Source organism: Pseudomonas sp. MWU13-2862, from assembly GCF_023242495.1.
GTDB classification, from domain to species: Bacteria; Pseudomonadota; Gammaproteobacteria; order Pseudomonadales; family Pseudomonadaceae; genus Aquipseudomonas; species Aquipseudomonas gingeri_D.
This window is the reverse complement of sequence record NZ_JALMEZ010000001.1, coordinates 224754-282005: the sequence shown is the minus strand read 5'-3', so window position 1 is coordinate 282005 and position 57252 is coordinate 224754. Positions and strand designations below refer to the sequence as shown.

Annotated in this window: 48 protein-coding genes and 7 tRNA genes (1 of these 55 cut by a window edge); 45 read left to right on the top strand and 10 right to left on the bottom strand. The window is 63.3% G+C overall.

The features are described 5' to 3' along the window. Nucleotides 1–30: 30 nt before the first annotated feature. The 3 genes from M5C56_RS01365 to M5C56_RS01355 form a co-directional block, all read right to left on the bottom strand. Nucleotides 31–426 (bottom strand): SH3 domain-containing protein, encoded by a 396-nt coding sequence (locus M5C56_RS01365; protein WP_177102333.1) that lies wholly within the window; start codon nt 424–426, stop codon nt 31–33. Nucleotides 427–488: 62 nt separating this feature from the next. Continuing rightward, nucleotides 489–1433 carry a 2-hydroxyacid dehydrogenase gene (locus M5C56_RS01360; RefSeq protein WP_103498567.1) on the bottom strand — a complete coding sequence of 315 codons (945 nt, stop codon included), beginning with the start codon at nt 1431–1433 and terminating at the stop codon, nt 489–491. A 63-nt stretch (nt 1434–1496) separates the two neighbouring features. After that, a complete protein-coding gene (locus M5C56_RS01355; protein ID WP_247262996.1) occupies nt 1497–2519 on the bottom strand; it encodes a helix-turn-helix domain-containing protein in 1023 nt (340 codons plus the stop codon). Nucleotides 2520–2638: 119 nt separating this feature from the next. Between M5C56_RS01355 and M5C56_RS01350 the strand changes: the two genes are divergently transcribed. Beyond that, the gene (locus M5C56_RS01350) at nt 2639–3187 is read left to right on the top strand and encodes a cysteine hydrolase family protein (protein ID WP_103499753.1); all 549 of its coding nucleotides are present in this window, start codon (nt 2639–2641) and stop codon (nt 3185–3187) included. 54 nt (nt 3188–3241) lie between these two features. Here the strand turns inward: M5C56_RS01350 and M5C56_RS01345 are convergent, their stop codons facing one another. Then, nucleotides 3242–4666 carry an aldehyde dehydrogenase family protein gene (locus M5C56_RS01345; RefSeq protein ID WP_103499752.1) on the bottom strand — a complete coding sequence of 475 codons (1425 nt, stop codon included), beginning with the start codon at nt 4664–4666 and terminating at the stop codon, nt 3242–3244. Between the two features lie 103 nt (nt 4667–4769). On the opposite strand from M5C56_RS01345, the gene M5C56_RS01340 reads away from it, so the two are divergent. Then, nucleotides 4770–5669 carry a LysR family transcriptional regulator gene (locus M5C56_RS01340; protein ID WP_103499751.1) on the top strand — a complete coding sequence of 300 codons (900 nt, stop codon included), beginning with the start codon at nt 4770–4772 and terminating at the stop codon, nt 5667–5669. A gap of 126 nt (nt 5670–5795) precedes the next feature. Here the strand turns inward: M5C56_RS01340 and M5C56_RS01335 are convergent, their stop codons facing one another. Both M5C56_RS01335 and M5C56_RS01330 read right to left on the bottom strand, forming a co-directional pair. Beyond that, a complete protein-coding gene (locus M5C56_RS01335) occupies nt 5796–7286 on the bottom strand; it encodes an MDR family MFS transporter (protein ID WP_247263016.1) in 1491 nt (496 codons plus the stop codon). Nucleotides 7287–7335: 49 nt separating this feature from the next. Then, complete coding sequence (locus tag M5C56_RS01330) at nt 7336–8382, bottom strand: HlyD family secretion protein (RefSeq protein ID WP_103499117.1); 1047 nt, start codon at nt 8380–8382, stop codon at nt 7336–7338. Nucleotides 8383–8610: 228 nt separating this feature from the next. Between M5C56_RS01330 and gltX the strand changes: the two genes are divergently transcribed. The 9 genes from gltX (at nt 8611) to M5C56_RS01285 (ending at nt 13786) form a co-directional block, all read left to right on the top strand. After that, nucleotides 8611–10092 carry a glutamate--tRNA ligase gene (gene gltX, locus M5C56_RS01325; RefSeq protein WP_103499116.1) on the top strand — a complete coding sequence of 494 codons (1482 nt, stop codon included), beginning with the start codon at nt 8611–8613 and terminating at the stop codon, nt 10090–10092. Between the two features lie 349 nt (nt 10093–10441). Next, nucleotides 10442–10517, top strand: a tRNA-Ala gene (locus M5C56_RS01320). Between the two features lie 79 nt (nt 10518–10596). Then, nucleotides 10597–10672: transfer RNA gene (locus M5C56_RS01315), tRNA-Glu, on the top strand. Between the two features lie 57 nt (nt 10673–10729). Further along, a tRNA-Ala gene (locus M5C56_RS01310) sits at nt 10730–10805 on the top strand. A 76-nt stretch (nt 10806–10881) separates the two neighbouring features. Then, a tRNA-Glu gene (locus tag M5C56_RS01305) sits at nt 10882–10957 on the top strand. Nucleotides 10958–11148: 191 nt separating this feature from the next. Then, a complete protein-coding gene (locus M5C56_RS01300) occupies nt 11149–11688 on the top strand; it encodes a TetR/AcrR family transcriptional regulator (RefSeq protein ID WP_103497625.1) in 540 nt (179 codons plus the stop codon). Between the two features lie 50 nt (nt 11689–11738). Then, entirely contained in the window at nt 11739–12173 is a 435-nt protein-coding gene (locus M5C56_RS01295; RefSeq protein ID WP_103497624.1) for a thioesterase family protein, read from the top strand. 92 nt (nt 12174–12265) lie between these two features. After that, nucleotides 12266–13225 (top strand): tRNA-dihydrouridine synthase, encoded by a 960-nt coding sequence (locus M5C56_RS01290; protein WP_103497623.1) that lies wholly within the window; start codon nt 12266–12268, stop codon nt 13223–13225. Nucleotides 13226–13336: 111 nt separating this feature from the next. After that, entirely contained in the window at nt 13337–13786 is a 450-nt protein-coding gene (locus M5C56_RS01285) for an Hsp20 family protein (protein ID WP_103497622.1), read from the top strand. 55 nt (nt 13787–13841) lie between these two features. On the opposite strand, the gene M5C56_RS01280 is transcribed toward M5C56_RS01285, so the two are convergent. Both M5C56_RS01280 and M5C56_RS01275 read right to left on the bottom strand, forming a co-directional pair. Continuing rightward, nucleotides 13842–17117, bottom strand: a complete 3276-nt coding sequence (locus tag M5C56_RS01280) for a PAS domain S-box protein (RefSeq protein WP_103497621.1) — start codon at nt 17115–17117, stop codon at nt 13842–13844. 69 nt (nt 17118–17186) lie between these two features. Further along, nucleotides 17187–18077, bottom strand: a complete 891-nt coding sequence (locus M5C56_RS01275; RefSeq protein ID WP_103497620.1) for a LysR family transcriptional regulator — start codon at nt 18075–18077, stop codon at nt 17187–17189. A 152-nt stretch (nt 18078–18229) separates the two neighbouring features. Between M5C56_RS01275 and leuC the strand changes: the two genes are divergently transcribed. The 34 genes from leuC to M5C56_RS01105 all read left to right on the top strand — a co-directional run bounded on the left by leuC (nt 18230) and on the right by M5C56_RS01105 (nt 55369). After that, a complete protein-coding gene (gene leuC, locus M5C56_RS01270) occupies nt 18230–19648 on the top strand; it encodes a 3-isopropylmalate dehydratase large subunit (protein WP_103497619.1) in 1419 nt (472 codons plus the stop codon). A 10-nt stretch (nt 19649–19658) separates the two neighbouring features. After that, the gene (leuD, locus tag M5C56_RS01265) at nt 19659–20303 is read left to right on the top strand and encodes a 3-isopropylmalate dehydratase small subunit (RefSeq protein WP_103497618.1); all 645 of its coding nucleotides are present in this window, start codon (nt 19659–19661) and stop codon (nt 20301–20303) included. A gap of 157 nt (nt 20304–20460) precedes the next feature. Then, the gene (locus M5C56_RS01260; protein ID WP_103497617.1) at nt 20461–21225 is read left to right on the top strand and encodes a class I SAM-dependent methyltransferase; all 765 of its coding nucleotides are present in this window, start codon (nt 20461–20463) and stop codon (nt 21223–21225) included. A gap of 57 nt (nt 21226–21282) precedes the next feature. After that, the gene (gene leuB / locus M5C56_RS01255) at nt 21283–22365 is read left to right on the top strand and encodes a 3-isopropylmalate dehydrogenase (RefSeq protein ID WP_103497616.1); all 1083 of its coding nucleotides are present in this window, start codon (nt 21283–21285) and stop codon (nt 22363–22365) included. Between the two features lie 68 nt (nt 22366–22433). Next, a complete protein-coding gene (asd, locus tag M5C56_RS01250) occupies nt 22434–23546 on the top strand; it encodes an aspartate-semialdehyde dehydrogenase (RefSeq protein ID WP_017129390.1) in 1113 nt (370 codons plus the stop codon). 145 nt (nt 23547–23691) lie between these two features. Further along, entirely contained in the window at nt 23692–24690 is a 999-nt protein-coding gene (locus tag M5C56_RS01245; RefSeq protein ID WP_103497615.1) for an aspartate-semialdehyde dehydrogenase, read from the top strand. A gap of 208 nt (nt 24691–24898) precedes the next feature. Beyond that, nucleotides 24899–27517, top strand: coding sequence for a FimV/HubP family polar landmark protein (locus tag M5C56_RS01240; protein ID WP_103497614.1), 2619 nt, complete (start codon nt 24899–24901; stop codon nt 27515–27517). A 169-nt stretch (nt 27518–27686) separates the two neighbouring features. Further along, nucleotides 27687–28511 (top strand): tRNA pseudouridine(38-40) synthase TruA, encoded by an 825-nt coding sequence (truA, locus tag M5C56_RS01235; protein WP_177102600.1) that lies wholly within the window; start codon nt 27687–27689, stop codon nt 28509–28511. Nucleotides 28512–28574: 63 nt separating this feature from the next. Next, entirely contained in the window at nt 28575–29207 is a 633-nt protein-coding gene (locus M5C56_RS01230; RefSeq protein ID WP_103497612.1) for a phosphoribosylanthranilate isomerase, read from the top strand. A 94-nt stretch (nt 29208–29301) separates the two neighbouring features. Then, nucleotides 29302–30222, top strand: a complete 921-nt coding sequence (gene accD / locus M5C56_RS01225; protein WP_100942980.1) for an acetyl-CoA carboxylase, carboxyltransferase subunit beta — start codon at nt 29302–29304, stop codon at nt 30220–30222. Next, nucleotides 30219–31526 carry a bifunctional tetrahydrofolate synthase/dihydrofolate synthase gene (gene folC / locus M5C56_RS01220; RefSeq protein WP_103497611.1) on the top strand — a complete coding sequence of 436 codons (1308 nt, stop codon included), beginning with the start codon at nt 30219–30221 and terminating at the stop codon, nt 31524–31526. Before accD ends, folC begins: the two co-directional genes overlap by 4 nt. Continuing rightward, on the top strand, nt 31510–32175 hold the full coding sequence (locus tag M5C56_RS01215; protein ID WP_103497610.1) for an SPOR domain-containing protein: 666 nt from the start codon (nt 31510–31512) through the stop codon (nt 32173–32175). Before folC ends, M5C56_RS01215 begins: the two co-directional genes overlap by 17 nt. A 96-nt stretch (nt 32176–32271) precedes the next feature. After that, the gene (locus M5C56_RS01210) at nt 32272–32829 is read left to right on the top strand and encodes a CvpA family protein (RefSeq protein ID WP_103497609.1); all 558 of its coding nucleotides are present in this window, start codon (nt 32272–32274) and stop codon (nt 32827–32829) included. A 41-nt stretch (nt 32830–32870) separates the two neighbouring features. Continuing rightward, nucleotides 32871–34376 (top strand): amidophosphoribosyltransferase, encoded by a 1506-nt coding sequence (purF, locus tag M5C56_RS01205; protein WP_100942976.1) that lies wholly within the window; start codon nt 32871–32873, stop codon nt 34374–34376. A gap of 187 nt (nt 34377–34563) precedes the next feature. Then, the gene (locus M5C56_RS01200; protein WP_103497608.1) at nt 34564–35775 is read left to right on the top strand and encodes an O-succinylhomoserine sulfhydrylase; all 1212 of its coding nucleotides are present in this window, start codon (nt 34564–34566) and stop codon (nt 35773–35775) included. Continuing rightward, nucleotides 35772–36548: an SDR family oxidoreductase gene (locus M5C56_RS01195; protein WP_103497607.1), complete on the top strand. Its 777-nt coding sequence runs from the start codon at nt 35772–35774 to the stop codon at nt 36546–36548. Before M5C56_RS01200 ends, M5C56_RS01195 begins: the two co-directional genes overlap by 4 nt. A 214-nt stretch (nt 36549–36762) precedes the next feature. After that, a tRNA-Val gene (locus M5C56_RS01190) sits at nt 36763–36838 on the top strand. A 57-nt stretch (nt 36839–36895) separates the two neighbouring features. Next, nucleotides 36896–36972: transfer RNA gene (locus M5C56_RS01185), tRNA-Asp, on the top strand. 100 nt (nt 36973–37072) lie between these two features. Continuing rightward, nucleotides 37073–37149: transfer RNA gene (locus M5C56_RS01180), tRNA-Asp, on the top strand. A 413-nt stretch (nt 37150–37562) separates the two neighbouring features. Then, nucleotides 37563–38579, top strand: coding sequence for a type VI secretion system protein TssA (gene tssA, locus M5C56_RS01175; protein ID WP_103495072.1), 1017 nt, complete (start codon nt 37563–37565; stop codon nt 38577–38579). Between the two features lie 29 nt (nt 38580–38608). Then, nucleotides 38609–39124, top strand: a complete 516-nt coding sequence (gene tssB, locus M5C56_RS01170; protein ID WP_103495071.1) for a type VI secretion system contractile sheath small subunit — start codon at nt 38609–38611, stop codon at nt 39122–39124. Between the two features lie 38 nt (nt 39125–39162). Next, entirely contained in the window at nt 39163–40653 is a 1491-nt protein-coding gene (gene tssC / locus M5C56_RS01165; RefSeq protein WP_103495070.1) for a type VI secretion system contractile sheath large subunit, read from the top strand. A 75-nt stretch (nt 40654–40728) separates the two neighbouring features. Further along, nucleotides 40729–41202: a type VI secretion system tube protein Hcp gene (locus tag M5C56_RS01160; protein WP_103495069.1), complete on the top strand. Its 474-nt coding sequence runs from the start codon at nt 40729–40731 to the stop codon at nt 41200–41202. A 70-nt stretch (nt 41203–41272) separates the two neighbouring features. Then, a complete protein-coding gene (locus M5C56_RS01155) occupies nt 41273–41767 on the top strand; it encodes a GPW/gp25 family protein (protein WP_177102298.1) in 495 nt (164 codons plus the stop codon). Beyond that, a complete protein-coding gene (gene tssF / locus M5C56_RS01150; RefSeq protein ID WP_247262995.1) occupies nt 41742–43625 on the top strand; it encodes a type VI secretion system baseplate subunit TssF in 1884 nt (627 codons plus the stop codon). The genes M5C56_RS01155 and tssF overlap by 26 nt, the downstream gene beginning before the upstream one ends. Then, nucleotides 43610–44611 (top strand): type VI secretion system baseplate subunit TssG, encoded by a 1002-nt coding sequence (tssG, locus tag M5C56_RS01145; RefSeq protein WP_247262994.1) that lies wholly within the window; start codon nt 43610–43612, stop codon nt 44609–44611. Before tssF ends, tssG begins: the two co-directional genes overlap by 16 nt. An 81-nt stretch (nt 44612–44692) precedes the next feature. Next, nucleotides 44693–45082, top strand: coding sequence for a DUF4280 domain-containing protein (locus M5C56_RS01140; RefSeq protein WP_103495067.1), 390 nt, complete (start codon nt 44693–44695; stop codon nt 45080–45082). 16 nt (nt 45083–45098) lie between these two features. Continuing rightward, nucleotides 45099–47027, top strand: coding sequence for a type VI secretion system tip protein TssI/VgrG (tssI, locus tag M5C56_RS01135; RefSeq protein ID WP_103495066.1), 1929 nt, complete (start codon nt 45099–45101; stop codon nt 47025–47027). After that, nucleotides 47014–47520 carry a type VI secretion system lipoprotein TssJ gene (tssJ, locus tag M5C56_RS01130; RefSeq protein WP_247262993.1) on the top strand — a complete coding sequence of 169 codons (507 nt, stop codon included), beginning with the start codon at nt 47014–47016 and terminating at the stop codon, nt 47518–47520. The genes tssI and tssJ overlap by 14 nt, the downstream gene beginning before the upstream one ends. Then, nucleotides 47513–48850 (top strand): type VI secretion system baseplate subunit TssK, encoded by a 1338-nt coding sequence (tssK, locus tag M5C56_RS01125; protein ID WP_103495064.1) that lies wholly within the window; start codon nt 47513–47515, stop codon nt 48848–48850. Before tssJ ends, tssK begins: the two co-directional genes overlap by 8 nt. Further along, nucleotides 48850–50031: a type IVB secretion system protein IcmH/DotU gene (gene icmH / locus M5C56_RS01120; protein WP_103495063.1), complete on the top strand. Its 1182-nt coding sequence runs from the start codon at nt 48850–48852 to the stop codon at nt 50029–50031. Before tssK ends, icmH begins: the two co-directional genes overlap by 1 nt. 60 nt (nt 50032–50091) lie before the next feature. Further along, a complete protein-coding gene (locus M5C56_RS01115) occupies nt 50092–53355 on the top strand; it encodes an ImcF-related family protein (protein ID WP_247262992.1) in 3264 nt (1087 codons plus the stop codon). Between the two features lie 316 nt (nt 53356–53671). Then, the gene (locus M5C56_RS01110; protein ID WP_103495061.1) at nt 53672–54367 is read left to right on the top strand and encodes a response regulator transcription factor; all 696 of its coding nucleotides are present in this window, start codon (nt 53672–53674) and stop codon (nt 54365–54367) included. Nucleotides 54368–54472: 105 nt separating this feature from the next. Then, nucleotides 54473–55369 carry a DUF2242 domain-containing protein gene (locus tag M5C56_RS01105; protein ID WP_103495060.1) on the top strand — a complete coding sequence of 299 codons (897 nt, stop codon included), beginning with the start codon at nt 54473–54475 and terminating at the stop codon, nt 55367–55369. Between the two features lie 362 nt (nt 55370–55731). Here M5C56_RS01105 and M5C56_RS01100 read toward each other — a convergent pair whose 3' ends face one another. Both M5C56_RS01100 and M5C56_RS01095 read right to left on the bottom strand, forming a co-directional pair. Then, complete coding sequence (locus M5C56_RS01100; protein ID WP_103495059.1) at nt 55732–56772, bottom strand: AraC family transcriptional regulator; 1041 nt, start codon at nt 56770–56772, stop codon at nt 55732–55734. Continuing rightward, a protein-coding gene (locus tag M5C56_RS01095; RefSeq protein ID WP_103495058.1) for a carbon-nitrogen hydrolase family protein crosses the window boundary here: on the bottom strand, nt 56769–57252 show its end. 656 nt of this gene lie beyond the right edge of the window; 484 of the gene's 1140 nt are visible here — the last part of the coding sequence; its start codon lies beyond the right edge, outside the window — the gene reads right to left on this strand; it ends in the stop codon at nt 56769–56771. The genes M5C56_RS01100 and M5C56_RS01095 overlap by 4 nt, the downstream gene beginning before the upstream one ends.

Genomic DNA, 57252 nt, shown 5'->3' with positions numbered 1-57252 from the left:
TTCCTCGGCGGAGTTCAGGCGGGGAGACGCTTATTGCTCCGGGGTGTCTTCGGGCGCCGGGTCACCGCCGTAGTGCTGGCCCAGTTCGACGCGCTTTTCCTCGACCCAGCCGCTGAAATCATCGCCGTTCTTGGCGATGTACATGACCTGGGCCCAGCCGTCCTCGGTGCTGGCGTACACCGTGAGGCCGTCGCCAGGCACGACGAAGACCTTCTTGGTGATGCAGGCACTGTTGGGCGCGCTGTGAAAGTAGACCCGGCCCTGGCCGATGACCTTGCCTTCGACGGGGGGGCGGTAGCTGCCGGCTTCGGCGTTGGCCTTTTCATGCAGGGCATCGCAATCGACCGGTGCCTCGGCGGCAAAGGTCGAGGGCGAGAGGCCCAGCAGCAGGCAGGCAAGAGGCAGCAGGCGGGCGGTGCGTTCCATGCGGGAGGTGTCCATCAGGCGTGTGGGAAGGTGGTGATCATAATGGGTTGGCTCGTTGGCCGTCAGCCGGGAAGGGCAATCGGCGTGAGTACCGGCTTGCCGGAAAAATACGCCAGCAGGTTTTCGGCCACCAGCGCTACCGTGGCTTCGGAGGCTTCCGGCGACAGACCGGCCACGTGGGGTGTCAGCACCACGTTGCCCAGGCTCTTGAGGACTTCAGGCACATTCGGTTCGTCGTCGAACACATCCAGTGCCGCACCGGCGAGGCGACCTTGCTGGAGGGCGGCCACCAGGTCGGCGGTCACCACCACGCTGGCGCGAGCAATGTTGACCAGGAACCCTTGCGGGCCGAGGGCTTCAAGAGCCTGTCGGCCGATCAGGCCGTCGGTGCCGACACCGCCTGGGGTGGCGATGATCAGGTAGTCCGAGGCCAGCGCCAGTTCGGTGGTCGTGGCGCAATAGTGGTAATCGATATCCGTGCGCGGTCGCCGGTTGTGATAGCTCACCGTCATGTCGAAACCCAGGGCCGCGCGCTGGGCAATCGCCTGGCCCACCGCGCCCATGCCGAGGATGCCCAGGCGCTTGCCGCCCAGGGACGGACGCATCAGCTTGCGCCACTCGCCACGGCGCACCGAGGCGTCGGCGCGGGGAATATCGCGCACCAGCGACAGCAACAGGGCCATGGCATGGTCGGCCACGGACGAGGCGTTGGCACCGGCGCCGTTGGTCACGACGATGCCCCGTTGCGCGGCGGCGTGCAGGTCGACCTTTTCATAGCCGGCACCGATCACGCAGATGATTTCAAGTTTGGGCAGGGCGGCGATTTCATCGGCGAACAGCCCCAGCGGGCCGCGGGTGAGCACGGCATTGATGCGTTCGCCCTGCTCGGCGATGGCTTGCGCGCGCAGGGCCTGGGTCGGCGCGAGGATCAGTTCGAAGCCGTGCTTCTGGATGATTGGCAGGTAGTCGTCGACGGTTTCCACGAGTACCAGCAGCACCTTGCTCATGTGTTTCTCCGGGCCGTATCAATAAGAGTGACCGGCAAGGCATCGCCCTGCCGGTGGTTGAGCTCAGGTCGCCCTGACGCCGTAGCGACCTCGGTAATCACTGGGCGAGAAGCCGGTGATTTTCTTGAAGGTCGAACGGAACGCACCGGGGTCCTGGTAACCCACGGTCCAGGCGATATGGTCGACGGTGCCGTTGGTGAATTCAAGCATTTCCCGCGCCTTGCCAACCCGCAGGTGCTGGCAGTACTCCGTCGGACGCAGGCCGGTGGCGGCGCGAAAGCGGCGCAGGAAGGTGCGCTCCTCCAGGCCGGCCTTGTCGGCCATGGCATTTACGCTCACCTCCAGGGCGCCGCTGCTTTGCAGCCAGTGCTGGACCTTGAGGATCGCGGCGTCGCCGTGGCCCAGGATCGGCGCAAAGTTGCCGGCGCATTCGCTGTTGTCACGGTGTTCGATCAGCAGGTAGCGCGCGGTGCGCGTGGCGATCCCCGGCCCCAGCAGCCGTTCGACCAGGCGCATGCCCAGTTCGGCCCAGGCCATCAGCCCGGCGGTGGTGATCAGGTCGCCGTCGTCGATGATCGGCTTGTCGGTGTCGAGGCGTATCTGCGGGTAGAGCGCGGCAAAGGCCTTGGCCGAATTCCAGTGGGTGGTGGCGGGGCGTTGGTCGAGCAGGCCGGTCTGCGCCAGCACGAAGGCGCCCATGCACACGGAACCGATGATCGCTCCGTGGCTATGTTGTTCGCGGACCCAGGCGGCACTGAGTTGCAGGGCGGCGGGCGAGGGCGTATCGCCCAGCGAAGGGGGAATGACCACGGCGACCGGATGGCCGTCCATGCCCGGCTGGCTGTCGTAGATCCGTTCGAGGGACTCGCCCGTGGCGCCGGTGGCCCAATGGCTGACACGCAGCCGCCGGGCCGCATCGCCGTGTTCGGCGACCATGCGATTGGCCACGCTGAACAGGTCGGTCAGGCCGTGGACGGCGGCGGTCTGCGCGCCGGGATAGAGGAGCAGGCCGATCTCGGACACGGCACTGTCGTGGCGCCCTTCGGTTGTCGTGGTGTGGTCGATGGCGGCCGTGGGCGCGTCCATTGTCAGTTTTCCCCTCGAAAGTGTCGGTCCGGCCAATCCCCGGAACACCGTGGGAACTGGATACTTGATCCGGTAAGGCAAAGCAACCGAACGCTGCACCACTAATCGAGGAAGATGATATGTCCGTACAAGCGCTGATCCTGGTGGATATCCAGAATGACTATTTCCCAGGCGGAAAGTGGACCCTGAGCGGTGCCGATGCGGCGGCCGACAAGGCCGTCGCGATTCTGGCCGCGGCGCGTGAGGCGGGTGACCTGGTGGTGCATGTCCGCCATGAGTTCGCCAGCGCCGATGCGCCGTTCTTTGTGCCGGGTTCCGAAGGGGCGCGGCTGCACGCCAAGGTCCTCAATCGCGCCGACGAGCAGGTGATACTCAAGCATTTCGTCAACTCGTTTCGCGACACCGAACTGAGCGCGGTGCTGGAGCGCAATGAGATCAAGGAACTGGTGGTGGTCGGCAGCATGAGCCACCTGTGCATCGACGCCATCACCCGCGCGGCGGCTGACCAGGGCTACACGGTCACGGTGATCCACGATGCCTGTGCTTCACGGGACCTGGAGTTCAACGGCCTGACGGTGCCGGCGGCCCATGTGCACGGGGCGTTCATGGCCTCCCTGGCGTTCGGTTATGCCACGGTGGTTTCTGCCGAGCAGTGGCTGGCGCGCTGAGCCGTCACGGATGGACGCGACTCCCCGGCAGGCACCGGCCTGCCGGGGAGTCGATTATTGAGTTCCCCCCATAATCGATTTCGGCTCGAGGAACGCCTCGAGCCCGAAGCTCCCGTATTCCCGGCCGATTCCCGACTGCTTGAAGCCGCCGAAAGGCGCCGCCGGCTCGTGGGCCAGGGTGTTGATCAGCACGCGTCCGGCCTCGAGGCGGTCGGCGACCTGGCGGGCCCGTTCGACATTGGCGGACATCACATAGGCCTGCAGGCCGTAGGGTGTGTCATTGGCGATGCGGATGGCTTCTTCCTGGTCGCGGTAGGTGATGATCGACAGCACCGGGCCAAAGATTTCCTCGCGGGCGATGGTCATTTCATTGGTCACGCCGCTGAATACCGTCGGGCGCACGAACCAACCTCTGTCCACGCCCTGGGGCAGGCCTTCGCCGCCGACCAGCAGGCGGGCGCCGTCGTCGATGCCGATGCGGATATAGCGTTGCACCCGCTGCCATTGTTTTTCGCTGACCATCGGCCCGACGGTGGTCTGTGGATCAAGGGGATCACCGACCTTGACCACGTCGATGGCCTGGAGCACGGCGGCTTCGACTTCGTGCAGGCGTTCCTCCGGTACCAGTATCCGGGTCCCGGCGATGCACGCCTGGCCGCTGTTCATGAAGCCGGCCTGCAAGGCCAGGGGAATGGCCTGGCTCAGGTCGGCATCGTCGAGTATCACCACCGGCGATTTTCCGCCGAGTTCCAGGGTGACGCGCTTGAGTGTCTCGGCGGCGCTACGCAGGATGCTCTTGCCCACCGGGGTGGAGCCGGTAAAGGAGATTTTCGCGATATCCGGATGACTGCTGAGGGTGGCGCCGACGGTTTCACCGCGACCGGTGACGATATTGAACAGCCCCGGTGGCAGGTCGGCCTCGTGCAGGGCCTCGGTGACGATACGGGTCTGGATCGCGCTCATCTCGCTGGGCTTGATCACCGCGGTACAACCGGCGGCCAGGGCGGCGGCAAGCTTGCCGCAGATAAAACCGGCGTCGTTGTTCCAGGGGGTGATCAGGCCGGCCACGCCGAGGGGCTGCATGATCACCTCGGCGGTTCCGGCGCGGCGCTTGAAGTCGTACTGTTCGAGGACCTTCGCCGCTTCCAGAAAGACGCTGGCGGCATGCTGGGCCATCCAGCGCGAGCGGGAAGCGGGGGCGCCGTATTCCTCGATGATGGCGTCGTTGAGCGGGTCTTTCCGGGCGACAATGGCGGCGTGCATGCGCTGCAACATGGCCAGGCGTTCGGCCTTGGTGGTGCGGGAGAAGGCTGGGAACGCGGCCTTGGCGGCGGCAATCGCGGCATGGGCATCCTGCTCGTCCGCCAGGCGCACCTGGCCGATGACCTGGCCGGTGGCGGGGTTGAACAGGTCGAACAGTTCCTCGCCGTGGGGCGTGACAAAGGCGCCATTGATATAGATATGGTCGATGCGTTGCATGGCTGCTCCGAGGTGTGCGTCTGTGGTGTGAGTCAGGATAAGCGGCTAGGATTAGCCTGATAAGCCGGACGAAGCGGCATGGGTTAATGAGTGATCCGGGATAATGCGCACATCAGGCCTGACAGAGTTGGAAGCGGTACTGGCCGTGGCCCGGCATCGGAGTTTCCGGGCGGCGGCGGCCGAGCTGGAGGTCTCGACCTCGGCCTTGAGCCATGCGGTGTCGGCGTTGGAGAGCCGGATCGGGGCGCGGCTGTTCAACCGTACAACCCGTAGCGTGGCGTTGTCCGAGGCGGGGGCGCAGTTTGTCGAGAGCATTTCGCCGGCCATGTCGACCATTCGCGCGGCCATGGAACAGGCGGGCAGTCATGCCGGTATTCCCGCCGGTACCTTGCGGATCAATACCGCCGTGGGCGCGGCGAAGCAGGCGATGCCGTTGTTCGTCGAGTACATGCGCCGCTACCCGCAGATGAACGTGGATATCGTCACCGAGGGCAAGCTGATCGATATCGTGGTCGAGGGCTTCGATGCCGGGATTCGCCTGCACGAAAGCGTGCCCCAGGACATGATCGCCATTCCATTGGGCTTGCCGTTGCGTTTGTTGGTAATGGGCAGCCCGGAGTATTTCTCGCGCCATCCGGTGCCGCAGACGCCGACCGATCTACTCAAGCATCGGTGTATTCGCTTGCGCTTGCCGAGTGGACGGATCTACCACTGGGAGTTCGAGCGCCATGGCGAGACCCATGCGGTGGATGTCCAGGGCGTATTGACCCTGGATGAATCGACCCTGGTGCTGGAGGCGGCGCGGGCGGGGTTGGGGCTGGTGTATGCGACACAGTGGAACGCGGCGGCGGACCTGGCGGCGGGCACGCTGGTGTCGGTACTGGAAGACTGGACACCGCCGTTTGACGGCTTGTCGCTGTATTACCCGGGGCGGCGGCATGTGCCGGCGGGGTTGCGGGCGTTGATCGAGTTGATTCGCGAGCGGAGTGGGCAGGGATTTTAGAGGAATGTTGTCTGTTCCGGCCTCTTCGCGGGCAAGCCCTGCTCCTACAAAGTTATGTCGTACGCAGTTTTTGTGTTCGACGCAAAACTGTAGGAGCAGGGCTTGCCCGCGAAGGCGTCATCAGGATCAATGCGCTTCCCCAGCCTTGATCCCCGCCGGCAGCGCCTTGGTCAACAGCACCGCCAACATGCTGATCCCCAGGGCGATCCCGACAAAATGGAAAGCGTCGTTATAGGCCATGATTGACGCCTGTTGATGGGTGATCTCGCTCAGTTTGCCCAGCGCCGCGCCGTCGCTGCCAAGCTTCTCCGAAAGCATCGCCAGGCGCTCGGCCACCTGCGGGTTGCCCGGCACGATCGCCTCGCGCAGATAGTCGAAATAGATCTTGGTCCGCGCATCCAGCAAGGTCGCCAGCAAGGCGATGCCAATGGCCCCGCCGAGGTTGCGCAGGATATTGAACAGGCTCGACGCCGACCCCGCGTCCTGGGGCAGGATATAGGCGGTGGCGATCAGCGAGATGGTCACCATGATCAGCGGCTGGCCCAGCGCCCGGATAATCTGGATCTGGTTGAACTGCGGGCCGGCAAAGTCCGGGTTGAGCACTCCGGAGGAAAAACTCGCCAGCCCGAACAGGCCGAAACCCAGGGTACAGAGCAGCTTCGGCGAGACGAATTTCATCAGCTTGGGCACCAGCGGAATCAGGAACAGCTGCGGCACCCCCATCCACATGATCACTTCGCCGATCTGCAGGGCGTTGTAGTTCTGGATCTGCGCCAGGTACAGCGGCAACAGGTAGATCGAGCCATACAGCCCCACGCCCATGCCCAGGCTGGCAATGCTGGACAGGCCGAAGTTGCGGTTCTGCAGGATGCGCAGATTGATCAGCGGATTGGCCTTGGACAGTTGCAGGATCACGAAGGTAATCAGGCTCAGCAGGGCGATACTGCCCAGGGTCACGATCAGGTCCGATTCCAGCCAGTCCTTGCGATGACCTTCTTCGAGAAACACCTGCAGGCACCCCAGGCCGATGCCGAGGCTGACGATCCCGGCATAGTCGGTGCTCTTGAGCAGTTCCCAATGGGACTCCTTCTTTTCCAGGCCGTAGAGCAGGCCGCCGATCATGATCAGGCCGGGCGGGATGTTGATGTAGAAAATGTACTGCCAGCCCCAGTTCTCCGTAAGCCAGCCGCCTATGGTCGGGCCGATGGACGGGGCGAAGGTGGCGGTCATGGCGAACATCGCCATGCCCTTGGCACGGTGGTGGTCCGGCAGCTTGATCAGGGTCAGGGTGAACGCCAGGGGAATCAGCGCGCCGCCGGTGAAACCCTGCATGGCGCGGAACACGATCATGCTTTCCAGGCTCCAGGCCATGGAACAGAGCAGCGACGAACCGAGGAAACCCAGGGAGACCCAGACCGCCAGCCGCCGCGCCGAGAGCAATTGCACCAGCCAGGCGGTGAGGGGAATCATGATGATTTCCGCCACCAGGTAGGAGGTGGAAATCCACGAACCTTCTTCCAGGGTCGCCGATAGGGCGCCCTGGATATCCTTGAGCGAAGAGTTGGTGATCTGGATATCGAGCACCGCCATAAAGGCGCCGAGCATCACGCTCATCACCGCAATCCAGTCCCGGCGGGTCGGCTCGCCCACCGGTCGGATCAGTTGATCACCGGCCATGCTGGGCGTCGCGCAGATCGACCTTGACGGTGACCGACATGCCCGGACGGATCTTGCCCTGCAACGGATTGTCGGCGGCAAAGGTCAGCTTGACCGGAATGCGTTGCACCACCTTGGTGAAGTTGCCGGTGGCGTTGTCCGGCGGCAGCAGGCTGAACTGCGCGCCGGAGGCGGCGAACAGGCTCTCGACCTGGCCCTGGATCGGCGTGTCCTCATAGGCATCGAAGGTCAGCGTCGCGTGCTGGCCCGGCTGCATATGGCCGATCTGGGTTTCCTTGAAGTTGGCCTGGATCCAGATGTCCTGGTCCGGGACGATGGACAGCAGGTAGGCACCAGCCTGCACATACTGGCCATTGCGCGCCGCGCGCTGGCCGACCAGGCCGCTGATGGGCGCATGGATCTCGCTGCGGGTCAGGTTCAGCTCGGCCTGGGCCAGGTCGGCGCGGGCATTGGCGATCTGTGCGTCGAGGCGCTTGAGCTCGGCACTCAGGGCCGTGACCTGCTGGCGCTGGCCTTGCAGGTCGGCCTGGGCCTTGGCCACTTGCGAGCGGGCGATATGGTTGTCGGCGGAGAGCGTGGTGACCCGCTCTTCCGAGACGTAGCCGGGCTTGCGCAGGGTCTGCGCACGGTTCAGGTCGAGTTGCGAGCGGCCGAGGCTGGCCTGGCTGGCCGCGACCTGGGCATCGGCGGAGGCGATCAGGCTGGCTTGCTGGGTCAGCTTGCTCTGGGCCTGCACCCGTTCGGCCTCGCGGGTGGCGAGGACGGCATTGGCGCGGTCGATGGCCAGTTGGAAGTCAGCGCCTTCGAGCCGGACCAGCAACTGGCCTTTCTCCACATGCTGGTTGTCTGCCACCAGCACTTCGTCAATGCGTGCGCCCAATTGGCTGGAGACCCGGGTGATTTCGCCCTGGACATAAGCGTTATCGGTGCTTTCATAAAAGCGTCCCCTGAAAAACCACTGGACGAAAAAGCCCAGGGCAATCACCAGGACCAGGAACAGGAAAATAAACAGTCGACGCTTGAGTTGGGAGGGCATGGGCAGCAACACATCAATGTGTAAGTGAATTTTACGGTAGACGAATCTGGCACAGCAGGATTAATGGGTAAATGCCAGTAACCGAGAAAGCCCGGCTTTCGGGGCCTGGAGCCATTTTTAGACCGAAGCTTGGCTTATATGCCCTCGGCCGGATGCCCTGTACTGGAGCCCGGACGGCTGTGCCTGTTACCATTCGCCCTTTGTTTTATCTCCACTTCGAGACCGCCCATGACCACCGTTCGCACGCGCATCGCGCCATCGCCCACCGGCGATCCCCACGTCGGCACCGCCTACATCGCTTTGTTCAACTATTGCTTTGCCAAGCAGCACGGTGGTGAGTTCATCCTGCGGATCGAAGACACCGACCAGTTGCGCTCGACCCGCGAGTCCGAACAGCAGATTTTCGATGCCCTCAACTGGCTGGGTATCACCTGGGCCGAAGGCCCGGATGTCGGCGGTCCCCACGGTCCGTACCGGCAGAGCGAGCGTAGCGAGATCTACAAGAAATACACCCAGCAACTGGTGGACATGGGCCACGCCTTTCCGTGCTTCTGCACCGCCGAAGAGCTGGACCAGATGCGTGCCGAGCAGATGGCTCGCGGCGAGACCCCGCGCTATGACGGTCGTGCGCTGTTGCTGTCGAAAGAGGAAGTGGCCCGGCGCCTGGCCGCCGGCGAGCCCCATGTGATCCGCATGAAAGTACCGAGCGAAGGCGTCTGCGTGGTGCCGGACATGCTCCGTGGCGATGTCGAGATCCCGTGGGATCGCATGGACATGCAGGTGCTGATGAAGACCGACGGTCTGCCGACCTACTTCCTGGCCAACGTGGTCGACGACCATCTGATGGGCATCACCCACGTGCTGCGCGGCGAAGAGTGGCTGCCGTCGGCACCGAAGCTGATCCTGCTCTACGAATATTTCGGTTGGGAACAGCCGCAGCTGTGCTACATGCCGCTGTTGCGCAACCCGGACAAGAGCAAGCTGTCCAAGCGCAAGAACCCGACTTCGGTGACCTTCTACGAGCGCATGGGCTTTATGCCTGAAGCCATGCTCAACTACCTGGGGCGCATGGGTTGGTCGATGCCCGACGAGCGCGAGAAGTTCTCCCTGGAGGAAATGGTCGAGCATTTCGACCTGTCCCGCGTTTCCCTGGGCGGGCCGATCTTCGATATCGAGAAGCTGTCCTGGCTCAACGGCCAGTGGCTGCGCGACCTGCCGGTGGAAGAATTCGCCAGCCGGGTGCAGAACTGGGCGCTGAACCCCGAGTACCTGATGAAGATCGCGCCGCTGGTCCAGGGCCGGGTCGAGACCTTCAGCCAGGTCGCGCCGCTGGCGAACTTCTTCTTCGCCGGTAGCCTGCCGCTGGACGTCAAGCTGTTCGAACACAAGAAACTCTCGGCCGACGACGTGCGCAAGTTGATGCAGTTGATCCTGTGGAAGCTGGAAAGCTTGCGCCAGTGGGAAAAGGACAGCATCACCGCGACCATCCAGGCGGTGGTCGACTCCCTGGAGTTGAAGCTGCGCGATGCCATGCCGCTGATGTTCGCCTCGATCACCGGGCAGGCCAGTTCGGTGTCGGTGCTCGATGCGATGGAAATCCTCGGGCCGGACCTTACGCGTTTCCGTCTGCGCCAGGCCCTGGATTTGCTGGGCGGGGTGTCGAAGAAAGAAAACAAGGAATGGGAAAAGCTGCTGGGCGCGATTGGCTGATCAGCGACAGGGGCGGCCCTGAGGGCGTCAAAAGCTTCGCGGGCAAGCCCTGCTCCTACAGTCCCTCGTCGAATACAAAATCCATGTACGACGCAAACCTGTAGGAGCAGGGCTTGCCCGCGAAGAGGCGCATAAGATCACCAAAAGCTTTGCTGGCAAGCCAAGCTGTTACGGGTTCTGAGTGCCTACAGGGTTGTAGAGGATTCCACAGTAGGTGGTATTCCCCCCGGTTTTACCGGGGCAGGGCGGTAAGTGGTTGTTATGCCGACAAAAAATTTTCAAAAAGTTTGAAAATAAGTTTGACAGCTCCCCGATACGCCCTTAAGATTCGCCCCGTCCTCACCGATGAGGGGCTATAGCTCAGCTGGGAGAGCGCTTGCATGGCATGCAAGAGGTCGACGGTTCGATCCCGTCTAGCTCCACCAATTTACACTTCAAGGCCTGGCCACACCGGTCTTGAAGCGATCAGCACTCAGCGTTGATCAGTTGTATAGAAGGGTTTGCGTCCCCTTCGTCTAGTGGCCTAGGACACCGCCCTTTCACGGCGGTAACAGGGGTTCGAGTCCCCTAGGGGACGCCAGTTTTACAGAAGCGATGTTGCAGGTTGATGTCGTTCCGCCTCCGAGGCGAAAAATCCGGGGCTATAGCTCAGCTGGGAGAGCGCTTGCATGGCATGCAAGAGGTCGACGGTTCGATCCCGTCTAGCTCCACCAATTTACACTTCAAGGTCTGGCCACACCGGCCTTGAAGCGATCGGCACTCAGCGCCGATCATGTTAGAAGGGTTTGTGTCCCCTTCGTCTAGTGGCCTAGGACACCGCCCTTTCACGGCGGTAACAGGGGTTCGAGTCCCCTAGGGGACGCCACGATTGCCCGCTCTGCGGGATTTTATAAGGGTCATTCAATTATTGAATGGCCCTTTTGTTTGTCTGGCGTTTGGCCCTTTGCTCCCTTGATTCATTTTTTAATACCCATGGTGCGGACCAGCGGTCAAAATAAAGTCTTGCGGAAAAATATTATGCGAATAATATTTTCTGTGTGATGTCTGGAGGTGGCAATGAACGACAAGAAAGCTCAAACCCGCGAGCGCATCCTGCAGGCGGCCAGTAACGCCCTGATCCAGCGTGGTCCGGTGGAGCCGAGTGTCAGTGAAGTGATGGGCGCCGCCGGGTTGACCGTGGGTGGGTTCTACGCGCACTTCGAGAGCAAGGACGCGTTGATGCTGGAGGCGTTCAAGCAATTGCTCGCCCAGCGCCGGGTGAAGATGGGAGAGGTCGACAGCCAGTTGCCGGGCGAGGAGCGACGTGCCCTGTTCGCGGCCTTCTATCTGTCGCGCAAGCACCGTGATGCGGTCCAGCAAGCCTGTCCGATCCCGTCGATCGTCGGTGAGATGTGCAATCTGCCGGAGTGTTTTCGCGAAGCCCTGAACGAGCATGTGGAACTGATGGTCGCGCAGTTGGCGTCCAGCCCCGAGGACACCGACAAGGCCCTGGCCGATATCGCCCTGATGGTCGGTGGTCTGGCCGTGGCCCGGGCGCTGGGGCCCGGCGAATTGTCCGACCGAATCCTGCGGGCGGCCAAAACGGCGGTGATCTGAGGGTTGTTCCGTTACACTGCCCGGGTCTTTGATTTGACCGGGAGCGGTACATGAGTTGGGATCTGGCGACACCCTTCATCCTCGATTTGCAGGTGGCCGACGAGGATATCGACGGTCTTGGGCACGCCAACAACGCGGTGTATGTCAGCTGGCTGGAACGCTGCGCCTGGCGTCACTCGCAGCGCCTGGGCCTGGACCTGAGCGAATATCGGCGCCTGGATCGGGCCATGGCCGTGGTCCGGCATGAAATCGACTACCTGGCCGCCGCCTACGAAGGCGACGAGTTGCAACTGGCGACCTGGATCGTCGACTGGGACCAGCGCCTGAAGATGACGCGGCGTTTCCAGCTGGTCCGTCCCCGCGACAACCTGACCCTGTTGCGCGCGCAAACCACCTTTGTCTGCATCGAGCTGTCCAGCGGCAAGCCCAAGCGCATGCCGGCGGAATTTATCGAGGGCTACGGGCCGGCGCTGCAGTCGGTCTGATGGCGTACCGGTTTGTGCCGGAACCCCGTAAACTGCCGCACTTTTTCGCCGGTCGCTTTTTTTGATGACCGCTTTTTCCGATGAGAGTACCCATGCAAATTGCCCTGGCACCCATGGAGGGGTTGGTCGACAACATCCTGCGTGATGTGCTGACCCGCGTTGGCGGTATCGACTGGTGTGTCACCGAGTTTATCCGGATCAATGACTCGCTGTTGACGCCTGCCTACTACCACAAGTTCGCCCCCGAACTGCTGACCGACGCCCGCACGGCGGCGGGTGTGCCGTTGCGGGTGCAACTGCTGGGTTCCGATCCGGTGTGCCTGGCGGAAAACGCGGCCCTGGCCTGCGAGCTGGGGTCGCAGGTGATCGACCTGAATTTCGGTTGCCCGGCCAAGACCGTGAACAAGTCCCGGGGCGGGGCGGTGCTGCTCAAGGAGCCGGAGTTGCTCAACGCGATTGTCGAGCAGGTGCGGCGCGCGGTGCCGGCGCATATCCCGGTGACGGCGAAGATGCGCCTGGGTTTCGACAGCCCGGATGGAGCGTTGGTCTGCGGTACGGCCCTGGCTGAAGGTGGCGCATCGCAGATCGTGGTGCACGCCCGGACCAAGGTCGATGGCTACAAGCCGCCGGCCCATTGGGAATGGGTGGCGCGGGTGCAGGAAGTGGTCAAGGTGCCGGTGTTCGCCAATGGTGATATCTGGTCGGTGGACGACTGGCGGCGCTGCCGTGAGATCAGCGGTGCCGAGGACATCATGCTCGGTCGCGGCCTGGTCTCGCGTCCGGACCTGGCTCGGCAGATCGCCGCGGCGCGGGCCGGCGAAGAAGTCGTGGAGATGACCTGGGCCGAGCTGCTGCCGCTGTTGCGTGACTTCTGGGTACAGGCAGAGGCGCAGCTGACGCCACGCCAGGCGCCGGGTCGTTTGAAGCAGTGGCTGGCGATGTTGACGCGCAATTATCCGGAGGCGGTGGAGCTGTTCACTCACCTGCGCCGTGAGACCGATTGCGCGGCGGTCGGGCGCCTGTTGAATGTGCCGTTGTCTGAAGCGGCCTGAAAATTTTCACGACAATCTCTTGAAATGTCTGGGCGAGTTCCTATCTAGGGAGTACGCGATGCCGAATTCGGGTCGCGGACTAAACCACTCGCTGAATTTCAGGAGATTGACATGACTACCGCATTTTCGCTGGCTCCGCTGTTCCGTTCTTCCATCGGGTTCGATCGTTTCAACGATCTGTTCGAGACCGCCCTGCGCAACGAACCGGGCAGCAGCTATCCACCCTACAACGTTGAAAAGCATGGTGATGACGAGTACCGCATCGTCGTGGCCGCCGCCGGTTTCCAGGAAGAAGACCTGGAACTGCAGGTCGAGAAAGGCGTACTGACCGTCAGTGGCGGCAAACGTGACGCCCTGGCTGAAAACGTCAGCTACCTGCATCAGGGCATCGCCCAGCGTGCGTTCAAACTGTCCTTCCGCCTGGCCGACCATATCGAGGTCAAGGCCGCCGGCCTGAGCAACGGTCTGTTGAATATCGACCTGCTGCGGGTCGTGCCGGAAGAGGCCAAGCCAAAGCGCATTGCCATTAATGCCGGGCAAAAGCCGGCACTGCAGCACTAAGCGCCAGCCCGCTGAAAAAGAACCCCGCCACGGCGGGGTTCTTTGTTTGGTGCACTCAGATCAGGAGCTTTTTGAACTCCTCCAAAGGCAGCGGCCGACTGTGCAGGTAACCCTGGTACAGATGGCAACCCAAGCCTTCCAGGAACACCAGTTGCTCCGGCAACTCCACCCCCTCGGCAATCACTGTCAGCCCCAGGCTGCGGGCCATGGCGACAATGGCACGGATGATTTCCGCGTCGTTGGGGTCGTGGGTCGCGTCACGCACGAACGACTGGTCGATCTTCAGGGCATCCACCGGCAGGCGCTTGAGGTAGGTCAGCGACGAATAACCGGTGCCGAAATCATCCATGGCAAAACTGACGCCGAGCTTGTTCAGGCGGCGCATCTTGCTGATGGTGTCCTCCAGGTTCTGGATCACGATGCCCTCGGTAATTTCCAGTTTCAGCATCGAGGACGGTACGTTGTAGCGGATCAACGTGCGTTCCACCCGCTCGACGAAATCGGTCTGGCGAAACTGCCGCGGGCTGATGTTCACGCACAGGCTGAAAGCGTGGCTGATCAGGCCTTCGCCCAGCAATAGGCCGAAGGCCTCGCAGGCGTGGTCAAGAATCCAGGTGCCGACTTCAAGGATCAGCCCGCTGTCTTCCAGGACCTTGATGAACTCGGTCGGCGATTGCGCGCCGAGTTCCGGGTGGTGCCAGCGCACCAGGGCTTCGGCGCCGATGATGCTGTTGTCGCGGGCGTCCACCTGGGGCTGGAAATGCACGCTGAATTCACCCCGGGAAAGCGCCTGGCGCAGGTCGTTTTCCATGCGCAGGCGCTCGCTGGCGGCTTTCTGCATGGTGCTGTGGAACAGCTGGGTGATGTTGCGACCGGAATCCTTGGCCCGGTACAGCGCGATATCGGCGCGCTTGAGCAGGTCGGCGGGGGTCGTGCCGTGATCAGGAATCAGCGCCACGCCGATGCTCGGGGTCACTTGCAGGCGCTGGCCGTCGAGGAACATCGGTTCGGCCAGCAGCTCGCGAATGGTGTCCGCCAGCTCGCGGACTTTGTGCGTGACCTCGCTGCGTGAACCGTCCAATCCGCTGAGCAGCACCACGAATTCGTCGCCGCCGAGGCGCGCCACGGTGTCCTCGGTGCGCACGCTGGCTTCCAGGCGGGCGGTCACCACCTTGAGCACGGTGTCGCCCACCGGGTGGCCGAGGGAATCGTTGATGTGCTTGAAGTGGTCCAGGTCGAGAAACAGCAAGGCGCCGCGCAGGTTGTGGCGCTTGAGCAGGGCGATCTGCTGGCTCAGGCGGTCCATCAGCAGGGCGCGGTTGGGCAGGTTGGTCAGCGGGTCGTGATAGGCCAGGTGGCGGATCTGCGCCTGGGCGTTCTTCAATTGGCTGATATCCCGGGCCGTCAGCAGCAGGCACGCGGTTTCATTGAGGATGATGGGTTCGACCGACACCTCGACGGTGAGCACGTCGCCGCGCTTGTTGCGCCCGAGCATGTCGCGGTGTGGGACATGACCCTTTTCCTTCAGCTCCGCCAGCAGGGCGCTGCGCTGCTTGTGATCGGCCCAGACACCGATTTCATACACCGTTCTGCCGATGACTTCGCCGCTGGTGTAGCCGGTCAGCCGGCAGAAACCGTCGTTGACCTCCAGGTAGCGGCCGCTGTCGCGCTCGGTAATGGTGATGGCGTCGGGGCTGGAGTGGAAGGCCTTGGCGAATTTCTCCTCGCTGGCCTTGAGCGCTGCCTCGGCCCGCTGTTGCTGGGTGATGTCGCGCAAGGTGGTGACGATGCACAGCTGCCCCTCGACCACGATCTGCCGACTGGCGATCACGCAGGTCAGGGCGTGGCCGCGCTTGTGGTGAACGATCACCGCCACATTGTTCAGGGCCTGGTCGCGGATCACCTGCTGGATACGTTGCAGGCGCTTGGCCGAGTCGTCCCACAGGCCGATCTGCTCGGCGCTGCGATTGCGCACTTCATCGATGTTCCAGCCGAACACCTGGGTGAAGGCCGGGTTGATTTCAATGAACTGCCCGGTTTCGTGACGGGTGACGCAGATCGGGTCGGGGCTGGCCTGGAACAGGCTGGCGAATTTCTCTTCCGAGGCCACCAGGCGTTGTTCGCGCTCCACCTGTTCGGTGATATCCAGCAGGGTGCCGGCCATGCGCAATGGGTTGCCCTGCTCGTCGCGGTAGAGGCGGGCGCGGCTTTCCAGGTAGCGCGAGGTACCGTTTTCCAACTGTACCCGATAGGTCAGTTGATAGCTGCCTTCCGGACCTTCGCGCAGGCTGCGGTAGGCGTTGCGCATGCTTTCGCGTTCGCTGGCGGGGACACCGTCGAAAAAAGCGTCGAAGGACTCATGGAACGGCTGTGGCTCCAGGCCGTGCAACTGCGCGGCGCGCGCCGAGCCATAGAGCATGCCGCTGGGAATATGCCAGTCCCAGGTGCCCAGTTGCGCCGAGTCCAGGGCCAGATCGAGACGGTCCTGGCTGTCCTTGAGGGCCAGCTCGGCATTCTTGCGTTCGGTGGTGTCGAGAAAGGTGCTCAGCAGATAGGCCTGGCCTTCCAGTTCGACCCTTTGGGCGCTGAGGATACCATCATGAATTTTGCCGTTGCTGGCGCGAAACTGCACCTCCTGGCTGACTGACTCGCCACGGATGTTGATCGATTTGACCAGGCGCTCGCGTTCTTCGGGATTGACCCAGAGCCCGATCTCCACGGTGGTCCGTCCGATCACCTGGAGCGCCGGCCAGCCGAACAGGCTTTCGAAGTACTGGTTGGCCTCGCTGATCAGGCCGTCTTCCTCGCGGGTCAGCAGCACCATGTTGGGGCATAGATGAAACAGGGTGGCGAAGCGCTTTTCCGAACTGCTGAGGGCATGTTCGCGCTGGCGCTGGTGGGTGATTTCGCGGATGACGCCGATCATTCGCGGCTTGCCGTTCTTGTCCGGCAACAGGCTGCCATTGATTTCCAGCCAGTGCAGGCTGCCGTCGGGCCAGAGGATGCGGTGATGCATGGCCTGTCCGACGGGCTCGCCTTCCAGTACCGCGTGGAAGGCCCGCAGGGTGCGCGCGCGGTCCTCGACCGGCAGCAGGTCGAGGTAGTCCATGTCCTTGGGCAATGGCTGGTGCGGATCGAAGCCGAACAGCGCCTGGGTGCCACGGGACCAACTGACCTGGCCGCTTTCAATATCCCAGCACCAGGCTCCGAGGCGCGCGCCATTGAGGGCCGCCAGCAGCTGTGTGGCGCTTTCCCAGCTCTGTTCCGACACCTGGGGGTCGAGTGCATGAATGCGTGGCAGGGGTGGAATACGGCTGGCGTACTTGGGCATTTACAGCTGTCCTTGGTATGAAAGGAACGTTGTGCCGCAAAAAGCTGTTTGGAATAAAGCAGGCTTGCCTTATGCGGTCAATCCTGGCTTGTCACCCTGCGCATCCAATAAAGCCATGAACGCCCGGGCGGCATTCGACAGAGTCCGTTCCGTGTGCAGGATATAGCCTAGCTGGCGAGTCAGTTGTATGCCCGGTAAAGGAATGCGTGCCACCTGGTCATCGAGCATGGTTCGCGGCAGGACGCTCCAGGCCAGGCCGATGGAGACCATCATCTTGATGGTTTCCAGATAATTGGTACTCATGGCGATGTTCGGCGTCAGGCCCTGGGCTTCGAACAGGCGCTGGACGATATGGTGGGTAAAGGTATTGCCCCCCGGGAAGACTGCCGGGTGATGGGCGATGTCCTTGAGACTGACCGGGCCGTGGCTGACCAGCGGATGCTCGAGGGCGACGACGAAATCCAGCGGGTCGTCCCACACCGGCACGGCGCGTACCAGGCTGTGGGGTTCCGGGGCCAGGGTGATGACTGCCAGTTCGGCGCGGCCGTGAAGAATTTCCTCGTAGGCGATTTCCGAATCGAGGAACTGAATATCCAGTGCCACCTGTGGGTAGCGTCGGGTAAAGGCCCGCAGCAGGGGCGGCAGACGGTGCAGGCCGATATGATGGCTGGTGGCCAGAGTCAGCCGGCCGCTGACTTCGCCGGTCAGGTTGGTCAGTGCCCGGCGGGTATCGTCCAGTACATTGAGAATCTGGTAGGCGCGCGGCAGCAGGGCCCGGCCGGCCTCGGTCAGGCCGACTTCGCGGCCGAGGCGGTCGAACAGGCGGACATTGAGTTGCTGTTCGAGGCCGGCGATGCGCTTGCTGATGGCCGGCTGTGTCAGGTGCAGGCGCTCGCCCGCGCCGGAAAAGCTGCCGGTCTCGGCGATGGCGATAAAGGCGTTGAGGTTGGCCAGGTCCATTCTAGTATTCCACTTGGTTATCCAAAGCATAAAAAATATGAATTTGAGTTATTCACTCTAACCCCATAGCATCGACCTCACAAGCCAAGGGGTTATTGAGAACAGCCATCAATAAACCGGGGCATAGAAACAAGCTGATGAGGAAACGTCTGATGGCCGGCAAAACGCTTTACGACAAGCTCTGGGATTCTCACGAAGTGAAACGGCGCGACGATGGGTCGTCGCTGATCTATATCGACCGTCACATCATTCATGAAGTGACTTCGCCCCAGGCTTTCGAAGGCCTGCGCCTGGCCGGGCGCAAGCCCTGGCGTGTCGACTCGATCATCGCCACCCCGGACCACAACGTGCCGACCACTCCGGAACGCAAGGGCGGGATCGAGGCGATTGTCGACCAGGTATCGCGTTTGCAGGTGCAGACCCTCGACGATTACTGCGATGAATATGGCATCACCGAATTCAAGATGAATGACGTGCGTCAAGGCATCGTCCACGTGATCGGCCCGGAGCAGGGTGCAACCTTGCCGGGTATGACCGTGGTCTGCGGCGACTCCCATACGTCGACCCACGGCGCTTTTGGGGCCTTGGCCCACGGTATCGGCACTTCCGAGGTCGAGCATGTGTTCGCCACCCAGTGCCTGGTGGCCAAGAAGATGAAAAATATGCTGGTGCGGGTCGAAGGCACCTTGCCGTTTGGCGTGACAGCCAAGGACATCGTCCTTGCCGTGATCGGCAAGATCGGCACCGCCGGCGGTAACGGCCATGCCATCGAGTTCGCCGGCAGTGCGATTCGCGACCTGTCCGTCGAAGGCCGCATGACCATCTGCAACATGTCCATCGAAGCCGGTGCCCGCGTGGGCCTGGTGGCCGCCGATGAAAAGACCGTGGCCTACGTCAAGGGCCGTCCTTTCGCCCCGAAAGGCGCGGAGTGGGATTTGGCCGTCGAAGCCTGGAAAGAGCTGGTCTCCGATGCCGATGCGGTGTTCGACACCGTGGTCGAACTGGATGCCGCGCAGATCAAGCCGCAGGTCAGCTGGGGTACTTCGCCGGAAATGGTCCTGGCGGTTGACCAGAACGTGCCGGACCCGGCTCGCGAGCCCGATCTGGTCAAGCGTGGTTCCATTGAGCGCGCCTTGAAGTACATGGGTTTGACCGCCAACCAGGCGATTACCGATATCCAGCTGGACCGCGTCTTCATCGGTTCCTGCACCAACTCGCGGATCGAAGACCTGCGTGCCGCTGCCGTGATCGCCAAGGGCCGCAAGGTCGCCTCGACCATCAAGCAGGCGATTGTCGTACCGGGTTCGGGTCTGGTGAAAGCCCAGGCGGAAGCCGAAGGCCTGGACAAGATCTTTCTCGAAGCCGGTTTCGAATGGCGCGAGCCGGGTTGCTCGATGTGCCTGGCGATGAACCCGGACCGCCTGGAAAGCGGCGAGCACTGCGCCTCGACGTCCAACCGTAACTTCGAAGGGCGCCAGGGCGCCGGTGGTCGTACCCACCTGGTGAGCCCGGCCATGGCCGCCGCCGCCGCCGTGAGCGGTCGTTTTGTCGACGTTCGTGAATTGATCTGAGGAGCGCAGCATGAAAGCCTTTACCCAGCACACCGGTCTTGTCGCGCCTCTGGATCGTGCCAACGTCGACACTGACCAGATCATTCCCAAGCAGTTCCTGAAGTCGATCAAACGCACCGGTTTCGGTCCCAACCTGTTCGACGAATGGCGTTACCTGGACGTGGGTTATGCCTACCAGGACAATTCCAAGCGGCCGTTGAACAAGGAATTCGTGTTGAACGCCGAGCGTTACCAGGGCGCCAGTGTGTTGCTGGCCCGGGAGAACTTCGGTTGCGGTTCCAGCCGTGAGCATGCGCCGTGGGCTCTGGAGGAGTACGGCTTCCGCAGCATCATTGCGCCGAGCTATGCCGATATCTTCTTTAATAACAGCTTCAAGAACGGCCTGTTGCCGATCATCCTCGACGACAGCGAAGTCGACGAGCTGTTCCAGCAGGTCGAGGCGACGCCGGGTTATCAGTTGACGGTCGATCTGCAGGCGCAGACCGTGACCCGTCCGGACGGCAAGGTCTATCACTTCGAAGTCGATGCGTTCCGCAAGCATTGCCTGCTCAACGGCCTGGACGATATCGGCCTGACTTTGCAGGACGGCGAGGCGATTGCCGCGTTTGAAGCCAAGCACCGGGCCAGTCAGCCGTGGTTGTTTCGCGACGCTTGATTTGAGGTAGGCAGGGCCGGCCTTTTCGCGGGCAAGCCCTGCTCCTACAAAGTTATGTCGTACGCGGCTTTTGTGTACGACGCAAAACTGTAGGAGCAGGGCTTGCCCGCGAAAGGCCGGATCGGCAACACGGAACTCTCGGCAAAAGGAAAATCCCATGACCGGCAACGCCCACACCGCAGTCGTTCAAAAGCAATTCGGCGAACAGGCCAGCGCCTACCTGAGCAGCGCCGTGCACGCCCAGGGCGCCGAATTCGCCCTGCTCCAGGCCGAGCTGGCCGGACGCTCCGACGCCCGGCTCCTGGACCTGGGCTGCGGTGCCGGCCACGTGAGCTTCCATGTCGCCCCGCTGGTCAAGAAAGTGGCCGCCTATGACCTCTCGCAGCAGATGCTCGACGTGGTCGCAGCGGCGGCCGCCGAGCGCGGCCTGAACAATATCGCCACGGTATGCGGCGCGGCCGAAAGCCTGCCGTTCGCCGATGGCGAGTTCGACTTTGTCTTCAGCCGCTACTCGGCACACCACTGGAGCGATCTGGGGCAGGCCTTGCGGGAAGTGCGGCGGGTGCTCAAGCCCGGTGGCGTGGCCGCGTTCATCGACGTCATGTCCCCCGGCAGCCCATTGTTCGACACCTACCTGCAAAGCGTCGAGGTTTTGCGCGACACCAGCCATGTCCGCGATTATTCGGCGGGCGAGTGGCTGCGTCAGGTCAACGAGGCCGGGCTGCACGTACGCAGTACCCAGCGTCAGCGCCTGCGCCTGGAGTTCAGCTCCTGGGTCGAACGCATGCGCACCCCGCAACCGTTGCGGACCGCCATTCGCGATTTGCAGCAGGCAATGGGCGCGGAAGTGCGAGAATATTTCGAGATTGAGGCCGATGGTTCATTCAGTACCGATGTGCTGGTGCTGTGGGCCGAGCGATAGACTTTTTCCAGCCGCGCCCGTGACCATGGGCGCGGCGACAGATGACATGAGGAAAGCATGAGCAAGCAGATTCTGATTCTCCCAGGCGACGGTATCGGTCCGGAAATCATGGCCGAAGCGGTCAAGGTGCTGGAATTGGCCAGCGAGAAGTACAGCCTCGGTTTTGAGCTGAGCCACGACGTGATCGGCGGTGCCGCCATCGACAAGCACGGCGTGCCCCTGGCCGACGAGACCCTGGAACGTGCCCGCGCCGCCGATGCCGTGCTGCTGGGCGCCGTTGGTGGGCCGAAGTGGGACAAGATCGAACGGGATATCCGCCCTGAACGCGGCCTGCTGAAGATCCGCGCGCAACTGGGCCTGTTCGGCAACCTGCGTCCGGCGATTCTCTATCCGCAACTGGCCGATGCTTCCAGCCTGAAGCCGGAAATCGTCGCCGGCCTGGATATCCTCATTGTTCGCGAACTGACCGGCGGTATCTACTTCGGCGCGCCACGGGGTACCCGCACCCTGGAAAACGGCGAGCGCCAGTCCTACGATACCCTGCCGTACAGCGAAAGCGAGATCCGCCGCATTGCCCGGGTCGGTTTCGACATGGCGCGGGTGCGCGGCAAGAAGCTCTGCTCGGTGGACAAGGCCAACGTCCTGGCGTCCAGCCAGCTGTGGCGTGAAGTGGTCGAGCAAGTTGCCCAGGATTACCCGGACATCGAGCTGAGCCACATGTACGTCGATAACGCCGCCATGCAATTGGTGCGGGCGCCGAAACAGTTCGACGTGATCGTCACCGACAATATGTTCGGCGATATCCTGTCCGACCAGGCTTCGATGCTCACCGGCTCCATCGGCATGCTGCCGTCGGCGTCCCTGGATGCCCATAACAAAGGTATGTACGAGCCGTGCCACGGCTCTGCGCCGGACATTGCCGGGCAGGGCATCGCCAACCCGCTGGCGACCATCCTGTCGGTTTCGATGATGCTGCGTTACAGCTTCAACCTGCACGAAGCGGCGCAGGCGATCGAGACCGCGGTCAGCCGTGTGCTGGACCAGGGCCTGCGCACCGGTGACATCTGGTCGGCCGGTTGCACTAAAGTCGGTACGCAGGAAATGGGCGACGCAGTAGTCGCCGCGCTGCGGAATCTGTAATCTCTCGGGCCCACCGCCTCTTCCATCCCTGGAGGCGGTGACCCACTTTTGTAAAAGGTGTAGTTGCGATGAAACGTGTAGGTCTGATCGGTTGGCGCGGTATGGTCGGTTCCGTGCTCATGCAGCGGATGCTGGAAGAGCAGGATTTCGACCTGATTGAGCCGGTGTTTTTCACCACTTCCAATGTCGGTGGCCAAGGCCCGTCCGTGGGCAAGGACATTGCTCCGCTGAAGGATGCCTACAGCATTGAAGAGCTCAAGACCCTCGACGTGATCCTGACCTGCCAGGGCGGCGACTACACCAGCGAGGTTTTCCCCAAGCTGCGCGAAGCCGGCTGGCAGGGTTACTGGATCGATGCGGCTTCCAGCCTGCGCATGCAGGATGACGCAGTGATCATTCTCGACCCGGTCAACCGCAAGGTCATCGACCAGCAGCTGGATGCCGGTACCAAGAACTACATCGGCGGCAACTGCACCGTCAGCCTGATGCTGATGGGGCTGGGTGGCCTGTTCGAGGCCGGCCTGGTGGAATGGATGAGTGCCATGACCTACCAGGCGGCCTCGGGTGCCGGCGCGCAGAACATGCGTGAACTGATCAAGCAGATGGGCGCGACCCACGCCGCTGTCGCCGATCAACTGGCCGACCCTGCCAGTGCCATCCTCGACATCGACCGTCGTGTCGCCGAAGCCATGCGCAGTGACGCCTACCCGACCGAAAACTTCGGTGTGCCCCTGGCCGGCAGCCTGATCCCATGGATCGACAAGGAACTGCCGAACGGCCAGAGCCGTGAAGAATGGAAGGCCCAGGCCGAGACCAACAAGATCCTCGGTCGCTTCAAGAGCCCGATCCCGGTGGACGGTATCTGCGTGCGCATCGGCGCCATGCGTTGCCACAGCCAGGCGCTGACCATCAAGCTGAACAAGGACGTGCCGATCGCCGATATCGAAGGGCTGATCAGCCAGCACAACCCCTGGGTCAAGCTGGTGCCGAACCAGCGTGAAATCAGCATGCAGGAACTGAGTCCGACCAAGGTCACCGGCACGCTGAATATCCCGGTGGGGCGTCTGCGCAAGCTGAACATGGGTTCGCAGTTCCTCGGTGCCTTCACCGTGGGCGACCAGTTGCTCTGGGGCGCGGCCGAACCGCTGCGGCGCATGCTGCGTATCCTGCTGGAACGTTGATCCGCTGAAACGCTGAAAAACCCGCGTCTCGTCAGATTCGCGGGTTTTTTTTATACCCTGCATCTCTGCAAGGCCCGCGTGCAATTGCCTGACTGCCTGGTCACGGGTAAAGTGCCGCTCCCCCCGTTTCACCTGAGGTCATCCCATGAGCCAGTCCTTTGATATTGCCGTGATCGGCGCCACCGGCACCGTCGGCGAGACCCTGGTGCAGATCCTCGAAGAGCGCGATTTCCCGGTGGCCAACCTGCACCTGCTGGCCAGCAGCGAGTCGGCGGGGCATTCGGTGCCTTTCCGCGGCAAGAACGTGCGGGTGCGCGAAGTCGACGAATTCGACTTCGGCAAAGTCCAGCTGGTGTTTTTTGCCGCCGGCCCCGCGGTGACCGTCAGCTTTGCCCCGCGCGCGACAGCGGCGGGTTGCACGGTGATCGACCTGTCCGGCGCCTTGCCCGCGCCCCAGGTCGTGCCGGAGGCCAATCCCGAGGTGCTGGCGACCCTGGGCAAGCCGGTGCAGGTCGGCAGCCCGAGCGCGGCCGCCACGGCGTTGGCGGTGGTGCTGGCGCCGCTCAAGGGCCTGGATATCCAGCGGGTCACTCTGACCGCCTGCCTGGCGGTATCGAGCCAGGGCCGCGAGGCGGTGACCGAACTGGCCCGACAAACGGCGGAGTTGTTGAATGTCCGTCCGCTGGAACCGCGCTTTTTCGATCGGCAGATGGCGTTCAACCTGCTGGCCCAGGTCGGCAAGCCGGATGCCCAGGGGCATGTCTCCCTGGAAAAACGCCTGGTCAGCGAACTTCGCGAACTGCTCGCCGCACCTTTGTTAAAAATTTCAGTGACTTGCATTCAAGCCCCGGTGTTTTTCGGCGATAGCTATAGTGTCTCTCTGCAAACCGCCGGCGAGGTTGATCTGGCCGCGGTGAACGCTACGCTGGAAGCAGCGGCGGGAATCGAGCTGGTGGAAGCCGGCGACTATCCGACGGCGGTGGGTGACGCGGTGGGCCAGGATGTGGTTTATGTCGGGCGGGTACGTCGCGGTGTGGACGACCCGTGTGAGCTGAACCTGTGGCTGACAGCCGATAATGTACGCAAAGGCGCGGCATTGAACGCTGTGCAACTGGCAGAGCTGTTGATAAAAGACCTGCTGTAAAAGATACTTGGCGGCAATTTGCAGAATGACTCTAGCCTGACGCTATGCTCAGGCTGGTTGCTGGAGGTGAACCTGTCCTCGGGCATTTGCAAGGGCGTCGGCTGAAACCGCGCGCTGCGGCGATGTTTTCAAGGGCGCGCACGCTGCCGCAAGGCGGGCGACACCACCTTCTCGCTAGCCGAGGAATGCACAAACAAAGGAAGAGGCTATGGTTCAAGTTCGCAAACTGGTGTTAGCAATAGCGGCCGCTTCGGCGCTGTCTTCCGGTATGGCACACGCGCTTGGGCTGGGGGAAGTGACCCTCAAGTCAACTCTGAACCAGCCATTGCTGGCAGAAATCGAATTGCAGGATGTCAGTGGTCTCAGCGCCTCGGATATCGTGCCGAGTCTGGCCTCGCCCCAGGCCTTCGCCGATGCCGGGGTCAGTCGCCAGGATTTCCTCAACGACCTGACGTTCACGCCGGTGATCAACCCCAACGGCCGCAGCGTGGTTCGGGTCACCTCGAGCAAACCGTTGTCCGAAGCCTATGTGCGCTTCCTGGTGCAGGTGCAGTGGCCCAATGGCCGGTTGATGCGCGACTACAGCGTGTTGCTCGATCCGTCGAAATACACCCCGCCCGCTGACGCCGCCAAACCAGCTGCTGCTCCGACGGCAGCCGCCGCGCCTGTGGCGCCGGTTACCGCGCCGACCAAGGCCAAGCAATACACCACCGGCCCCAAGGACACCTTGTGGGATATCGCCCTGAAGGAGAGCAATGGCGCTTCCGTGCAGCAGACCATGCTGGCGATCCAGGCGTTGAATCCGGGGGCCTTCCTCGACGGCAATATCAACCGCCTGAAGACCGGCCAGGTGCTGCGTCTGCCTGATCGCGTGGAAAGCCGCGCGTTGGCACAACCCAAGGCTATCGCTGAAGTGGCGGCACAGAATGCCGCTTGGCGTGCGGGACGGCGCTCGCCCCATGCCGGCAAGCAACAGATCGATGCCACCCGGCACAAAGGGACCGAGGGCGCGCCGACCAAGGCTGCTGCCAAGGACAACCTGAGCCTGATCTCCGCCGAGTCCGGCAAGAAGCACGGCAAAGGTGCCGCCGGCGATAGCAAGGCCCTGAACAACAAACTGGCGGTGACCCAGGAAAGCCTGGACACCACACGTCGCGACAATGCCGAGCTGAAGAGCCGGATGGAAGACCTGCAAAGCCAGCTGGACAAGTTGCAGCGTCTGATTCAGTTGAAGAACGATCAGTTGGCCAAGTTGCAGGCCGACGGTGCGACAACCACGCCTGCGGCACCCACTGCCGGGCAACCGGCCAACGCCATGTCCGCCCAGTTGGCGGCCAAGCCGGAAGTGGCCCCCGCGCCGATCGCTCCGGCGGCGGAAGTGGCCAAGCCTGCAGCGGTTGTACCGCCGATCCAGCCTGACGCCGCCGTGCCCCAGGAGCGCAAGCTCGATGACCTGCTGGCCAGTCCGATCCTGATGGGACTGCTGGCCGGTTCCGTGGTGCTGGTGTTCCTCTTGCTCCTGCTGTTCCTGGCGCGTCGTCGCAAGGCCAAGCAGGAAGCGGAAAAACACCTGCGCATGGCCCGGGCGCTGAACGAGGAAGGTGGTTTTTCCGAAGAGCTGGATATGCCTGAAAGCAGTTTCGAGGGTCTGGAGGTCCCTCCGCCGAGCGTAAAGCTGGCACCCGCTCCGGCCCCGGTCCCGGCCGCTGAGCGTCCTACCGATGTACTGGACCAGGCTAACCTGCATATCCAGCGCGGTCACCTGAACCAGGCGGCCGGCTTGCTCGAAGAAGCGGTGAAATACGAACCACAGCGTACCGATGTGCGCCTGAAACTGATGGAGGTCTACGGCCAGCAGGGCGATCGTGATGCGTTTATCGCCCAGGAGCGGCAGTTGCCTGCCGGTCAGCACCAGGCCGAAGTCGAGCAGCTCAAGAGCCGTTTTCCGTCGATGATCGCGGTTGCCGCGGTGGCCGGGCTCGGAGCGGCCGCGGTGGCGGCTGAACTGAGCGAGGATTACGTCAAGGAATTGCTGGCCGATGAGCCGCCAGCGCCAGTGCCAGCTCCTGTTGCGGCGCCGGCACCGGTGGCGGCAGCGGACGATCTCTTCGACAGCGATTTTGACCTGAGCCTGGATGATCTCGAAGCCGCCTCGCCAACGGTGGTTGCACCGGCCAAGGCGGATCTGGATGACCTGCAACTGGATGACGACCTGAGTTTCGAGTCGATTCTGGGGCAGCAGGCAGGCGCCACGCCGGCGCTGGACGACGATTTGAGTTTCGAGTCGCTCATGGAACAGCATGCCCCGGCCAAGCCGGCCCTCGACGACCTGGCGGATTTCGATCTGGACCTGGGTGGGGAAGCGCCGCTGTCGACTTCAGCGGACGAGGACTTCCTGCTGAGCCTGACCGAAGACCTGAAGGATTCCGACGCCGAGGTCCCGACCCTGGGCGCCGGCGGTCTGGATGATCTGGATCTGCCGGCGGATTTCGATCTGTCGCTGGCGGACGAACTGGAGGCGCACGCCGGCCCGAATGCGTTCACCGACGAGCTGGATGACGTCAACGCCGAGCTGGATCGTCTGTCCCAGAGCCTGGAGCAGCCGCCGCTGGCTACACCGAGCCTGGCGGCCGACGAATTGCCCGAGGACGAGTCGTTCGACTTCCTCTCCGGCACCGACGAGGCGGCCACCAAGCTCGACCTGGCCCAGGCCTATATGGACATGGACGACAGCGATGGGGCGCGGGATATCCTCGCCGAGGTGCTGAACGAAGGCAGCGAGGCGCAGAAAGCCGAAGCCCGGGAGATGCTCAAGCGTCTGGCTTGATCGGTGCTTCAACAAAAAACGGCAGCCTTCGGGCTGTCGTTTTTATTTGTAGGGCCAACTAAAAGTCCCTGGTGCATGGCGTCTCGGCCGGCTGGCCTTATAATGCCCGCCTTTGCGTCAACCAGCAGGCTGTGAGTTCTTGGCAAATATAGATAATCCGGCCGCCGAAGTGGCGGCCGACGGCGTTTTCAGGATCGCCCTGGGCGTCGAGTACAAGGGCTCGCGCTATCGCGGCTGGCAACGTCAGGCGTCCGGTGTGCCGACGGTGCAGCAGACCCTGGAAGAAGCGCTGTCGAAAGTGGCGGATTCGCCGGTTTCGCTGATGTGCGCCGGGCGCACCGATGCCGGCGTGCATGCCTGTGGCCAGGTGGTGCACTTCGATACCCAGGCCGAGCGTTCGCTGAAGGCCTGGGTCATGGGTGCCAATATCAATCTGCCCCATGACGTCAGCGTCAGTTGGGCGCAGGTGATGCCGGCGCACTTCCATGCGCGTTTCAAGGCCATCGCCCGGCGTTATCGCTACGTGATCTACAACGATCAGATCCGTCCGGCCCACCTGAACGAAGAGATCACCTGGAATCATCGCCCGCTGGATGTCGAGCGCATGGCCGAGGCCGCCCGTCACCTGATCGGCACCCATGATTTCAGCGCCTTCCGGGCCGGCCAGTGCCAGGCCAAGTCGCCGATCAAGGAAGTGCATCACCTGCGGGTCACCCGCCACGGCAAGATGATCGTCATCGATATCCGTGCCGGGGCCTTCCTGCATCATATGGTGCGCAATATCGCCGGGGTGCTGATGACCATCGGTGCCGGTGAGCGGCCGGTGGAGTGGGCCCGGGAAGTCCTGGAAAGCCGGGTCAGGCGTACCGGCGGCGTTACCGCCCATCCGTTCGGCCTTTACCTGGTACAGGTAGAGTATCGCGACGAGTTTGCCCTGCCGCAGCGTTACATCGGGCCGCACTTTCTCACCGGCTTCTCGGAACTTGACGGCTGACGCCCGGAAAAGCATTTGTTACCATCCGGGACTTTCTCGGAAAAGCACTCGGGGTTTTACGACATGTCCGCCGTTCGCAGCAAAATTTGCGGAATTACCCGCATTGAAGATGCGTTGGCCGCCGTCGATGCCGGGGCCGATGCCATTGGTTTTGTGTTCTACGCCAAAAGCCCGCGGGCGGTGACGTTCCAGCAGGCACGGGCGATTATCGCCGCCTTGCCGCCGTTCGTGACCACCGTCGGCCTGTTCGTCAATGCCAGCCGTTGCGAGCTGGGGGAAATCCTCGACGCGGTGCCGCTGGACCTGTTGCAGTTCCATGGCGATGAAACCCGCGAGCAGTGCGAAGGTTATCACCGTCCCTATATCAAGGCCTTGCGGGTCAAGGCCGGTGACGACATCGCCGCGGCCTGTGACGCTTACCCGAGTGCCAGCGGGATTCTCCTCGATACCTATGTCGAAGGTGTTCCCGGGGGAACCGGCGCGGCGTTCGACTGGTCCCTGATACCAACGGGCCTGAGCAAGCCGATTATCCTCGCCGGCGGCCTGACCGTCGACAACGTGGCCGAGGCCATCGCCCGGGTCAAGCCCTATGCCGTGGATGTCAGCGGCGGGGTGGAGCAGGGCAAGGGCATCAAGGATCGTACAAAGATCGAAGCGTTCATACGCGCCGTACGCGGTTGCCGAGCGCCAATGTGACGGCTGGCAGCCTGCCGCCGTCCATGCATACCGCCGCAGAAAACAGGCGGGCCCGGTTGTTCGACGGGCCGAAAACGAATTGGAGAAAGACAGCATGAGCAACTGGTTAGTAGACAAACTGATCCCTTCGATCATGCGTTCCGAGGTGAAGAAAAGCTCGGTGCCTGAAGGTCTGTGGCACAAGTGCCCATCGTGCGATGCGGTGCTCTACCGTCCGGAACTGGAAAAGACCCTGGACGTCTGCCCCAAGTGCAACCACCACATGCGCATTGGCGCCCGTGCACGCATCGATATCTTCCTCGACGCCGAAGGTCGCGTTGAGTTGGGTGCCGACCTGGAGCCGGTGGACCGTCTGAAATTCCGTGACGGCAAGAAGTACAAGGACCGCTTGACCGCGGCCCAGAAGCAGACCGGCGAAAAAGATGCCCTGGTGTCCATGAGCGGCACCCTGCTGGGCATGCCGGTGGTGGTTTCCGCCTTCGAATTCTCGTTCATGGGTGGCTCCATGGGTGCCATCGTCGGCGAGCGTTTCGTACGTGCCGCCAACTACGCCCTGGAAAACCGTTGCCCGATGATCTGCTTCGCCGCTTCCGGCGGTGCGCGCATGCAGGAAGCACTGATTTCCCTGATGCAGATGGCCAAGACTTCGGCCGTACTGGCGCGCTTGCGTGAAGAAGGCCTGCCGTTTATCTCGGTGCTGACCGACCCGGTCTACGGCGGTGTTTCCGCCAGCCTGGCCATGCTCGGCGACGTGATCGTCGGCGAACCCAAGGCGCTGATCGGCTTCGCCGGCCCACGGGTGATCGAGCAGACCGTTCGCGAGAAGCTGCCGGAAGGTTTCCAGCGTAGCGAATTCCTGCTGGAGCACGGTGCGATCGACATGATCATCGCCCGCCAGGAACTGCGTCCGCGCCTGGGTAACCTGCTGGCGCAGATGATGGGCCTGCCGACACCCGAATACATCGCCTTGCCTGTTGAGCCTGTCATTGTCCCACCGGTGCCTGCAAGCCTATGACCGAACGTACCCTGGGCGAGTGGCTCGCCTACCTGGAGCAATTGCACCCATCGGCCATCGACATGGGGCTGGAGCGCTCGCAAGAGGTAGCGAACCGCATGGGGCTGGGCAGGCCGGCGCCTCGGGTAGTGACCGTGACCGGCACCAATGGCAAGGGTTCGACCTGCGCCTTTGTTGCCTCGTTGCTGCAAGCGCAGGGGCTCAAGGTCGGCGTCTATAGCTCGCCACATCTGCTGCGCTACAACGAGCGCGTGCAGATCAACGGGGTCGAGGCGACGGACGCGCAGTTGTGCGAAGCCTTCGCCGCCCTCGATGCCGGGCGGGGCGAGACCTCCCTGACCTATTTCGAGATGGGCACCCTGGCCGCGCTCTGGCTGTTCGAGCGTGCGGCCCTGGATGTCGTGGTCCTGGAAGTCGGTCTTGGTGGACGCCTGGATACGGTCAATGTGGTGGATGCCGACCTGGCGTTGGTGACCAGCATTGGTGTCGATCATGCCGAATACCTGGGCAACACCCGTGAATCGGTGGCGTTCGAAAAGGCCGGGATCTTCCGCCCGGGCGCACCGGCGCTGTGTGGCGACCTGAATCCGCCGCAGCCGCTGCTGGACAAGGCTCGTGAGTTGGGTAGCCCGTTCTTCCTGCGTGGCCGGGACTTCGATCTTGGCCTCACCGATGCAAACTGGCAGTGGCGTGGCGTCGACCGCCAGGGCCAGGCGGTCGAGTTGCGCGATCTGCCGCTGCTTGGCCTGCCGATGGAGAACGCCGCCCTGGCCCTGCAGGCTTACCTGTTGATGGATCTGCCATGGCAGCCCGAGCGGATTGCCCAGGCGCTGCTGGATACCCGTATTGTCGGCCGGCTGGATCGGCGTAAGCTGACCTGGCAGGGCAAGTCCCTCAGCCTGATGCTGGATGTCGGGCACAATCCCCATGCCGCCGAATACCTGGCCGAGCGCCTGGCGCACAGTCCCTTGAAGGGGCGGCGTTTGGCGGTATTCGGGCTCTTGTCGGACAAGGACCTCGATGGGGTGGTTGCCCCGCTTGAGCGTCATATCCAGCACTGGGCGGTAACGCCCTTGCAGACGCCGCGCAGTCGCCCGGCGGCTGACCTGCAGGCCGCCTTGGCGGCCCGTGGTGCGTCGGTGAGCGTCTACGAAAGTGTCGCCGCGGCGCTGGAAGGGCAATGCGCCCAGGCCACGGCCGATGACGAAATTCTGTTGTTCGGATCGTTTTTTTGTGTTGCCGAGGCGCTGGAGTGGCTGGCCCGGCGCGCCACGGAGGAGGCTGCCAATGGCAATGCTGGATAAAGCGTACAAACAACGGATGGTCGGTGCCCTGGTGCTGGTGGCCTTGGCGGTGATCTTCCTGCCGATGCTGTTTTCCCGCCAGGACGAGCAGCGCCAGGTTCGGGTCGAGGCGCCGACCGCGCCCCAGGCCTCGGCGTTGCCCCAGGTCAAGGTCGAGCCGGTGCCGGTTCCCGAGCCGCAGGCATTGCCCCCGGATTCGGTCCCGGCTGATGAGGAAGTCGAGGAAACGCCGGTGCCTCTCGCACCAGCACCGGCACCCAAGCCAGTGGCTCCGGTCGCGGCGGCCAAGCCCGTAGCCCCAGCGCCTGTCACCAAACCGGCTCCGGCCCCGGCGCAAACACCGGCCCAGGTGGTTGCAGTGGCGCCGGCCAAGCTCGATACCACGCAAAACCGCGTAGACCCCAACGGCCTGCCGATCAGCTGGTCGGTGCAACTGGCCAGCCTGTCCAGCCGTGACAGTGCTGAAAGCCTGCAAAAGACCCTGCGCAGCCAGGGTTATAACGCCTATATCCGTTCCTCCGATGGCAAGAACCGGGTCTTTGTCGGCCCGCTGATCGAGCGTGCCGAGGCCGATCGCCTGCGTGACCTGCTGGGTCGCCAGCAGAATCTGAAGGGTTTTGTCGTGCGTTTCCAACCGGAACGCGGTTAAGCCCGCGGCTTTGTATCGAAATGCTCTGACAATCGCCTTACCAGTGGGGCGGCGCTCTGCTAAAATGCGCCGCCTTATCCGTCTGTAGGCTGCACTGTGCCATTTACCTGGGTTGACTGGGCGATTATTGCGGTAATCGTCGTTTCTGCGTTGATCAGCTTGAGCCGTGGTTTCGTCAAGGAAGCCCTGTCCCTGCTCACCTGGATCATTGCCGGCGCGGTCGCCTGGATGTTCGGTGGCTCGTTGTCCGTGTACCTGACCGACTATATCCAGACACCTTCGGCACGCGTGATCGCGGGCTGTGCAATCATGTTCGTCGCCACCCTGCTGGTGGGCGCCATGGTCAACTATCTTATCGGCGAACTGGTTCGCGTCACCGGCCTGTCCGGGACCGATCGCTTCCTCGGCATGGCCTTCGGTGCCGCGCGTGGCGGGCTGCTGGTGGTGGTGGCCGTCGGGCTGCTGAGCCTGGGGCCGGTCCAACAGGATTCGTGGTGGCAGGGCTCCCAGCTCGTGCCAAAATTTCTATTGGTCGCCGACTGGTCCAAGAACCTCATCCTGGGGTGGAGCAGTCGGTGGTTAGCCAGCGGAATCAGCGTACCCGCTGACCTTCCGTTCAAGGAACATCTCTTGCCGGCCAAAACGCCTCAGTAAGAGCTGTTCAGTTCAGATTCATTAAGTAGGGGTTGCGTCGCATGTGTGGCATCGTCGGTATCGTCGGTAAGTCGAACGTCAATCAGGCGCTGTATGACGCGCTAACCGTGCTCCAGCACCGCGGCCAGGACGCTGCCGGTATCGTGACCAGCCATGACGGCCGGTTATTCCTGCGCAAGGACAACGGCCTGGTCCGCGATGTATTCCATCAGCGGCACATGCAGCGCCTGGTCGGACACATGGGCATCGGCCATGTGCGTTACCCGACCGCCGGCAGTTCGACTTCGGCTGAGGCCCAGCCGTTTTATGTCAACTCGCCGTACGGCATCACCCTGGCCCACAACGGTAACCTGACCAACGTCGAACAGTTGGCCAAGGAAATCTACGAGTCGGATCTGCGCCACGTCAACACCAACTCCGACTCGGAAGTGTTGCTCAACGTGTTCGCCCACGAGCTGGCCCAGCGCGGCAAGCTGCAACCGACCGAAGAAGACGTGTTCGCCGCGGTGACCGACGTGCACAACCGCTGCGTCGGTGGTTACGCGGTGGTGGCGATGGTGACCGGCTACGGTATCGTCGGTTTCCGCGACCCCCATGGCATCCGTCCGATCGTGTTCGGCCAGCGTCACACCGACGAAGGCGTCGAGTACATGATCGCCTCGGAGAGCGTGTCCCTGGACGTGCTCGGTTTCACCCTGATCCGCGACCTGGCACCGGGCGAAGCGGTGTACATCACCGAAGACGGCAAGCTGCACACCCGTCAATGCGCGACCAACCCGTCGTTGACCCCGTGCATCTTCGAACACGTCTACCTGGCGCGTCCTGATTCGATCATCGACGGCGTGTCGGTATACAAGGCGCGTCTGCGCATGGGCGAGAAGCTGGCGGAGAAGATCCTGCGCGAGCGTCCGCAGCATGACATCGACGTGGTCATCCCGATCCCGGACACCAGCCGTACCTCGGCCCTGGAGTTGGCGAACCACCTGGGCGTGAAGTTTCGCGAAGGCTTTGTGAAGAACCGCTATATCGGCCGGACCTTCATCATGCCGGGCCAGGCGGCCCGCAAGAAGTCCGTGCGGCAGAAGCTCAACGCCATCGAGCTGGAATTCCGTGGCAAGAACGTCATGCTGGTGGACGACTCCATCGTGCGCGGCACCACTTGCAAGCAGATCATCCAGATGGCCCGCGAAGCCGGCGCGAAAAACGTCTACTTCTGCTCGGCGGCCCCGGCGGTGCGCTACCCGAACGTCTACGGTATCGACATGCCGAGTGCCCATGAGCTGATCGCCCACAACCGCACGACCCAGGACGTGGCCGACCTGATCGGCGCCGACTGGCTGATCTACCAGGACCTGCCGGACCTGATCGAGGCCGTCGGTGGTGGCAAGATCAAGATCGAGAACTTCGATTGCGCGGTGTTCGACGGCAAGTACGTCACCGGCGACATCGACGAGCACTACCTGGCCAAGATCGAGCAGGCGCGTAACGATGCGTCCAAGGTCAAGACCCAGGCGGTCAGCGCGATCATCGACCTGTACAACAACTGAGTAAAAACCGGCTCTGGGGTGTGGCCGCGGTCCTGAAAACACCGCAACCCTGTAGGAGCCGGGCTTGCCCGCGAAGCTTCTGGCGGTCTCAAGGGCCCCTTCGCGGGCAAGCCCTGCTCCTACAGGGGTCGTGTCCCCCCTTAAAACCGGTTTTAATCTTCAAGAAAGTCGAACAAGGAGTGGCAGCATGAGTCAGGAATGGGATGCCGGTCGGTTGGACAGCGATCTCGAGGGCGTAGCCTTCGACACCCTGGCCGTCCGTGCCGGTCAGCACCGCACGCCGGAAGGCGAGCACGGCGACCCGATGTTCTTCACCTCCAGCTACGTGTTCCGCACCGCCGCCGATGCGGCAGCGCGTTTCGCCGGGGAAGTGCCAGGTAACGTCTACTCGCGCTACACCAACCCCACCGTGCGTTCCTTCGAAGAGCGCATCGCGGCCCTGGAAGGGGCCGAGCAGGCGGTTGCCACCGCCACCGGCATGGCCGCGATCATGGCCGTGGTCATGAGCCTGTGCAGTGCCGGCGACCATGTGCTGGTCTCGCGCAGTGTGTTCGGCTCCACCATCAGTCTGTTCGAGAAGTACTTCAAGCGCTTCGGTGTTGAAGTCGACTACGTGCCCCTGGCCGACCTGTCGGGCTGGGACGCGGCGATCCGGCCGAATACCAAGCTGCTGTTCGTCGAATCGCCGTCCAATCCGCTGGCTGAACTGGTGGATATCGCCGCGTTGGCTGAAATCGCCCATGCCAAGGGTGCGATGCTGGTAGTGGACAACTGTTTCTGCACGCCGGCCCTGCAACAGCCTTTGAAGCTGGGCGCGGACATCGTCGTGCATTCGGCGACCAAGTTCATCGACGGCCAGGGCCGTTGCATGGGCGGCGTGGTTGCCGGGCGTGGCGAGCAGATGAAGGAAGTCGTCGGTTTCCTGCGCACCGCCGGGCCGACCCTCAGTCCGTTCAATGCCTGGATTTTCCTCAAGGGCCTGGAAACCCTGAACCTGCGCATGCGCGCCCACTGTGCCAATGCCCAGGCCCTGGCCGAATGGCTGGAGCAGCAGGACGGTATCGAGAAGGTCCATTACGCCGGCCTCAAGAGCCACCCGCAGCACGAACTGGCCCAGCGTCAGCAGCGCGGTTTCGGTGCGGTGGTGAGCTTCGAGGTCAAGGGCGGCAAAGAGGGCGCCTGGCGCTTTATCGACGCCACCCGACTGATCTCGATCACCGCCAACCTGGGTGATAGCAAGACCACCATCACCCACCCGAGCACCACTTCCCACGGCCGCCTGGCGCCGCAGGAACGTGAGGCCGCGGGGATTCGCGACAGCCTGATCCGTGTCGCCGTCGGCCTCGAAGACGTGGCCGACCTGCAAGCCGACCTGGCTCGCGGGTTGGCGGCCTTGTGATCGAGTGGTCCCTGGACACGGCCGTTGCCAATAACGGCCGTGTCGCCCTGGTGACGGGCGCGGCCCGTGGTATCGGCCTGGGGATCGCGGCGTGGTTGATCAGCGAAGGCTGGCAGGTGGTGCTCACCGACCTCGATCGTCGCCGTGGCGCCAAGGTGGCCCGGATCCTGGGCGAGAATGCCTGTTTCATCGGCATGGATGTGGCCGATGAAGCCCAGGTGGCCCAGGGCGTTGCCGAGGTATTGGGCCGTTTCGGCCGGATCGATGCCCTGGTGTGCAACGCGGCGATTGCCGACCCGCACAACATCACCCTTGAAAGTCTCGACCTGGCGCACTGGAATCGTGTGCTGGCGGTCAATCTCGGCGGGCCGATGTTGCTGGCCAAGCACTGCGCGCCTTATCTGCGTGCCCACTGCGGCGCGATCGTCAACCTGGCCTCTACCCGTGCGGCGCAGTCGGAACCCGACAGCGAGGCCTATGCGGCGAGCAAGGGCGGTCTATTGGCCCTGACTCACGCCCTGGCGATCAGCCTCGGGCCGGAGATCCGGGTCAATGCGGTCAGTCCGGGCTGGATCGATGCCCGCGATCCCTCGGTACGTCGGGCCGAGCCGTTGAGCGACGCCGACCATGCCCAACATCCGGCGGGAAGGGTAGGGACGGTCGAGGATGTGGCGGCGTTGGTGGCCTGGTTGCTGTCGAGGAATGCGGGGTTTGTCACCGGCCAGGAATTCGTGGTTGACGGTGGCATGAGCCGCAAGATGATCTACCGGTAGGAGCGAGCTTGCTCGCGATGGACGTCAACGATAACGCGGGAAGTCTGCTAGCCCGTAGTGTTCCGGCTACCATCGCGAGCGAGCTCGCTCCTACAGAGAGCAGGGCTTGATGGTCTTGCCTGTGACACGAATCTGTCTTTTTCTGAAAAACTTCAAGCAGGCTATTGACTTAGGTCCGCTACCTGCGTAAATTTCGCGGCCTCAACGAAGCAAAGGGTGATTAGCTCAGCTGGGAGAGCATCTGCCTTACAAGCAGAGGGTCGGCGGTTCGATCCCGTCATCACCCACCACTCGTTGAGCTTCTCGCAAGAGAATCGGATGTTCCGCAAGGAGCTTCCAACCGACGCGCAGCGGTAGTTCAGTCGGTTAGAATACCGGCCTGTCACGCCGGGGGTCGCGGGTTCGAGTCCCGTCCGCTGCGCCATATTTGTACAGGTCGCCTTGTGCGGTCTGCGATTGAAAGGCACCGAAGCTTTTCGATCACGGGTTTCAAGATTTCAAACGGACGCAAGTCCGAGCGATACGCAGCGGTAGTTCAGTCGGTTAGAATACCGGCCTGTCACGCCGGGGGTCGCGGGTTCGAGTCCCGTCCGCTGCGCCATACACCGCTTCAAGGCCCTTGAACTCCTTGAAGCAAAGAAAATGCCCCGGCTTGCCGGGGCTTTTTTTTGCCTTTTTTTTGCCCGCCACTGCCTGGGCTTCTTGCGCTGACTTGAAGTCGTCCCCTTCGATTCTCTTGTGACACGTTTTAAATACGCTGCGAATGTTTAAAAAAGTGTCATGAAAGTTCCTTCTTTGCTCTTCCTTTGAAAGTTGCAAACTTTCGTTATTTATTTCCTTTGCAACGGCACTTCGTGGTTATCCGATCTAGGACGATTCCTATGTTTTCGGCCCCCCCCTTTGACTAGAGTGAATCCACGCAGCGCCTGGCTTGCCGTGTGCGCAGGGCGCTGAGGTTTAACGTCTTTCACTTTGGTTTGGCGTGCCTGAAGGGCATTTTCATGGGGCTGGAATATGTCGATAAAAGAACTGATTCCTTATATTAATACCCTGCCAGACAGGCCCTGCGGTCCGAACTTGGAATACCGCGCGGACTTTATTCAACTGTTAGAAGAAATAGACGGCGGCAACGAAGTTCAATACGGCGATCATGTGTACCCCGCAACGCCGGTGGACTGGCAACGGGTACGCTCGCTGTGCCTGACGCTGCTGGAGGATGCTCTCGACCTGCGGGTGGCGGTTTGCCTGGCGCGGGCCTTGCTGGAATTGCACGGGCTGCCCGGCTTTGTCGATGGCTTGCGGCTGATCGACAGTCTGCTGCGTGAGCGCTGGGAGGATGTTCACCCGCAGCTCCTGGCCGAAGACGATCACGATCCGCTGATGCGCCTCAATACCCTTGCCGAGCTGGCGGTGCCCACCAGTGTGGTCCAGGTGCTCAAGCGTCAGCAGCTGGGCAATGCCATGGGCCTTGAACCGCTGCGTGTGACCGATCTGGCCTGCATCGCCGAGTCCGCCGAGGAGGAGGTCCGGACACAAGGACTGGCGCGTCTGGGTGCGCTGATCGAGTCCAAGGCCCGTGCTGAGCTGATCGAGAACCTGAGCTTGTTGAGGGCTCTGGTCGAACTGATCGCGCGGATCGGCGCTTGTCTGGAGGAAAAAATCGCGGCCCCCGGTATTTCGCCGCTGGACGGCCTCGGGCGGGCCCTGGACAAGTGGTGCCGCATCGCCGAAGAGCGTTGCGATGTCGTCTTGCCGCCGCCAGACGATGATTTGCCCCAGGCCCTGGCCACCGATGTGACAAGTCGTGCTCCAGCCACCTGGAGCGGTGTCTGCCAGTCCCGTGAGGACGTAGTCCGCGCCCTGGATGCCATTTGCGCTTACTACGCCCAGCACGAACCTTCGAGCCCGGTGCCCTTGCTGGCGGCCAGGACGCGTCGGCTCGCCAGCATGAGTTTTCTCGAAGCGATCGCCGAACTGGTGCCAGGCAGCCTTGCCGACCTGCATGCGCTGGGCGGTATCACCGATGACTAACCTTTCCCTCCCTGCTCAGGTTTATCTGTATGTCCAGTAACAACAGCCAGAAATTCATTGGGCGCAACCGTGCGCCACGGGTCCAGATCGAATATGACGTCGAGTTGTACGGCGCCGAAAAGACCATCGAGATCCCCTTTGTCAACGGCGTGTTCGCCGATCTCTCGGGGGCCAACCGGGACGACCTGCCGCCGGTGGCCGAGCGCAAGTTCCTGGAAATCGATATCGACAATTTTGATGAGCGCATGGCCGCCATCGAACCCCAGGTGCGCATCAGTGTGCCCAACCAACTGACGGGGGAAGGGCAGATGGCGGTGTCGCTCGCCTTCAAGAGCATGGACGACTTCTCGCCCGGCGCCGTGGCCCGCAATGTCGAGCCGCTGCGTGAACTGCTGGAGGCGCGCAATCAACTGGCCAATCTGCTGACCTATATGGACGGCAAGAGTGGCGCCGAGCAACTGATGGCCAAGTTGCTGGAAAACCCGGCCCTGATGCAGTCGCTGCTGGCCCACGCCAAGCCGGCGGCCACCGAGTCCGAAGACTGATGCCTTCGATGATCGCTCCCTGAAACAGGTAAATATCCGTGTCCGCCACATCTCAGAATCAGTCCGGCATCGACCCGACGGCCGAGCTCTCGCCCAGTGAATTCAACGACCTGCTGCAACGCGAGTTCAAGCCCCGCGGCGAGCCGGTGCGCGAAGCCATTGAAAATGCGGTGCAGACCCTGGCCCAACAGGCGCTGCGCACGACCCACCTGATTGCCCACGACACCCTCGGCACCATCCAGGCCCTGATCGGTGAAATCGACGCCAAGTTGTCCGCGCAGGTCAATGACATCCTCCATCACCCGGATTTCCAGGCCGTCGAATCTGCCTGGCGCGGCCTCGACTACCTGGTGAGCAATACCGAGACCGACGAGAAACTCAAGATCCGTTTCCTCAACGTCGCCAAGGACGAAGTCGCCCGCGAGCTGAAGAAGTTCAAGGGCGCGGCCTGGGACCAGAGCCCGCTGTTCAAGAAAATCTACGAGCATGAGTACGGCCAACTGGGCGGTGAGCCCTTCGGTGTGCTGATCGCCGATTTCTATTTCGATAACAGCCCACCGGATGTGGAACTGTTGGCGTCACTGGCCAAGATTGCCGCCGCGGCCCATGCGCCCCTGATCAGCGCGGCGTCGCCGGCGGTGATGTTGATGGACTCCTGGCGCGAGGTCGCCAACCCCCGCGACCTGAGCAAGCTGTTCCTCACTCCCGAGCATGCCGCCTGGCGCAATCTGCGGCGCTCCGAGGATTCGCGCTATATCGGCCTGACCATGCCGCGTTTTCTCGGGCGTATTCCCTACGGCGCGCGTACCGCGCCAGTGGAGGAGTTCGCCTTCGAGGAGGTCACCGAAGGCCAGGCGCAGAACTACCTGTGGGCCAATGCAGCCTATGCCATGGGCATCAATATCAACCGCTCCTTCAAGGAGTACGGCTGGTGCTCGCGGATTCGCGGCATCGAGTCCGGCGGCGCCATCAGCGGGCTGCCAGTGCATACCTATCCGACCGAGGACGGCGGCGTCGACATGACCTGTCCGACCGAGGTCGCCATCAGTGACCGGCGCGAAGTGGAGTTGGCCAAGAACGGCTTCATGCCCCTGGTGCATTGCAAGAACAGCTCGCTGGCGGCGTTTATCGGCGCGCAGTCCTTGCACGCTCCCCAGGAATACGACGACCCCGACGCCACCGCCAATGCACAGTTGGCGGCGCGGTTGCCGTATCTGTTCGCCACCTGTCGTTTTGCCCATTACCTCAAGTGCATCGTGCGCGACAAGATCGGCTCCTTCAGTGAGCGCGAAGACATGGAGATCTGGCTCAACAATTGGATTGTCAAGTACGTCGAGCATAACCCGGCGACCGCCAGCGACGCCGACAAGGCGCGCAAGCCGCTGGCGGGTGCCGAAGTGGTGGTGCAGGAAGTGGAGGGCAGCCCGGGCTTTTACCAGGCCAAGTTCTTCCTGCGTCCCCACTATCAATTGGAAGGCCTGAGCGTATCCCTGCGACTGGTCTCCCGACTGCCCTCGGTCAAAGGCTGAGGGGTTCATGCCCGACCGGGGCCTTGTCCCCGGAAAGGTACTTAACCATTCAAATAAACAGATGTTGGAGTCCGCATGATTGTATTGAAATTCAAAACCGAGATTAAGGGGAACTGCCAGGAGAAGGATCACAAGGACTGGATCGTCATCGACTCCTGGGGGTTCAGCAGTGGTCGTTCCATCTCCATCGGCAATGACCGTGAGCCGAGTGTCGGGCATGTCACCGAGATAACCTTGAACAAAACCACTGACGTCGCTTCGCCTAATCTGTTTATCGAGTCGGTTAGCGGCAAGTCCCTGGACGAGGCGACCTTGCGCATCATCCAGACCAGCGGCAGTTCGACGGGCAAGAACGAACCCTACGTCGAGTTCACGCTGACGGCGCCGATCATCAGCAGCTACTCCATCAGCGGTAGCGGTGATCGCCCGAGCGAAACCATCCAGATTAGCTTCACCGCCATCAAGTACCAGTACAAGCACTTCGTTGATGGCAAGGCTGTCGCGACCCTTGCAAAGAGCTACGACCTGCTCAGCAACACGACCGTGTGATCGAACGCCGACGGCCCCCGCAGCATGCTGCGGGGGCCGTCGGCGCCGGGTTTTTTTCGGGAGGATTTTCATGAGCACTTCCATGACACCGCTGCTCGAACGTCTGCTGCGTCCCGCCAATCCTGGCGATGAGATGACCCGGCGCCGGGCGGGGGGCGGTGCGCAGCAAGAGCTGGAACACCTGTGCCGAGATTTGACGCTGCTGTTCAATGCCACCGGACTCGGGGCGATCTGCCCGTTGGGCAGCCAGCCCCATGTCACCCGTTCAGTGCTCAACTATGGCCTGGGCAACCTGGCGGGCGTGGTGCTGTCGAGCATCGATACGCAGAAGCTCGAGAGCCGCATCCGTGAAATCGTCCTGGATTTTGAACCGCGCATTCTGCGTTACAGCGTCGCGGTGCAGCTGCTGCCGGTGACGTCCTGCAGTGCCAGCCTGAATTTTCTGATCGAGGGCGAGATCCGCGGCCTCGATGCGTTGCACGCCTTTCGCCTGGAGTCGGCCTGGAACACCGAAAGTGGTGAGGTGCGGGTCCGGCCCTATGGTCGACCGTCCACCCATGGATGAGCGGCTGCTGCGGCACTACGAGCGTGAATTGAGTTTCCTGCGTGAAGCCGGTGCCGAGTTCGCCGAGGACTACCCCAAGATCGCCGCCACCCTGGGGCTGCGCCCCGATGAGGTGACCGATCCGTCGGTGGAGCGTTTGCTGGAGGGGCTGAGTTTTCTCACTGCCCGGGTGCAACTGCAAATGGAAGCCGAGTTTCCGCGTTTCACCGAGAGCCTGCTGGAACTGGTGCAGCCGCAGCAGTTGCTGCCGGTGCCGTCCATGGCGGTACTGCAGCTTTCCCCGGACTTGCAGGAGGGCTCGCTGGCCTCGGGGTTCACCTTGCCGGCCGATAGCGTGGTGCGCTCCGTGGGTGAGGCGGGCGGGCAAGACCCGCGCTGCGAGTTTCGCAGCCTGCGCCCGGTGACGCTCTGGCCCCTGGTCCTGGACTCGGCCGAGTACCTGCCCAGCGCGGGACTGCTCAAGGGCTTGCCCGCCAGCGTCGTCAAGCAGGAAGGTGGTGCCTTGCGCCTGCGTCTGCGAACCACCGCCGGGGTGTCCTTCGATCAATTGGCACTGCAGGAGCTGACGCTGTTCCTGCGCGGCGATGGCTCGCTGCCGCTGGCTCTCCAGGAAGCCCTGTTGACCCGTGCCGAAGGTCTGTTCATACGTTGCGGCGAAGGCGAGGGCGGATGGAGCCCGCGAATCGACCCCGAGCATATCCGGCAACCGCCTGCGCACCCGGTCTCCAGCCAGTATGCACGGTCGTTGAACAGTGACGCGGTGTGCGCGCAACTCAAGACCTTTCTCGCCTTCGCCGAGGGCGAGCGCTTTGTCAGCCTGGGTGGCCTGGGGCCGGCGTTGCGCGATTGTCCGGCGCGCAGCGTGGAGCTGGTGGTGGTGTTCGCGCCCCTGTCACAACCCTTGTCGGCGCTGCTCAATGCCAGCCACTTCGGGTTGTTCTGCGTACCGGTGATCAATCTGTTCAACAAGCGGGTCGAGCGAATCGTCGTCGATCCTTATCGGCATGACTTGCCCTTGGTGGTCGACAAGGCCCGGCCACTCGCCTACGAGATCCAGGAGGTCCTGGCGGTCCATGGCTATGCCGCCGGCTCCAAGGAACGCCAGGTCATCCTGCCGTTGTATGCCCCGCAACGGCAGGATGGAGACGAGCGTCGCCTGGCGGGGTTCTACCAGATGCAGCGCACGCCCAGCCGCGTTCCACAGCGCTTTGTCGACGGGCAGCGGCGTTATCGCGGCTGTGACGCCAGTCTGGTCGTGGCGCTGGAGGCGGATGCCGAGTTGCAGCGCCTGGCGGTGGACGTGCTGTGTTCCAACCGCGACCTGCCGTTGCGCCTGCCCCTGGGGGCGGGCAACACCGACTTCGTCCTCGACGTGGGCGCCCCGGTATTGGCGATCCGTTGTGTGGCCGGGCCTTCGCGACCGCTCCCCGCGCCGTCCCAGGGCGACCGGCAATGGCAGGTGGTGCGGCAGTTGTCGCGCAACTACCTGCCCCTGGCTCACCACGACGGGGCGGCCGGGGCCCGGGCCTTGCGCGAGTTGCTGGCGCATTACCTGCCCGAGGGCGACAGCAGCGGGCACAAGTTGCTGCAAGGCATCGTCTCGTTGCGCGCGCAGGTCGTCACCCGGCGTTTGCCCGGGGCCGGGCCGGTGGCGTTCGGTCGCGGGCTGAACCTGACCCTGGTCCTTGATGACGCCGCCTGCGAAGGCACCGGGACCTATCTGTTCGGCGCCGCGCTGGAGCGTTTTTTTGTGCGTTATGCCGCGCTCAATGCCTTTATGCAGACCGAGTTGCACAGTGTGAGCCGAGGCCCTATCAAGACCTGGCAGGCGAGGGCGGGTCAATGCATGATCTGGTAGCGCCACCGCCCGAGTTGGTCGAACAGCCCTGGCGCTACGATTTTTTTGCCGCGATGCGTTTGCTCGAGCGCACCTACCCTGATGCGCCGCGCTGGGGGACTGCGCCGCGCCTGGGCGACGATCCGTTGCGTCTGGCGCAGCACGTCTCGCTGGCGTTCGAGCCGGCGATGATCGCTCAACTGCGCCTGCGTGAGGGCCGTGCCGCGCAACTGGCGGTGAACTTCTTCGGCCTGACGGGGGCGAACGGGCCGATGCCCCTGCATTTCAGCGAGGATGTGCTGTCGCGCCAGATCAACCATGGCGACAGTACCCTGGCGCACTTTCTCGATGTGTTTCACCACCGTCTGCTGAGCCTGCTTTATCGAAGCTGGGCGCGGGTGCGGCCGGTGGTCTGGGCCGATCGTCCGGCCGACGACCGTTTCGCCGACTATGTGTCGGCGTTCTCTCCGGGCCAGCCCCGCGCCTTGCCCAACGCCACGCGCTACTACGCGCCGCAGTTTATCGATCAGCGCCGCAGTGCCGCCGGTTTGCTGGCCCTGGTCCGGGATCTGCTGCGCCTGCCGGTGGCGCTCAGCAGCCTGGGCCGGCATCGGACTGTCCTGGCATCCGATGAACGCTTGCAGCTGGGTCGGCGGCGCGAGTCGGCGCGGCTGGGCGGGGCCGCGTTGCTGGGGCGCCGGCTGTGGAATATCCAGCACAGTTTCTGCTTGCACCTGGGGCCTTTGTCCTGGGCGGACTACCAGCACCTGCTGCCCGGCGGACGTTACTTCGAACCCTTGTGCCAACTGGTCGAATGTTATGTCGGACCGACCTTTCAATGGGATCTCGATGTGTGTCTGGAGGCAGGGCAGCGACCAGGCCTGCAACTGGGCGCACGGCAGGGCCTGGGACGGGCCTGCTGGTTGGGGCACAAGGGTGCGACGGCAGCGGGATGGCGCTTCGAACCTGCGCGCTTTCAGCGACCCGCACCGGGCCACGTCGGCTGATTTAGGAGTTATCCGATACCCCGCAGGGCACCCTTCACTGACACTGCGCGGGCTTTCCACGGATGTCTGTCTGGAGCACGCATGAATCAGCAAGTTGTAATGGGCGCCTTGCTTTCCTGTTCGTTTGGCGCCGCACCGGCTCCCCTGGGTGTCCTGCCGCTGGGGCGGGTCAAGGTCGAAGGTCGGCTGGCGGCGAACATTCTCGATCATCAACCCATGGTCAATATTCCTGCCTTCGGCCTCTGCCGCAGCCCGGCCAACCCCCAGGTCGCGGCGGCGACGGCCGCCGCCATGGGCGTGTTGACGCCGATGCCCTGCGTGCCCGCCACGCTCACGCCCTGGCAGCCCGGTGCGATGCGAACACGGATTGCCAAGCTGCCGGCGCTGGACCACTGCTGCACCTGCCAGTGCAACTGGGGTGGTCAGATCAGCGTCAACGCCAGTGCCACCCTCAAGACCACGATTGCCTGAGCGAGCCCTTGTCACCATGTCCGAAAACACCTACCACCGTGTCCAGGTGCCTGGCGTCGATGCCAAACTGTCGCTGCTCGAACTCAGCGGTCGCGAGGGGCTGAGCCAGCTCGGTGAATACGAGCTGACATTGTCCAGCAGCGACGACGCACTGCAGGTCGATGATCTGCTGGGGCGACCGCTGGCACTGAGCCTCGGTGTCGTGGACGAACGGGCACGCTCCATCCACGGCTATATCACGGCCTTCAGTGCCATGGGCCGCGCCGACCGCCAGGCGTGCTACCGAGTCTCCCTCAGGCCCTGGCTCTGGTTCCTGACACAGTCCCGGCGCCAACGTATTTTCCAGAACCAGACCCTCAGGCAAGTGCTTGATGAGGTCTTCAGCGACTACCCTTTCAGTGTCGATTGGCAGGCCGAATGCCCGGAGGCGATGGAGTATTGCGTGCAGTTCGGCGAAAGCGACTTTGCCTTTTTCAGCCGCTTGCTGGAGGACGCGGGGCTCTACTACTTCTTCGCTCATCAACCTGACGATCATCTGCTGGTGATCGCCGATTCGATGAGCGCGCACAAACCGGTGCAGCACCTGTGGGAAATGACTTATCGGCCCAACCAGGACAAGGTCCCGGGCAGCCTGCTGAACTGGGAGTCCCACGGCGAACTGCGGCCCGGGATGTTCAACCTGGTGGATTTCGACTTCACCAAGGCCAGCAACCGCGAGGCCAGCGTCCTTTCGGCGAGTCATGGGGCGGCGGCGACGGAGCGCCACGGCAACTACCGACAAGAAGGTTTCCCGGGGCGATTCAGCCGTCGCGACTCTGGTGAAACCCTGGCGCGGATCCAGCTCGAAGCCGCGCACGCCCGCCAGCAGTGGCGATGGGGCGTCAGCCAGTCGCCGTACCTGGCGCCCGGACAGTACTTCACTCTGGTCGATCACCCGCGAGCCGAGCAGAACGGCGATTACCTGATCGTGGCCGCGACCTTGCAGTTCGAGGCCACGACCGAGTTGCGCTGCGAGGTCGAGGCGATCCCGACCACCCAGGTGTTTCGCGCGCCGATCCAGACACCGCGTCCGCTGATCGCCGGACCACAGACGGCCTTTGTGGTCGGTAAGGAAGGCGATCCGATCTGGGTCGACGAGTACGGTCGGATCAAGGTGCAGTTTCACTGGGACAGCAGCGGGCGACGCAACGAGGCGTGTTCCTGCTGGGTCCGGGTCGCCCAGCCGATAGCCGGCAAGCGTTGGGGGGCGCTGTTCGTGCCGCGGGTCGGGCAGGAGGTGGTGGTGGAGTTCCTCGGCGGCGACCCCGACCGGCCCCTGGTCACCGCCGGGCTCTATAACGCCGGTCACCGGCCACCCTGGGAGCTGCCGGCCCAGGCGGCCCGCAGTGGTCTCAAATCGCAGTCCCTGGGCGAGCAGGATGTCTACAACGAGTTGCGCTTCGACGACAAGAAGGGCCACGAGCAACTGCTGATCCATGCCGGACGCAACCAGGACCTGACGGTGCGCAACGATGCGTTCGCCAGCATTGGCAACGACTGGCACCTGACGGTGGGCGCCAATCAGTTTCTCAAGGTCGAGGATGACCTTCATGAGTCCGTGGGCGGCCGGCGCAACACTCGGGTCGATGCCGATCAATCGCTGGATATCGGCGGCGACAGCCATTGCCGGATTGCCGGCCAATGGCAGTCGAGCGCCACCGATATGGATTTCAAGGCCAACGGCAAGCTGGTGCTGGAAGCCGGCAAGAGCCTGACCCTCAAGGTCGGTGCCAGTACCCTGGTACTCAGCGCCACGGGTGTGGCGATCAACGGCAAGACCGTTACCCTCGACGGTACCGCCTCGGTCGACATCAATGGCGGCGCCGCCGCGGCCACCACCTCGGCCAAGGCGGCGGCACCTGCGAAGGCCAAACAGCCCAAGGAGGCCGACGATGGTCGTGATTAAGCCGGTGTTTCGACGCGCCCTGTGCCTGCTGCTGGTGTCGACGCTCCCGGGCTGTGCCTGGTTTTGGTCGGACGAACCGCCGCCTGAACCGCGTATCGTGTTGTCCCTGGAAGCGGCACTGGACAGCAATCCCGACCTGCATGGGCGGCCGTCGCCGGTGATTGTCAGGCTCCTGCAACTGGCGGACGGCAAGCGCCTGGAACAGGTCGAGCTGTTCCAGTCCGAAGCCGCGGCCGAGCAGGCGCTGGGCCGTGATCTGCTGCGCCAGGAATCGTTGCTGCTGCGCCCGGGCCAGCAGCAGGAGCAGAACTTTCTTCCCGTGCCCGGCACCCGCTTTATCGCGCTGGTGGCCGAGTACCGCAATATCGACCATGCCCAGTGGTGGGCCTGGGCCGAAATCGACCCGACGCGCCCCTCGCGGCTGAAGGCCCAGATCGCTCGCCAGCGCGTGGCGTTGACGTCGGCGCCGGCAGAGGAGAATGCCGATGAGTAGTCACGACGGCGTCGTCTGGTCAGAAGGCATGTTTCTGCTGCCGCAGCACTTCCAGCAGCAAGAGCGCCATCATCGGGCCCGGCTGGCGCAGGTCCTGCGTGCCGTGCAACCCCATGGCTGGGGCTTTGTCACACTGAAAATCGATGCCGCGCAGTTGGCGCTGGGCAACCTGGCCCTGAGCGCCTGCGAAGGGATCATGCCCGATGGCAGTCCCTTCGCCCTGACGGACGAGGAACTGGTCCGGCTGCGTTATCCGGTGGCCGACGGCGAGCGTGACGTGCAGTTGGTGCTGGCCCTGGCCCTCAATCGCCCTGGGGCGGCGGACACCGAAACCGCCCCCGGGGACGACAGCCTGGCCCGTTACCGGATCAGCGAAGTCCTGGTGGCCGACGCCAATACCGAGGGCGGCGAGCCGGCCTGTTTGCAGGTCTGTCGTCTGAACCTGAAGCTGGCGCGGGAGGCGGATGTCGCCGCCTCCCATGTCTTTTTGCGGGTGGCCCGGGTGGTGGAGCGCACGGCCGCCGGCCTGGTGGTGCTCGACCGGCAACAGGTGGCACCGTTGCTGGCCTGGCGTAGTTCGCCGGTGTTGGCGCGCTCCGTCGACGAACTGATCGCCCGCGCCCGCCAACGCGGTGTGGCCCTGGCCGGCGGGCTTGGCCAGGGCGGGCTCGGCGGGATGACCGAGATCCAGCAGTACGTGATGCTGCAGAGCGTCAATCGCGCCGAAAGCCTGCTGATGCACCTGGCCAGCCAGCCGGCGTTGCACCCCGAGTTGCTGTACCGCGAGTTGGTGCGGCTGGCCGGCGAACTGGCGATTTTCGGCCAGGAGCGCAAGCGCCCCAGGGCGTATCCGCCGTACCGCCATGACCGCCTGGGCGAGAGCTTTGTGCCGTTGATCCAGGACCTGTTGCAGGCGTTGAGTGCGGTGGCCAGTGCCGATGTGGTGGCCCTGGCGCTCAAGAGCGGAGCCTTTGGTTTTCGTTTTGCCCAGGTGCCGGATATCAACCTGTATCAATCGGCGCGTTTTATTCTCGCGGTGCGCGCGCAGGTGCCCGACGAGGAACTGCGCAAAAGTTTCCCCAGCCGCTTGAAGATCGGTCCGGCCGAGCGCCTGCACGACCTGGTGAACCTGCAATTGCCGGGGTTGGCGATCCAGGTGTTGCCGACGGCGCCCAGGGAGCTGCCTTACTACCCCGGCTTCAGCTATTTCCAGCTGTCGAACGACCATCCCTTGTGGGCTGATCTGGTGGACACCAGCGGCTTCGGCCTGCATGTGGCCGGTTCGTTTCCGGGACTGCAATTGGCGTTCTGGGCCATCAGGGAGGCGTGATGGCGTTTGCCAGAACGGCTCGCGGATCGCGCAAAAACGCTCGCGAGCGTGTCCAGGCCGGACCGGCGGTTGCCGATGAAAACCTCTGCGTGCTGGCTGACGACCTGCTGCATGAGGTGGTGGTGTTCCAGCGGCTGAAGCGCCAGCCCGACCTGCCGGCGCTGCGTTTGCGCCTGATCGCCCGGTTGCGGACCTTCCAGCGGCAGGCCCTGGCTTGCGGTATCGAATCACGCATCGTGTTGCGTGCCCGTTATGCCCTGTGCACCTTGCTCGATGAAATCATCGCCAGCAGCGAATGGGCCCGGGGCGCCTGGTCACGGCACAGCCTGCTGATGACCTTTCATCAGGAAGCCAAGGGCGGCGAAGGATTCTTCGCCTATCTGGACGAGGCGCAGCTCAAGCCTGTGGAGCACCTGGCGCTGCTCGAACTGATGTACCTGTGTCTGGCCCTGGGCCTGGAGGGGCGTTATCGAATCGAACGCGAAGGCCGTTCGATCCTGATCCTCAAACGTGCCCGACTCTACGAAACCCTGCGCCTGCATCGCGAGCGTTATCCGCGTCCGTCGCCGAAAACCGCGCTACCGAGCCGCTGGCCACGGCGTGCGCTGCGCTGGACCTTGGGCGGCCTGCTGGTGTTGCTGATGGGCCTCGCCGTCGCGGGTGCCTATGACTTGCAGGTGCGTTCCGCCCAGCAGCGGCTTGGATTGTCGCGGCTGTTGTCCACCGTGGCGGCACTCCCTCCTGCGCCGGCAGCCCTGCCCACGCTGGCTGAGCGCCTGGCCGAGGATATCCGCGCCGGACGCCTGACGTTGCAGGAGGAGGCCGGCGCCGTGCGGCTGTTGCTCGGTACCAGGCAATTGTTTGCCCCAGGCGGCAGCGTGATCGCGCCAGAAAGTCGAGCCACCTTGCAGCGTACTGCCACGGTGCTGGCGGATTGGCCGGGGCGTATCCGGATCATCGGCCACAGTGACGACACGCCGGTGGGCAAGGGCCGGGTCTCCAACCAGCAGCTCTCGCTGCGGCGCGCCCGCGCGGTGTTGGTCGAGATGTTCGGCGCGGCGGCCGACCCCGGGCGGGTCCAGGCCCTGGGGCGTGGTGCCAGTGAACCACGGGTGCCGAATGACAGCGCGGACAACCGGGCTCGCAATCGTCGGGTGGAGATTGTGCTCGAACCGCTGTGACCGCCAGCGCCCCGCCAGGGGGCGCGTCACCCCATTTGCCCTCGCCGGATGACTGCCACCATGCTCTTGAGATTGCTGAAAAACCTTTTGCGGGCGCTGCCGCTGGTGGTGGGGCTTTATCTGCTGACCCTGCTGGTCCGCCATCAGGGGCCGCGCTTGTCTATCGATGGTGTTGCGCCGCTGGCCCAGGACTGGCAGCAGTGGCTGTTGCTGGGCCCTATGTACCTGGTGGGGCTGATTTTTTTCGGGTGGGCCCGGCGACGGCGCAAGCGTCGGGAGTTGCTCCGCGCCGAGGCGGCGCAGTCGGCGTTGCAGGAACTCAATCCTCCTGGCATCCGGGAACGGCGCTTGCGCGAGCGGTTGGAGCACTGGCGCCTGGAAAGCCAGGCCAACGCCAGCGGCCCGGTGTTCCTGCTGTTGGGGGCGACCGGTGCCGGCAAGCGCAGTCTGATGGGAGAGAAGGGCCGTCGCGCACCCACGGGCGACGAGTTGCCGCATGATGATTTGCACCCGGGGCGTATCGGCGCTTTTTCCGTCATGGCCGTGAGCTCCGCGTTGCTGACCCAGGCCGATCCTGACGGCAAAGGGTTATGGCGTTGCCTGCTCGATGAACTGAGCCGCTCGCATCGTCACGGCTTGGGGGTTGCGGGAGCGGTGCTGGTGCTCAATGCGGTGCATCTGTTGCGTCTGGCGCCCGCCGCCCGCGATGCCCAGGCGTTGATCCTGCGGGCGCGCCTGGAAGAGCTGGGCGCCCGGTTCGGTCAGGGCTTGCCGGTGCAGGTGATCGTCACCCACTGTGATCGCTTGCCGGGATTCGAGCCGTCGTTGCTGGCCTTGCCGGCCGAGGAACGAGACCTGGCGCTGGCCTTTGCCCATGGGCGCAATCGGCAGAACCTGTCGGGGCTGGCCGAGCGCCTTGTCCGCGCCTTCGCGGCGGTGCAAGACACAATACCCGAGCGTTTGCAGAGAGAGACACAGACCGCTGCGCGGGTTCAACTCTACGGTTTCCCGCGCTTGTGGCGACAGTTCGGCGAGGTCTTGCAGCCTTATCTGCAAACGGCGTTTTTCGAGCAGCCGCGGGTTGCGCAGGCCCATCTGCAATCGCTGCATTGCAGCGGCCACTTGCGGTTCGAACCGGGCACCCGGGCTGCCAGCCAACGCTTGGTCCGTTGTCTGCAGCAGACTCGACGTCACGGGCGCTGGCGGGGATTCTTGTCGCGGGGGGCGGGTGGGGCGCGCTGGTTGCTGGTCTTCGGCGCGGCGGCCCTGGTCATTCTGTTGGCAACGCTGCTCGGCAACGGTTACTGGCAGCAGGCCCGGCAGTTGCAGTGGCTGACCGAGCAACAAGTTTTGCTTGAGCAGTTACCGGCCAGCGCTACCGGAGCGAGTGTGACGCCGACGCTGCTCGAACGCCTGGCGCACTTCAGGAACCTAGCCTATCCACCCTCGGGCGCCGGGTTGTGGCCCGGCTTCTGGTTGAGCGAGTATCGCCGCTTGCTGGGCCAGACCCGTAGCCTTTACCAGCGGGCGTTACTCGAAGAATTGCTGCCTGGCGTTGTGCAAAGCTTGCAGTATTCCCCGTTGAACGAGCCGTATAGCGAGCGCCAGGAGCGTCTGCGCTTTTACCTGATGCTGGGCGGCCAGGGCCGCTTCGAATCGGCGGCCTTCGACGACTGGCTGTTGGCCCGGGTGCGGGGCGATCTCGGTCAGTCGCTGGCCCCGGAGCAACGCGAGCAATTGCAGGTTCATGCCCGGGCACTGATACCGCTGCTGGCGACGGGGCCGGTGCTGAGCGTCGATCCGCAGTGGGTCGAGCGGGAGCGTCGACAACTGCGTAGCGAGCCGCAACAACAGCGTTTGTACGCTCGACTGAGCGCGATGTTGGCCAGTGCCGACGCGGAGGATTTCAGTGTCGTCGCGGTCAGCGGCAGCGAGGGGCTGCTGAGTCTTGCCCGGCGTAGCGGCGAGCCCTTGAACCGAGGTGTTCCCGCACGCTTCAGCCCCAAGGGCTATGAACAACTGCGGATCCGCCTGCCGCTACTGGTGGCCGAGGTGCTCAAGGATGAAGACTGGGTCATGGGCGAGGGGCTGCGGCTGGACGCACTGACCTTGCACAACGAAGTGTCGGCGCTTTATGCACAGGACTATATCCGTCACTGGGAAAACTTCTTTGCCGACTTGCAACTGGTTGGCCTCGACCAGCCCGAATCCCTGGCCCTCAGGCTCGAGCGGTTGTCGCGGGCCGACTCGGCGCTGTTCAGTCTGCTGCGCGCGGCAGGGCGTGAAACCCGCCTGGAGATCCCCGAGGTTCCCCAGCGTCTGGTCGACAGAGCGCGTCAGCAAGTGTCGTCACTGGCCTCCGGTTTCTCCTCGGAGGTGGCCAAGGCGCTGCCTGCCACGATTGCCGCCGAGGAGCACCCGGTCAACCGGCACTTTGCGCTGCTGCAACAGCTGACCGAAGGCAGCGCCGCCGGGCTTGAGGCATTGCGCGAAGCCCTGGCCCAGGCGGCGGTTTACCTCCAGGCCCGCGAGCAAGCCTTGGCGATGGGCTTGCCGAGCCCGCCGGTGGATGCCCTGGAGCAGCTGAGACGGCAGATCGACAGCCTGCCGCCGCTGCTGCATCCGCTGTTCGCCGATATCGTCAGTGTCGGCCGGCAACATCTGCATCAGAAGACGGTGGCGACGGTCGGTGCCAACCTGAACCTGCAACTGGGCCCCGAATGCTCGCGGCTGCTCGCCCAGCGCTATCCCTTTGACCGGCAGGCCCGGGAGCAGCTATCGCTGGCGGACTTCAACCGCTTGTTCGCACCTGCCGGGTTGCTGCAGGATTTCCAGCGCAGCCATCCGGACGTCACGCTGCTGGAGGGCAAAGTGGCGGCGCAGTTCCGACGTGCGGAGCAGATTCGCCGGGCGTTCTTCCCTGCTGCGTCCGACGTCGCACGGGTCGATTTCGAGCTCAGTCCCGTGTCCATGGATGAAAGCATCGCCCAGGTGCGCCTGACCCTGGACGAGTTGCAGCTCAGCTATGCCCACGGTCCGATCCGTCCCAGCCTGTTCACCTGGCCGACCCGGGCCCTGGGCAGCCAGTTGAGGATGGTGGTCACGCTGATCGACGGTCGGACCCTGGTGCGCTCGGCCGAAGGGCCCTGGGCCTGGTTCCGCTTTATGGAACAGGGGCGCCTGGTGCCGGCGCCGAGCGGAGAAGGTTACTGGTTGACCCTGGGCTTCGAGGACGTCGAGGTGGTGCTGCAATTGCGCAGCGCCAGCCTTGACCATCCCTTCGGCCGCAAGATCCTCAGCGATTTCCGATGCCCATCGACGTAGCGACTGTCGGTATTTGGCCTGTCCTGCACCATGAAGGTCGGTTTCGTAATGGGCCCGTGGAAATATCCTATGTCGGATGCGCCGACGACTGTTTAGCATGACCTCCCATAGCCCACGCCAGAGGCGCCGATCGTCATCGTGGCGCGGCTGGCCGGGTGGGAGTCTGGCGCAGGGTGAGGGGCCCTGCGGATCAGGGGATGTATCGGTTGGGCAGGATGCCATGGTGAAGGGGTGGCGGTCCGCACAACGATTTTGCGTCGGTCGGACCTGACCACTGCCGAGTCAGTTTTTCATTGGCAGCAGTGCAGGAGAGTCCATGCTCGAGAAAAAGCCTACCCGCCTCATGATTCTGGACGACCACAGCCTGGTCCTGTGCGGCATGGAGATCAAGATCCAGGCCGAGGCCGATCTCTTGTTGCTGGGCAGCTTCAGCCGTGGTTCGACGCTGATGGCCGCCTTGCGCGAGGAGGAAGTCGACCTGGTGGTGATGGACTACTCGTTGCGCTCGGGCGAGGTCGACGGCCTGAACCTGATTCGTACCTTGAAGATCCGCTTTCCCAAGCTGCGGCTGCTGATCATTTCGTCCCTGTATGTACCGGCGACGGTGGCCCTGGCGCTGCGCTGCGGGGCCAGCGGCTTTATCGGCAAGGAGCTGAATTCCGACGAGTTCGTCCTGGCCATTCGTCAGGTGGCGGCCGGCAAGGTCTACCTGCACCCGGACATGGCAGAGGCATTGCAGGTGCATGAGGTGTCGCGGCTCGACATCGCCACGCCGGCCTCGGAATCCGAGGTCGCCAGCCTCGACGTGCTGGCCAGGACCTCCGAACTGACGGTGCGCGAGCACGAGGTGCTGCGCTGCTGCCTGGACGGCTTGTCGGTAAGCCATATTGCGCGCAAGTTCTCACGCAGTATCAAGACCATCAGTACCCAGAAGCAGGCGGCCTTTCGCAAGCTGGGACTGCGTGGCGACAACGAGTTGTACAAGGTGCGTTACCAGATGGAGGGGCGCTGATCTGCATTTTCCTGAAAATTCGCTGTCACAACCTGTTCAGTGTGCGCTCAGCGATGTCGAACTGATGCACAATACGCCCCGGACCGTTTTTCCTCAGGATTTTCAATGTCGACATCATTCCACTTGCGTGCCGTTGCATTGGCACTGATGCTGGCGGGCGCCGCGGGCTGCTCGTCGACCACCAAGACCGCCGTTTACGAACGGGAAAATTTCGACGACGCCGGCACGTTCTCACGCAATTACGGTGTGAGCGACGCGGCGTCCTGTGAAGCGGCCCGGCGTGCCTTGCTCAGCCAGGGCTATATCATCACCAGCAGCGACCCGAAGCTGATCAGCGGCAACAAGAGCTTCCAGCAGACCGGCGATACCCACATGCAGATCAGCTTCAGCGTGGTCTGTGCGGCGGATGGCGCGGCCAATCATCGCTCGACCATGTTCGCCAACGCCCTGCAGGACCGTTATGCACTGAAGAAGGTCAACAACTCCGCGAGCCTCGGCGTGGGCGTGCTGGGCTCGGTGTCGATGCCGATCGGCTCGACGGATGACTCGATGGTCAAGGTGGCCAGCGAGACCGTGTCCTCGGCGACCTTCTATGACCGTTTCTTCACCCTGGTGGAGCTGTTCCTGCCACCTGAAGTGAAAAAAGAAAAACATACCGACGAGAAACCCAAGGCCGAACTGGGGATGCCCGAAGCGGTGCCGGCCAAGGCGGCGGATCCCAAGGCGTCAGAGCACAAGGCCGTCGAGGCCAAGCCGGCGGACCCGACGCCTGCGCCGGCAGCGAAGGCCGCGGACCCTGTGCATAGTGCTCCTGTAGCTCCTGCCACTCCGGCGGCTCCTGCCGCGTCCGAACCGGTCGCCGCGCCAGCCGAAGCCGCTCCGGTAACGCCGCTCGAGAAGGCTCCCGCCACTCCAGCCGCCCCGGCAACCCCTGCCGAGCCGACGCCTGCCCCGACGCCAGCGGCCAGCGAGCCGGCGGCTCCGGCGCCTGCGGCTCAGTAAGCCGAGCACAAGGTGGCGGGGTCGGGTTTGTCGACCTCGATCCCGTGACCTTGTGACAGGGGATGCGGCCCGCAAAATAAAAGTGGGTAAATTCTGACCGTTCTGCTAGTTTTTTATTTCAGGCCCTTATTCAAGTGCCTGGGCAGACGGGGTGCTTCATTTTTCCTTCACATGGGACCCCTATGCTGGATCCAGTCCGTTCCCAAAGGCACGGTCAGCAAGACAGCGGTTTACCCACGAGCGAAAAAGGAGTTTGACGATGGATGACTATCAAGAAGAGCTGTTGGAGTTCAGTGCTTTCGAATTGGACCCCGTTGAGCCGGCTGAAGACGCGACCGAGCTGTAAACGGTCGTTTTTCGGCTCAGGCCGAATGCCGCTGGCTGCGGCGGAACTCGCCGGGTGTCTGGCCGTTCCAGCGTTTGAAAGCCCGTTGAAAGGCCTCGGCTGAGGCAAACCCGAGCAGGTAGGCGATTTCGCCAAAAGCCAGTTCGGTGTCGCGAATATAGGTCATCGCCAGGTCACGGCGAGTGTCGTTGAGAATGGCGCGAAATTGCGTGCCTTCCTCGGCCAGTTTGCGACGCAGTGTCCAGGTCGGCAGCTTCAGGCGTGCCGCCACTTCTTCCAGGTCGGGTTCCCGACCGCCATTGAGCAAAGGACCCAGCAACTGAGTGATACGTTCACGCAGACTGCGGGTGCGCGTCAGTTGTTCCAGTTCCCGTTCGCACAGTTGCAGCAGGTGCCGCCAGGTCCCGGGGCAATGGTTCGGGTTGCGCAGGCCCAGGCTGGCCTGGCTCAGGCGCAATTGATTGTGCTCGGCGGCGAAGTGCACCTGGCAGTCACCCAGCCCCTTGTAGGCCGCCGCATAGTCCGGTTCGGCGAATTCGATGTCGATGCGTTCGGCGTGCAGCGTTTCGCCGCCGACGCTGGCCAGCTGTTGTAGCCAGCCGGCGATGATCGAGTCCACCACGAAGCGGTTATAGGTGTTGTACGGACTGATGGAGTAGAAGCGCAGCCAGGCACCGTCGGCGTCTTCGTGGAAACTCGACTGCCCGCGATAATTGGAGCCGTAGAGCGCTTCGAAGCGGGTCAGGGTTCGCGCCGCTTCACGTACCGTCGGTGCCTGGGCGGCGGTGATACCGGCAAGGCCCGCCTGGGGGAGTCGGCTGAAACGACCCATGCGCAAGCCCAGGGCCGGGTCGCCGGTCAGTTGGATCGCCGCGTGCCCGAGGCGCATATAGCGCGGAATCGACAGCCGGGCGCCGGGCTCGGCCAGGCGCGCCGGGTCCAGCCCATATTGCTCCAGCAGCGCCCCAGCGTCCTGGTCATGGCTGCTCACCGCCTCGGCGAGGCTGTGGACGAAGCTCACGGACAGGTCGCCCAGGCGCATTGATACCGGCTTCATGGCAGCCACAGGTTCAGCAGGCGGGCACCGCGATCACTGCCGTCCTGCCCGTCGATGGAGCGCCCGTCCCGGCTGATAAAGCTCTGTCCCGAATAACGCTGGTTCCAGAACTGGCCACGGAGAAACACGGTCATGCCGGCCGTGGACTGGCTGGCGGGGGCGCGGCTGATCAGGGTCAGGCGATGCCAGGCTTCACCTTCGCCGAGTTCGCCGGGCCTGAGGCTGATCTCCGCCGGCGTGGCCGCGTTCTTGAAGCCGCGCCAGGGCTGTTCCCAGCTGTTCTTGCCGGGCAGCGAGGCGCTCACCGCAATCAGTGACACGCCGAGTTCGTCAAACCGGCGGTAGTTGTCCGGGTACCAACTGTCACTGCCGATCAGTACGCCGAGGCGCCCGGCCGGGGTCTCCACGGCATTCAGCTCCTGGCGTTCGCCACCCTTGATATAACCGCGTTCGTCGAAGGTCGGGTAGAGCTTGCGCTGG

What these genes read in the sequence shown, in the direction of transcription:
- M5C56_RS01365 (WP_177102333.1), bottom strand. Translation starts at nt 426, where the DNA reads ATGGAACGCACCGCCCGCCTGCTGCCTCTTGCCTGCCTGCTGCTGGGC.
- M5C56_RS01360 (WP_103498567.1), bottom strand. Translation starts at nt 1,433, where the DNA reads ATGAGCAAGGTGCTGCTGGTACTCGTGGAAACCGTCGACGACTACCTG.
- M5C56_RS01355 (WP_247262996.1), bottom strand. Translation starts at nt 2,519, where the DNA reads ATGGACGCGCCCACGGCCGCCATCGACCACACCACGACAACCGAAGGG.
- M5C56_RS01350 (WP_103499753.1), top strand. Translation starts at nt 2,639, where the DNA reads ATGTCCGTACAAGCGCTGATCCTGGTGGATATCCAGAATGACTATTTC.
- M5C56_RS01345 (WP_103499752.1), bottom strand. Translation starts at nt 4,666, where the DNA reads ATGCAACGCATCGACCATATCTATATCAATGGCGCCTTTGTCACGCCC.
- M5C56_RS01340 (WP_103499751.1), top strand. Translation starts at nt 4,770, where the DNA reads ATGCGCACATCAGGCCTGACAGAGTTGGAAGCGGTACTGGCCGTGGCC.
- M5C56_RS01330 (WP_103499117.1), bottom strand. Translation starts at nt 8,382, where the DNA reads ATGCCCTCCCAACTCAAGCGTCGACTGTTTATTTTCCTGTTCCTGGTC.
- gltX (WP_103499116.1), top strand. Translation starts at nt 8,611, where the DNA reads ATGACCACCGTTCGCACGCGCATCGCGCCATCGCCCACCGGCGATCCC.
- M5C56_RS01300 (WP_103497625.1), top strand. Translation starts at nt 11,149, where the DNA reads ATGAACGACAAGAAAGCTCAAACCCGCGAGCGCATCCTGCAGGCGGCC.
- M5C56_RS01295 (WP_103497624.1), top strand. Translation starts at nt 11,739, where the DNA reads ATGAGTTGGGATCTGGCGACACCCTTCATCCTCGATTTGCAGGTGGCC.
- M5C56_RS01290 (WP_103497623.1), top strand. Translation starts at nt 12,266, where the DNA reads ATGCAAATTGCCCTGGCACCCATGGAGGGGTTGGTCGACAACATCCTG.
- M5C56_RS01285 (WP_103497622.1), top strand. Translation starts at nt 13,337, where the DNA reads ATGACTACCGCATTTTCGCTGGCTCCGCTGTTCCGTTCTTCCATCGGG.
- M5C56_RS01280 (WP_103497621.1), bottom strand. Translation starts at nt 17,117, where the DNA reads ATGCCCAAGTACGCCAGCCGTATTCCACCCCTGCCACGCATTCATGCA.
- M5C56_RS01275 (WP_103497620.1), bottom strand. Translation starts at nt 18,077, where the DNA reads ATGGACCTGGCCAACCTCAACGCCTTTATCGCCATCGCCGAGACCGGC.
- leuC (WP_103497619.1), top strand. Translation starts at nt 18,230, where the DNA reads ATGGCCGGCAAAACGCTTTACGACAAGCTCTGGGATTCTCACGAAGTG.
- leuD (WP_103497618.1), top strand. Translation starts at nt 19,659, where the DNA reads ATGAAAGCCTTTACCCAGCACACCGGTCTTGTCGCGCCTCTGGATCGT.
- M5C56_RS01260 (WP_103497617.1), top strand. Translation starts at nt 20,461, where the DNA reads ATGACCGGCAACGCCCACACCGCAGTCGTTCAAAAGCAATTCGGCGAA.
- leuB (WP_103497616.1), top strand. Translation starts at nt 21,283, where the DNA reads ATGAGCAAGCAGATTCTGATTCTCCCAGGCGACGGTATCGGTCCGGAA.
- asd (WP_017129390.1), top strand. Translation starts at nt 22,434, where the DNA reads ATGAAACGTGTAGGTCTGATCGGTTGGCGCGGTATGGTCGGTTCCGTG.
- M5C56_RS01245 (WP_103497615.1), top strand. Translation starts at nt 23,692, where the DNA reads ATGAGCCAGTCCTTTGATATTGCCGTGATCGGCGCCACCGGCACCGTC.
- M5C56_RS01240 (WP_103497614.1), top strand. Translation starts at nt 24,899, where the DNA reads ATGGTTCAAGTTCGCAAACTGGTGTTAGCAATAGCGGCCGCTTCGGCG.
- M5C56_RS01230 (WP_103497612.1), top strand. Translation starts at nt 28,575, where the DNA reads ATGTCCGCCGTTCGCAGCAAAATTTGCGGAATTACCCGCATTGAAGAT.
- accD (WP_100942980.1), top strand. Translation starts at nt 29,302, where the DNA reads ATGAGCAACTGGTTAGTAGACAAACTGATCCCTTCGATCATGCGTTCC.
- folC (WP_103497611.1), top strand. Translation starts at nt 30,219, where the DNA reads ATGACCGAACGTACCCTGGGCGAGTGGCTCGCCTACCTGGAGCAATTG.
- M5C56_RS01215 (WP_103497610.1), top strand. Translation starts at nt 31,510, where the DNA reads ATGGCAATGCTGGATAAAGCGTACAAACAACGGATGGTCGGTGCCCTG.
- purF (WP_100942976.1), top strand. Translation starts at nt 32,871, where the DNA reads ATGTGTGGCATCGTCGGTATCGTCGGTAAGTCGAACGTCAATCAGGCG.
- M5C56_RS01200 (WP_103497608.1), top strand. Translation starts at nt 34,564, where the DNA reads ATGAGTCAGGAATGGGATGCCGGTCGGTTGGACAGCGATCTCGAGGGC.
- tssA (WP_103495072.1), top strand. Translation starts at nt 37,563, where the DNA reads ATGTCGATAAAAGAACTGATTCCTTATATTAATACCCTGCCAGACAGG.
- tssB (WP_103495071.1), top strand. Translation starts at nt 38,609, where the DNA reads ATGTCCAGTAACAACAGCCAGAAATTCATTGGGCGCAACCGTGCGCCA.
- M5C56_RS01160 (WP_103495069.1), top strand. Translation starts at nt 40,729, where the DNA reads ATGATTGTATTGAAATTCAAAACCGAGATTAAGGGGAACTGCCAGGAG.
- M5C56_RS01155 (WP_177102298.1), top strand. Translation starts at nt 41,273, where the DNA reads ATGAGCACTTCCATGACACCGCTGCTCGAACGTCTGCTGCGTCCCGCC.
- tssF (WP_247262995.1), top strand. Translation starts at nt 41,742, where the DNA reads ATGGTCGACCGTCCACCCATGGATGAGCGGCTGCTGCGGCACTACGAG.
- tssG (WP_247262994.1), top strand. Translation starts at nt 43,610, where the DNA reads ATGCATGATCTGGTAGCGCCACCGCCCGAGTTGGTCGAACAGCCCTGG.
- M5C56_RS01140 (WP_103495067.1), top strand. Translation starts at nt 44,693, where the DNA reads ATGAATCAGCAAGTTGTAATGGGCGCCTTGCTTTCCTGTTCGTTTGGC.
- tssI (WP_103495066.1), top strand. Translation starts at nt 45,099, where the DNA reads ATGTCCGAAAACACCTACCACCGTGTCCAGGTGCCTGGCGTCGATGCC.
- tssJ (WP_247262993.1), top strand. Translation starts at nt 47,014, where the DNA reads ATGGTCGTGATTAAGCCGGTGTTTCGACGCGCCCTGTGCCTGCTGCTG.
- tssK (WP_103495064.1), top strand. Translation starts at nt 47,513, where the DNA reads ATGAGTAGTCACGACGGCGTCGTCTGGTCAGAAGGCATGTTTCTGCTG.
- icmH (WP_103495063.1), top strand. Translation starts at nt 48,850, where the DNA reads ATGGCGTTTGCCAGAACGGCTCGCGGATCGCGCAAAAACGCTCGCGAG.
- M5C56_RS01115 (WP_247262992.1), top strand. Translation starts at nt 50,092, where the DNA reads ATGCTCTTGAGATTGCTGAAAAACCTTTTGCGGGCGCTGCCGCTGGTG.
- M5C56_RS01110 (WP_103495061.1), top strand. Translation starts at nt 53,672, where the DNA reads ATGCTCGAGAAAAAGCCTACCCGCCTCATGATTCTGGACGACCACAGC.
- M5C56_RS01105 (WP_103495060.1), top strand. Translation starts at nt 54,473, where the DNA reads ATGTCGACATCATTCCACTTGCGTGCCGTTGCATTGGCACTGATGCTG.
- M5C56_RS01100 (WP_103495059.1), bottom strand. Translation starts at nt 56,772, where the DNA reads ATGAAGCCGGTATCAATGCGCCTGGGCGACCTGTCCGTGAGCTTCGTC.